General features: G+C 29.4%; 45 protein-coding genes, 1 tRNA gene and 2 pseudogenes. 24 read left to right on the forward strand and 24 right to left on the reverse strand.

Annotated features, from left to right (window positions below; all coding sequences use genetic code 11):
* Together ACTG3S_RS00890 and ACTG3S_RS00895 are read left to right on the forward strand one after the other, a co-directional pair.
* On the forward strand, positions 1–1,105 hold a 1,105-nt coding region (locus ACTG3S_RS00890; RefSeq protein WP_439127492.1), incomplete at its 5' end, for a carboxy terminal-processing peptidase.
* A 69-nt stretch (positions 1,106–1,174) separates the two neighbouring features.
* Positions 1,175–1,618, forward strand: coding sequence for an acyl-CoA thioesterase (locus ACTG3S_RS00895; RefSeq protein ID WP_439127493.1), 444 nt, complete (start codon positions 1,175–1,177; stop codon positions 1,616–1,618).
* Here the strand turns inward: ACTG3S_RS00895 and ACTG3S_RS00900 are convergent.
* Together ACTG3S_RS00900 and ACTG3S_RS00905 are read right to left on the reverse strand one after the other, a co-directional pair.
* Positions 1,615–2,592 (reverse strand): type I phosphomannose isomerase catalytic subunit, encoded by a 978-nt coding sequence (locus ACTG3S_RS00900; protein ID WP_439127494.1) that lies wholly within the window; start codon positions 2,590–2,592, stop codon positions 1,615–1,617. The genes ACTG3S_RS00895 and ACTG3S_RS00900 overlap by 4 nt on opposite strands.
* A gap of 56 nt (positions 2,593–2,648) precedes the next feature.
* Positions 2,649–2,730 (reverse strand) — tRNA-Leu (locus tag ACTG3S_RS00905).
* 104 nt (positions 2,731–2,834) lie between these two features.
* On the opposite strand from ACTG3S_RS00905, the gene ACTG3S_RS00910 reads away from it, so the two are divergent.
* The 5 genes from ACTG3S_RS00910 (at position 2,835) to ACTG3S_RS00930 (ending at position 11,413) form a co-directional block, all read left to right on the forward strand.
* Positions 2,835–4,229 (forward strand): dipeptidase, encoded by a 1,395-nt coding sequence (locus ACTG3S_RS00910; protein ID WP_439127495.1) that lies wholly within the window; start codon positions 2,835–2,837, stop codon positions 4,227–4,229.
* 6 nt (positions 4,230–4,235) lie between these two features.
* Entirely contained in the window at positions 4,236–6,563 is a 2,328-nt protein-coding gene (locus tag ACTG3S_RS00915; protein WP_439127496.1) for a DPP IV N-terminal domain-containing protein, read from the forward strand.
* A 4-nt stretch (positions 6,564–6,567) separates the two neighbouring features.
* Positions 6,568–8,211, forward strand: coding sequence for a M1 family metallopeptidase (locus tag ACTG3S_RS00920; protein WP_439127497.1), 1,644 nt, complete (start codon positions 6,568–6,570; stop codon positions 8,209–8,211).
* Between the two features lie 254 nt (positions 8,212–8,465).
* Positions 8,466–10,055, forward strand: a complete 1,590-nt coding sequence (locus ACTG3S_RS00925; RefSeq protein ID WP_439127498.1) for an aryl-sulfate sulfotransferase — start codon at positions 8,466–8,468, stop codon at positions 10,053–10,055.
* A gap of 125 nt (positions 10,056–10,180) precedes the next feature.
* Positions 10,181–11,413 carry a hypothetical protein gene (locus tag ACTG3S_RS00930; RefSeq protein WP_439127499.1) on the forward strand — a complete coding sequence of 411 codons (1,233 nt, stop codon included), beginning with the start codon at positions 10,181–10,183 and terminating at the stop codon, positions 11,411–11,413.
* Here the strand turns inward: ACTG3S_RS00930 and ACTG3S_RS00935 are convergent.
* The 3 genes from ACTG3S_RS00935 to ACTG3S_RS00945 all read right to left on the reverse strand — a co-directional run bounded on the left by ACTG3S_RS00935 (position 11,403) and on the right by ACTG3S_RS00945 (position 13,384).
* Complete coding sequence (locus ACTG3S_RS00935) at positions 11,403–12,059, reverse strand: DUF2490 domain-containing protein (RefSeq protein WP_439127500.1); 657 nt, start codon at positions 12,057–12,059, stop codon at positions 11,403–11,405. The genes ACTG3S_RS00930 and ACTG3S_RS00935 overlap by 11 nt on opposite strands.
* Positions 12,059–12,634 (reverse strand): hypothetical protein, encoded by a 576-nt coding sequence (locus tag ACTG3S_RS00940; protein ID WP_439127501.1) that lies wholly within the window; start codon positions 12,632–12,634, stop codon positions 12,059–12,061. The genes ACTG3S_RS00935 and ACTG3S_RS00940 overlap by 1 nt, the downstream gene beginning before the upstream one ends.
* Positions 12,635–12,754: 120 nt before the next feature.
* Positions 12,755–13,384, reverse strand: a complete 630-nt coding sequence (locus ACTG3S_RS00945; protein WP_439127502.1) for a peptidylprolyl isomerase — start codon at positions 13,382–13,384, stop codon at positions 12,755–12,757.
* Positions 13,385–13,504: 120 nt separating this feature from the next.
* Here ACTG3S_RS00945 and ACTG3S_RS00950 point away from each other — a divergent pair, with 120 nt between their 5' ends.
* The 3 genes from ACTG3S_RS00950 (at position 13,505) to ACTG3S_RS00960 (ending at position 17,543) form a co-directional block, all read left to right on the forward strand.
* Complete coding sequence (locus tag ACTG3S_RS00950) at positions 13,505–13,876, forward strand: BlaI/MecI/CopY family transcriptional regulator (RefSeq protein WP_439127503.1); 372 nt, start codon at positions 13,505–13,507, stop codon at positions 13,874–13,876.
* Positions 13,873–16,317 carry a M56 family metallopeptidase gene (locus tag ACTG3S_RS00955; protein WP_439127504.1) on the forward strand — a complete coding sequence of 815 codons (2,445 nt, stop codon included), beginning with the start codon at positions 13,873–13,875 and terminating at the stop codon, positions 16,315–16,317. Before ACTG3S_RS00950 ends, ACTG3S_RS00955 begins: the two co-directional genes overlap by 4 nt.
* A gap of 125 nt (positions 16,318–16,442) precedes the next feature.
* Positions 16,443–17,543: a DUF4407 domain-containing protein gene (locus ACTG3S_RS00960; RefSeq protein ID WP_439127505.1), complete on the forward strand. Its 1,101-nt coding sequence runs from the start codon at positions 16,443–16,445 to the stop codon at positions 17,541–17,543.
* A gap of 208 nt (positions 17,544–17,751) precedes the next feature.
* Here ACTG3S_RS00960 and ACTG3S_RS00965 read toward each other — a convergent pair whose 3' ends face one another.
* Both ACTG3S_RS00965 and ade read right to left on the reverse strand, forming a co-directional pair.
* Positions 17,752–18,342, reverse strand: a complete 591-nt coding sequence (locus ACTG3S_RS00965; protein ID WP_439127506.1) for a PhnA domain-containing protein — start codon at positions 18,340–18,342, stop codon at positions 17,752–17,754.
* Between the two features lie 303 nt (positions 18,343–18,645).
* Complete coding sequence (gene ade, locus ACTG3S_RS00970; protein ID WP_439127507.1) at positions 18,646–20,268, reverse strand: adenine deaminase; 1,623 nt, start codon at positions 20,266–20,268, stop codon at positions 18,646–18,648.
* Positions 20,269–20,343: 75 nt separating this feature from the next.
* Between ade and ACTG3S_RS00975 the strand changes: the two genes are divergently transcribed.
* Entirely contained in the window at positions 20,344–21,066 is a 723-nt protein-coding gene (locus tag ACTG3S_RS00975; RefSeq protein ID WP_439127508.1) for a peptidoglycan DD-metalloendopeptidase family protein, read from the forward strand.
* Here ACTG3S_RS00975 and ACTG3S_RS00980 read toward each other — a convergent pair.
* Positions 21,041–21,598: a 5-formyltetrahydrofolate cyclo-ligase gene (locus ACTG3S_RS00980; protein WP_439127509.1), complete on the reverse strand. Its 558-nt coding sequence runs from the start codon at positions 21,596–21,598 to the stop codon at positions 21,041–21,043. The two genes, ACTG3S_RS00975 and ACTG3S_RS00980, sit on opposite strands and share 26 nt — an antisense overlap.
* Positions 21,599–21,967: an MmcQ/YjbR family DNA-binding protein gene (locus ACTG3S_RS00985; RefSeq protein WP_439127510.1), complete on the reverse strand. Its 369-nt coding sequence runs from the start codon at positions 21,965–21,967 to the stop codon at positions 21,599–21,601.
* Positions 21,968–22,032: 65 nt separating this feature from the next.
* Between ACTG3S_RS00985 and ACTG3S_RS00990 the strand changes: the two genes are divergently transcribed.
* On the forward strand, positions 22,033–23,013 hold the full coding sequence (locus ACTG3S_RS00990; RefSeq protein ID WP_439127511.1) for a CorA family divalent cation transporter: 981 nt from the start codon (positions 22,033–22,035) through the stop codon (positions 23,011–23,013).
* Between the two features lie 5 nt (positions 23,014–23,018).
* Here ACTG3S_RS00990 and ACTG3S_RS00995 read toward each other — a convergent pair whose 3' ends face one another.
* The 6 genes and pseudogenes from ACTG3S_RS00995 to ruvC all read right to left on the reverse strand — a co-directional run bounded on the left by ACTG3S_RS00995 (position 23,019) and on the right by ruvC (position 26,679).
* A complete protein-coding gene (locus ACTG3S_RS00995; protein WP_439127512.1) occupies positions 23,019–23,267 on the reverse strand; it encodes a hypothetical protein in 249 nt (82 codons plus the stop codon).
* A gap of 46 nt (positions 23,268–23,313) precedes the next feature.
* Positions 23,314–23,667, reverse strand: coding sequence for a DUF4260 domain-containing protein (locus tag ACTG3S_RS01000; protein WP_439127513.1), 354 nt, complete (start codon positions 23,665–23,667; stop codon positions 23,314–23,316).
* Positions 23,668–23,678: 11 nt separating this feature from the next.
* Positions 23,679–24,428 (reverse strand): cyclase family protein, encoded by a 750-nt coding sequence (locus ACTG3S_RS01005; RefSeq protein ID WP_439127514.1) that lies wholly within the window; start codon positions 24,426–24,428, stop codon positions 23,679–23,681.
* 104 nt (positions 24,429–24,532) lie between these two features.
* Positions 24,533–25,619 (reverse strand): annotated as a pseudogene (gene hemW, locus ACTG3S_RS01010) (radical SAM family heme chaperone HemW).
* A gap of 36 nt (positions 25,620–25,655) precedes the next feature.
* Entirely contained in the window at positions 25,656–26,021 is a 366-nt protein-coding gene (locus tag ACTG3S_RS01015) for a four helix bundle protein (protein ID WP_439127515.1), read from the reverse strand.
* Positions 26,022–26,124: 103 nt separating this feature from the next.
* Positions 26,125–26,679: a crossover junction endodeoxyribonuclease RuvC gene (gene ruvC, locus ACTG3S_RS01020; RefSeq protein ID WP_439127516.1), complete on the reverse strand. Its 555-nt coding sequence runs from the start codon at positions 26,677–26,679 to the stop codon at positions 26,125–26,127.
* 105 nt (positions 26,680–26,784) lie between these two features.
* Between ruvC and ACTG3S_RS01025 the strand changes: the two genes are divergently transcribed.
* Together ACTG3S_RS01025 and ACTG3S_RS01030 are read left to right on the forward strand one after the other, a co-directional pair.
* Positions 26,785–27,693 (forward strand): lysylphosphatidylglycerol synthase domain-containing protein, encoded by a 909-nt coding sequence (locus ACTG3S_RS01025; RefSeq protein WP_439127517.1) that lies wholly within the window; start codon positions 26,785–26,787, stop codon positions 27,691–27,693.
* Complete coding sequence (locus ACTG3S_RS01030; RefSeq protein WP_439127518.1) at positions 27,690–28,826, forward strand: glycosyltransferase family 2 protein; 1,137 nt, start codon at positions 27,690–27,692, stop codon at positions 28,824–28,826. The genes ACTG3S_RS01025 and ACTG3S_RS01030 overlap by 4 nt, the downstream gene beginning before the upstream one ends.
* Before the next feature lie 109 nt (positions 28,827–28,935).
* Here ACTG3S_RS01030 and ACTG3S_RS01035 read toward each other — a convergent pair whose 3' ends face one another.
* From ACTG3S_RS01035 to ACTG3S_RS01050, 4 genes are read right to left on the reverse strand one after another with little or no spacing between them, the layout of a single operon-like run.
* Positions 28,936–29,067, reverse strand: coding sequence for a hypothetical protein (locus ACTG3S_RS01035; protein ID WP_439127519.1), 132 nt, complete (start codon positions 29,065–29,067; stop codon positions 28,936–28,938).
* 16 nt (positions 29,068–29,083) lie between these two features.
* Complete coding sequence (mnmD, locus tag ACTG3S_RS01040) at positions 29,084–29,752, reverse strand: tRNA (5-methylaminomethyl-2-thiouridine)(34)-methyltransferase MnmD (protein ID WP_439127521.1); 669 nt, start codon at positions 29,750–29,752, stop codon at positions 29,084–29,086.
* A 2-nt stretch (positions 29,753–29,754) separates the two neighbouring features.
* Positions 29,755–30,177 carry a hypothetical protein gene (locus tag ACTG3S_RS01045; protein ID WP_439127522.1) on the reverse strand — a complete coding sequence of 141 codons (423 nt, stop codon included), beginning with the start codon at positions 30,175–30,177 and terminating at the stop codon, positions 29,755–29,757.
* A complete protein-coding gene (locus tag ACTG3S_RS01050) occupies positions 30,177–30,683 on the reverse strand; it encodes a DUF4920 domain-containing protein (protein ID WP_439127523.1) in 507 nt (168 codons plus the stop codon). The genes ACTG3S_RS01045 and ACTG3S_RS01050 overlap by 1 nt, the downstream gene beginning before the upstream one ends.
* Positions 30,684–30,804: 121 nt before the next feature.
* Here ACTG3S_RS01050 and ACTG3S_RS01055 point away from each other — a divergent pair, with 121 nt between their 5' ends.
* The 6 genes from ACTG3S_RS01055 (at position 30,805) to ACTG3S_RS01080 (ending at position 37,573) form a co-directional block, all read left to right on the forward strand.
* A complete protein-coding gene (locus ACTG3S_RS01055; RefSeq protein ID WP_439127524.1) occupies positions 30,805–31,863 on the forward strand; it encodes a branched-chain amino acid aminotransferase in 1,059 nt (352 codons plus the stop codon).
* A 78-nt stretch (positions 31,864–31,941) separates the two neighbouring features.
* Positions 31,942–32,886 (forward strand): MBL fold metallo-hydrolase, encoded by a 945-nt coding sequence (locus ACTG3S_RS01060; RefSeq protein ID WP_439127525.1) that lies wholly within the window; start codon positions 31,942–31,944, stop codon positions 32,884–32,886.
* A gap of 11 nt (positions 32,887–32,897) precedes the next feature.
* Positions 32,898–35,327, forward strand: coding sequence for a glycoside hydrolase family 2 TIM barrel-domain containing protein (locus ACTG3S_RS01065; protein ID WP_439127526.1), 2,430 nt, complete (start codon positions 32,898–32,900; stop codon positions 35,325–35,327).
* A gap of 43 nt (positions 35,328–35,370) precedes the next feature.
* Positions 35,371–35,904 (forward strand): DUF4252 domain-containing protein, encoded by a 534-nt coding sequence (locus ACTG3S_RS01070; protein ID WP_439127527.1) that lies wholly within the window; start codon positions 35,371–35,373, stop codon positions 35,902–35,904.
* 9 nt (positions 35,905–35,913) lie between these two features.
* Positions 35,914–36,525: a DUF1684 domain-containing protein gene (locus tag ACTG3S_RS01075; RefSeq protein ID WP_439127528.1), complete on the forward strand. Its 612-nt coding sequence runs from the start codon at positions 35,914–35,916 to the stop codon at positions 36,523–36,525.
* 25 nt (positions 36,526–36,550) lie between these two features.
* Positions 36,551–37,573, forward strand: coding sequence for a T9SS type A sorting domain-containing protein (locus tag ACTG3S_RS01080; protein WP_439127529.1), 1,023 nt, complete (start codon positions 36,551–36,553; stop codon positions 37,571–37,573).
* Positions 37,574–37,588: 15 nt separating this feature from the next.
* Here the strand turns inward: ACTG3S_RS01080 and ACTG3S_RS01085 are convergent, their stop codons facing one another.
* The 4 genes from ACTG3S_RS01085 to ACTG3S_RS01100 all read right to left on the reverse strand — a co-directional run bounded on the left by ACTG3S_RS01085 (position 37,589) and on the right by ACTG3S_RS01100 (position 40,384).
* Complete coding sequence (locus ACTG3S_RS01085) at positions 37,589–38,290, reverse strand: crotonase/enoyl-CoA hydratase family protein (RefSeq protein ID WP_439127530.1); 702 nt, start codon at positions 38,288–38,290, stop codon at positions 37,589–37,591.
* A 54-nt stretch (positions 38,291–38,344) separates the two neighbouring features.
* Positions 38,345–38,716, reverse strand: a complete 372-nt coding sequence (gene crcB / locus ACTG3S_RS01090; RefSeq protein ID WP_439127531.1) for a fluoride efflux transporter CrcB — start codon at positions 38,714–38,716, stop codon at positions 38,345–38,347.
* Complete coding sequence (locus tag ACTG3S_RS01095) at positions 38,713–39,678, reverse strand: BT_3928 family protein (RefSeq protein WP_439127532.1); 966 nt, start codon at positions 39,676–39,678, stop codon at positions 38,713–38,715. Before ACTG3S_RS01095 ends, crcB begins: the two co-directional genes overlap by 4 nt.
* A gap of 172 nt (positions 39,679–39,850) precedes the next feature.
* Positions 39,851–40,384 carry a DUF1599 domain-containing protein gene (locus ACTG3S_RS01100; RefSeq protein ID WP_439127533.1) on the reverse strand — a complete coding sequence of 178 codons (534 nt, stop codon included), beginning with the start codon at positions 40,382–40,384 and terminating at the stop codon, positions 39,851–39,853.
* 84 nt (positions 40,385–40,468) lie between these two features.
* On the opposite strand from ACTG3S_RS01100, the pseudogene ACTG3S_RS01105 reads away from it, so the two are divergent.
* From ACTG3S_RS01105 to cdaA, 4 genes and pseudogenes are all read left to right on the forward strand, one after another.
* Positions 40,469–41,050, forward strand: a pseudogene (locus ACTG3S_RS01105) (TIGR00730 family Rossman fold protein).
* 1 nt (position 41,051) lies between these two features.
* Positions 41,052–41,876, forward strand: coding sequence for a dihydropteroate synthase (gene folP / locus ACTG3S_RS01110; RefSeq protein WP_439127534.1), 825 nt, complete (start codon positions 41,052–41,054; stop codon positions 41,874–41,876).
* A gap of 377 nt (positions 41,877–42,253) precedes the next feature.
* The gene (locus tag ACTG3S_RS01115) at positions 42,254–42,859 is read left to right on the forward strand and encodes an ExbD/TolR family protein (protein ID WP_439127535.1); all 606 of its coding nucleotides are present in this window, start codon (positions 42,254–42,256) and stop codon (positions 42,857–42,859) included.
* A 53-nt stretch (positions 42,860–42,912) separates the two neighbouring features.
* Complete coding sequence (gene cdaA, locus ACTG3S_RS01120) at positions 42,913–43,689, forward strand: diadenylate cyclase CdaA (protein ID WP_439127536.1); 777 nt, start codon at positions 42,913–42,915, stop codon at positions 43,687–43,689.
* On the opposite strand, the gene ACTG3S_RS01125 is transcribed toward cdaA, so the two are convergent.
* On the reverse strand, positions 43,690–44,826 hold a 1,137-nt coding region (locus ACTG3S_RS01125; protein WP_439127537.1), incomplete at its 5' end, for an ABC transporter ATP-binding protein.

Here is a 44,826-nt window from a genome sequence, read left to right on the forward strand (position 1 = left end):
CAAAGTAATTTCGATAATTAGAGATGTTGTAGAATTAGAAGAAACTTTTGTTAAATCTACCATTGTAGAAAAAGATGGTAAAAAATATGGTTTAATAGACTTACCTAGATTTTACATAGACTTTTCTGATAGCAATGCAAGAGACTCTGCAAAAGATATGGAGAAAGAAATTGCACGTTTAAAAAGCGAAAACGTTTCTGGTTTATTAATCGATTTAAGAAATAATGGAGGTGGTTCTTTACAGACAGCAATACAAATTGCTGGTTTATTTATAGAACAAGGCCCAGTTGTTCAAGTAAAATATAGAGGTCAAGACCCAATTGTGAAAAGTGATGTTGATCCAAAAATGCAATGGGATGGATCTGTTGTAGTTTTGGTTAATGAACTTTCTGCCTCTGCATCAGAAATTTTTGCTGCGGCTATGCAAGATTATGGACGTGCTGTAATTATTGGTGGTAATCAAACCTATGGAAAGGGAACAGTACAAAGTGTTATCCCTATCAATAATTTTTATCCTAAATATGAAAAAGATTTAGGGGCTATAAAAATGACAATTCAGAAATTTTATAGAGTTAACGGAGGGTCTACACAAATTGAAGGTGTATATTCTGATATTGCAATGCCAGATAGATACAGTTATATGAAGTTTGGCGAAAGAGATTTAGATGGCGCTTTAATTTGGGACAAAGTTCCGCAAGCAAAATATACACAAATCAACTCTTATGAAAATTTCTCTGAAGTAGTTGATAAGAGTAAAACTCGAATTGCTAGTAATAAGAAATTCACACTTATAAACGAGTATGCTAAATGGTTAAAAGAGAATCAAGAAGACACTTCTTACTCTTTAAATTTTAAAGATTTTGCTAGCGAAAGCAAAGAGCAAGAACAAGTTGCAAAAAAATATGCAGATGCTTTTAAGTACGAATCTAACCTTACTTTTAACTCACCAAAATATGAGTTACCATTATTAAAAAAGGATAGTATTTTAGCTGATAAAAGAAATACTTGGCATAAAAATTTAGCCAAAGACATTTACGTTTCTGAAGCTTTAAATGTTTTAAAAGATTTAAAATTAAAAAATGCTACACAGATAGTAAAAAACTAAAAGACTAATTATTTTATAAACCTGATAAATATTCTTTTTATCAGGTTTTTTTATTTAAAAAATACACGAATGAGTTTTCAAGTAACTTTTGCCACAAAATGGTCAGATTTTGACCCAAATAGACACATGCGTCATACAGCTTATAATGATTATGCTGCAGAAGTAAGAGTACGCTATTTTGCAAAATATAATTTCTCAATTCAAGAGTTTACCAAACATAACTTGGGTCCAATTTTATTTACTGAAGAAACATCTTTCAGAAAAGAAATCCATTTAGGCGAAAATATAACCGTCAATTTAAAATTAGAAGGTTTATCTAAAAACAACGAACGTTGGAAAATTGTTCATGAAGTTTTTAATGAAGCAGGAAAATTATCTGCTATTATAAAGGTTTATGGTGCTTGGATTGATTTAACCAAAAGAAAATTAACAACTCCACCAGAAGAAACCAAAGAAATGTTTGCTTTTGCAGAAAAAGCAGAAAACTTTAAAATGATTGACTTAAAAAGTTAGATATACACTTCTATAAGTTTGCTGTTTTCTGACTTAGAAATCAACTCTACCTTATTTAAAGCTGCTGGTAATAAAATAGTTTCTCCTTTTTTAAGTGAATAGATTTCGTTGTTAGAAACTAATTTTAAATCTCCATCAACACAAATAAAAATTACAAAAGAATCTAAATCAGTATAATCTTTCTTTAAACTTCCCTCTATAAATAAAATATTAGAGGTAAAATATGGAGAATGCACCAATTTGTTAGAAACATTTTTTTCTGTTTTATAGGAAGTTTTGTACTCTTTTTGAGGTTCAAAATCAATAACATCTTTGGCCAAATCGTTATGTAAATCTCTTAATTCACCTGTTTTAGCATCTACTCTATTGTAGTCGAAAATTCTATACGTAATATCTGAGGTTTGCTGAAGTTCTGCCAACAAAACACCAGCACCAATAGCATGCACTCTTCCTGTAGGAATGTAAAAAGTATCTCCTTCAGCAACTTTTTCATGATGCATTTTTTCTAAAATTGAACCATCAGCAACTAAAGAATCGTATGCATCTTTATCAAACTCTTCATCAAAACCAACAATTAACTCTGCGTTTTTATCAGCTTCCATTACATACCACATCTCATTTTTTCCAAATGAATTATGACGTTCTTTTGCAATTTCGTTACTTGGATGTACCTGAATTGATAAAGGTGTTTTCGCATCAATAAATTTTATTAATAACGGAAATTCTTCTCCAAATTGATTATAAACTTTATTTCCAAGAAAATCTCCTTTAAAGTCATGTATTAAATTTTTTAAAGTTTTGTCTTTTAAATAACCTTCTGTAACTAAAGTCTCACTGTCTTTTACATCAGAAATTTCCCAAGACTCTCCAATATTAGTTTCAGAATAATCTTTATTTAAAACAGTTTTTAATTTTTCTCCTCCCCATAATCTATAACTAAATACTGGAGAAAATTTTAAAGGATACAATTTCATAAGACAAGGTTTTAAATGAAAATAGTCGAAGTTAAACACTTCGACTATTTGTTTTGTACAGGCGGAGAGACTCGAACTCTCACACCTCGCGGCACTAGATCCTAAGTCTAGCGTGTCTACCAATTCCACCACGCCTGCAACTTTTCCGAAGATTTCGGGTTGCAAATATAAACAATACTTACAAACTACAAACTTGTTGTAATAAATTTTTCTATTTTTGAGAAAGAAATAAAAATCTTTACATGAACACAATAAATTCTTACATAAAAAATAACAAACAACGCTTTTTAGACGAACTAATTGATCTTTTAAAAATATCATCCGTAAGTGCAGACAAAGCTTTTAAAAAAGAGGTTTTAAACACGGCAGATTTTGTGTTAGAAAGTTTAAAAAAAGCAGGTTGTGATAATGTTGAACTTTGTGAAACTCCAGGTTATCCAATTATTTATGGAGAAAAAATTATAGATAAAAATTTGCCCACTGTTTTAGTATATGGTCATTATGATGTGCAACCTGCAGATCCGATAGATTTATGGCATTCGCCACCTTTTGAGCCTGTTATTAAAAAAACAGACATCCATCCAGAAGGTGCCATTTTTGCACGTGGTTCTTGTGATGATAAAGGGCAAATGTATATGCATGTAAAAGCTTTGGAATACATGACAGCTACTGGTAATTTACCTTGCAATGTAAAATTTATGATTGAAGGTGAAGAAGAAGTAGGTTCTGAAAGCTTGTCTTGGTTTGTACCTAGAAATAAAGAAAAATTAGCCAATGATGTTATTCTAATTTCAGATACTGGAATGATTGCAAATGATATTCCTTCCATAACAACTGGTTTGCGTGGTTTGAGTTATGTAGAAGTTGAAGTTACAGGCCCTAATAGAGATTTACATTCTGGTTTGTATGGTGGTGCTGTTGCGAATCCTATTAACATTTTAACCAAAATGATTGCTTCTTTGCATGATGAAAATAATCATATTACCATTCCTGGTTTTTATGATAAAGTTGAAGAATTATCAGCAGAGGAAAGAGCAGAAATGGCCAAAGCACCTTTTTCTAAAGAAGACTATAAAAAATCGATTGCTATTGGAGATGTTTACGGTGAAAAAGGATATACAACCAATGAAAGAAACTCAATTAGACCCACTTTAGATGTAAATGGTATTTGGGGTGGTTACACAGGTGAAGGAGCAAAAACAGTGATTGCTAGCAAAGCTTTTGCAAAAATTTCTATGCGTTTGGTACCAAATCAAGATTGGAGAGAAATAACAGCACTCTTTAAAAATCATTTTGAAAGCATTGCACCAAAAGCAGTAAAAGTTGTGGTAAAACCACATCATGGAGGGCAAGGATATGTTACGCCAATTGATAATATTGGTTATCAAGCAGCAAGTAAAGCCTATGAAACTACTTTCGGTAAAACTCCAATTCCGCAAAGAAGTGGTGGTAGCATCCCTATTGTATCGCTTTTTGAACAAGAATTAAAAAGTAAAACCATTTTAATGGGCTTTGGCTTAAATTCAGATGCCATACACTCTCCTAACGAACATTTTGGAGTTTGGAATTACCTAAAAGGGATCGAAACAATTCCTTACTTTTATAATTATTTTACAGAATTACATCAACAAAAATAAACAACCATGAAAAAACTTATTTTAAAAATTACAATTACAACTTGTATTTCATTATTAGTAGTAAGTTGTAACAGCTCAGATAAACAAAAAGAATTTACGGTGGCAGAATATGAAGCCGCTGCAAAACATATGGACAGAAGTTTATATGGTTTGGTGTATAATCAAGTTTCTAACCCGAATTTCATCAATAAAAAACAATTGATTTATAGTACCACCAACAAAGATGGCAAAAGATTTGTCTTGGTAGATGCTGAAACAAAAATCCAAAAAGATGCTTTTGATCATAAAAAATTAGCAGAAGCTCTCTCTAAAGAGTTAGATAAAGACATTAAGGCAAATGACTTACCAATTTATAGTGTTTCTTTTGCTGATGATTTAAAAATAATCAACTTTTCTGCTTACAGAGAAAGATATTCATATAATTTAGAAGACAATTCTATTAAAAAAAATGAATCAAATAGAAAAAGAACTAGTAAAAACGAACATGTTTCTCCGAATGGAAAATTAGCTGCTTATATAGACAACTATAATCTTTGGATAAAAGATTTAGCTTCTGGCAAAAAAACACAACTTACCTTTGATGGCGAAAAAGATTATGGGTATGCCACCAATAATGCTGGTTGGATTAAGAGTGATGGTGCTGTTTTAAAATGGTCTCCAAATTCTGATAAAATTGCCACTTTTCAGCAAGATGCAAGAGGCGTTGGCATGATGTATTTAACATCAACAAACGTTGGACATCCAAAATTAGAAGCTTGGAAACATCCTTTGCCCGGTGATGACAAAATTTTTACCATAGAGCGTGTAATTATTCATTTAGGAAATACACCTAAAACAATTCGTTTAAAAATGAAACCAGATTTTCAAAGAGGAACCACTACCGACCATATTGCAGGTTGGAACAACGAATTGTTAGACGCACAATGGAATAAAGAAGGAACTAAATTTGCGTTTGTTTCTGGTTCTAGAGATCATAAAATAGCGCATTTACAAATTGCAGATGCTTATAATGGTAAAGTAGCATCAATTCATAAAGAAGAAGTAAAAACGTATTATGAATCTGGTGTAAATACAGAAAATTGGAAAGTATTATTTGATTCTAATGAGTTTATTTGGTATTCAGAAAAAACAAATTGGGGCCATATTTATTTGTACGATTTAGCTACTGGGAATTTAAAAAATCAAATTACTACTGGAGATTGGATTGTAAAACAGGTTAAAAGGATTGATGAAAAAAATAGAATAATTTACTTTACTGCTGGTGGAAAAGAAGAAGGAAATCCATACCACAATTATTATTACAAAGTAAATTTTAATGGTACAAACCTTGTAAATTTAACACCTTCTAAAGGAACACATTCTGTAACTTTTTCAGATGACTACGCTATGTTGGTAGATACCTATTCTACAACTACTAACCCTCCGATTTCTGTATTAAGAAATAATAATGGAGAAAAAATAATGGATTTAGAAAAGGCTGATATTTTTGAATTAAAAGCTCAAAATTGGCAAGAACCTGTAGAGTTTTCTGTAAAAGCAAGAGATGGTAAAACCGATTTATATGGTATTATGTGTTTGCCATCTCATTATGATGAAAGTAAAAAATACCCAGTATTAAACTATATTTATCCTGGCCCACAATCTGGTTCGGTTGGTAATTATGGGTTTAGACCTGTTTGGAGAGATTTTCAAGCTGTGGCAGAACTTGGTTTTGTGGTAGTTGCTGTAGATGCCATGGGTACTCCAATGCGTTCGAAGTCTTTTCATGATGCCTATTATGGCAATATGGGTGATAATGGTTTGCCAGATAATATTACAGCAATTAAGCAGTTAGCAGACAAATATAAAGGAATGGATATAGAAAGAGTTGGTATTTGGGGGCATTCTGGTGGTGGTTTTGCTTCTACAAGAGCCGTTTTTGCATATCCAGATTTTTATGATGTGGCTGTTTCTGGAGCAGGAAATCATGATAACAGAAATTATGAAGCTGATTGGGGTGAAAAATGGCAAGGGCTTTTAGTAGAAGGCAATATAGAAGGAAAAGCTGATGGAACTACCAATTATGACAATCAAGCAAATCAATTAATTGCCAAAAATTTAAAAGGAAAGTTATTAATCACTCATGGTTCTATGGATAACAATGTACCTCCTTCGAATACGATGTTGGTTGTAGAAGCTTTGATAAATGCTAATAAAGATTTTGATATGATTTTGTTTCCTAATAAAAGACATGGTTATGGAAACATGACTAAATATATGACTAGAAAACGTTGGGATTATTTTGTAAAACATCTATTAAATGCAAAACCTGCTGAAGGTTTTCAATTAAAATAAAATAATGAAAAAAATAGTTGCCCTAATTTTACTTTTTCTAAGTATTTATTCCATAAAAGCTCAAGGTTTAATGAGCGAGAAAAAGAAATTCACCAAACAAGATACTTTAAGAGGTAGTATTACTCCAGAAAGAATTTGGTGGGATTTAACGTATTATCATTTAGATATTGAAGTAAAACCAGACACTAAATTTATCTCTGGTAAAAATACCATAAAGTATAAGGTTTTAAAAGAATATCAAACCTTACAGGTAGATTTACAAGCACCTTTAGAAATTACCAAAGTAACACAAGATGGACAAGAATTAAAAGTAATTCATGAAGGAAATGCACATTTTGTTCAGTTAGTAAAAAAACAACTTGTAGGCAATACAGAGAGCATCATTGTACATTATAAAGGAAATCCGAAAGAGGCTGTTAGAGCGCCTTGGAATGGAGGTTTTTCTTGGAAAAAAGATAAAAATGGGAATCATTTTGTGGCAACTTCTTGTCAAGGTTTAGGCGCAAGTGTTTGGTGGCCTTGTAAAGACCACATGTATGATGAAGTAGAAAATATGGATATAAGTGTAACTGTACCTAAAAATTTAATGGATGTTTCTAATGGAAGGTTGAAAAGTGTGATAGATAATGGAGCAACCAAAACGTATAACTGGTATGTTTCAAATCCTATAAATAATTATGGTGTCAATGTTAATATTGGAGATTACACACATTTTTCTGAAAAATATCCAGGAGAAAAAGGGAATTTAGATCTTGATTATTATGTACTAAAATACAATCTAGAAAAAGCAAAAAAACAATTTAAAGGTGCCCCAAAAATGATGAAAGCTTTTGAGCATTGGTTTGGTCCTTATCCTTTTTATGAGGATGGCTTTAAATTGGTAGAAGTACCTTATTTAGGGATGGAGCATCAGAGTTCTGTAACCTATGGCAACCAATTTAAAAACGGATATTTAGGTAGAGATTTATCTGGTACAGGTTGGGGGTTAAAATTCGATTTTATTATTATTCACGAATCTGGTCATGAGTGGTTTGCCAACAACATCACCTATAAAGACATTGCAGATATGTGGATTCATGAAAGCTTTACAAACTATTCAGAAAGCTTATTTTTAGAATATTATTATGGTAAAGAAGCAGCTGCTGATTATGTAATTGGTTTAAGAAAAAGTATTGCCAATAGAAGTCCAATAATTGGTCCTTATCATGTAAATAAGGAAGGTTCTGGAGATATGTATAACAAAGGGGGCAATATGCTACATACCTTAAGACAATATGTAAATAATGATGAAAAATGGCGAATGATTTTAAGAAAAATGAATAAAGTTTTTTATCATCAAACAGTAACAACGCAACAAATTGAAAACTTTTTATCGCAAGAAACAGGTCTAAAATTAAATGCTTTTTTTGATCAATATTTAAGGAGTAAAAATATTCCTATTTTAGAATACAAAATTGAAGATGCTACTTTAAAAGTTCAATGGAGAAATACGGTACCTGGTTTTAACTATCCTGTAAAAGTAAAAATTGATGGTAAAGAACAATGGATAAAACCTAGGCTAAAATGGAATAGAGTCCAGCTCGATTCTAAAAACTCTAAAGTTGAGTTTGACGAAAATTTTTATATCAAAATAAAAAAAGTTGCCTAAAGTATTGGTTTTTTTCTTGATTAAAATAGAATTTTAAAATCTAATCTACTTTTAAGTAATTTTTTATTAAAATAACGACTAAGTTTTTAATTACCCTTTATTATTGTAAATAAAACAAAATTACTAAACATTATTAATGTTTTTTTGCACAAAAATTAAACTTTAAAAAAACTGATTTTTATTTTTTAACACTATTCAATCATTTTTTTAAGAGAAAAAAACATTAATTTTGCTTCAATTATAAACCTAAATTTATGAAAAAAATTATACTTTTTATCTTATTAACAATGTCAATAACTATAAACAGTCAAGAAACTGTTGGTTTAGTTTATAATGATGTTAATAGCACAAAATCTAGTGGTTACACATTATTTAATAGTTCTGATGATAAAGTCCATTTAATTAACAACTGCGGAGAACTTGTGAATGTGTGGGATTATTCTGGAAATAAAAGTATTTCTACTTATTTTTTAGAAAATGGTAATTTATTACAGGTGGATAGAAATACTGCAGATATTAGAGATTGGGATAATAATATTTTATGGAGTGTTAACTTTAATACTTTATTAGGTGTTAGATTTCATCATGATATTGAACCTTTACCAAATGGTAATTTTTTGATACTTGTAAAAGATAGATATACAAAAACAGAAATGATTGCTAATGGAAAAGATAGTTCTTTTGAACCTGATACTTTTGTTTTAGAAAAAATTGTGGAGATTGAACCTGTAGGGACAGATTCAGCAAAAATAGTTTGGGAATGGAAATATTTTGATCATTTAGTTCAAGATTTTGATGATTCGAAACCAAATTTCGGATCTATTGCAGGTAACCCTCAGTTGTTAGACATGAATTATGCTGCTGAGAATTCTGTAGATTATATTCATGCAAATGGAATTGATTATAATGAAGAATTAGATCAAATTATAATATCTGCAAGACATATAAATGAGATTATGATTATAGATCATAGTACTACAACATCTGAAGCAGCTAGCAGTACCGGAGGAAATTCTGGAAAAGGTGGTGATTTCTTATGGAGATGGGGAAATCCTGAGGTTTATGATGGTGGTACTTCTGAAGATCAAAAATTAGGACAGCAACATGATCCAAAGTGGATAAAATTTGGGCCCCATAAAGGTAAAATCTCTGTTTTTAGTAATGAAGCCTATGGTTCTGATGCAACATATTCTTCTATACACATCATAGAACCAATAATAAATAATGGTAATTATCAAATGAGTTCTAATAAATTTTTACCTGTAGATTATACGTATTCTTGGGATGGAACTATTTTGAATGAAGTTATGTTTGGTGCTATTAAAAGTGGAGTTCAAGTAATGTCTAATGGAAACATATTGATAAATGAAAGTACAAAAGGTAGAGTTACTGAAATTGATGCTCAAGGAAATGTCATTTGGGTGTATGAAATACCTGTAACAGAAAATATCGTTTTTGATCAATTCTCAACTCCTACAGGAAATGGATCATTCCGAGCTACTAGGTACTCAGAAGATTATGCTGGTTTTAATAATGTAACATTTAAAAATACAGGAATTATAGAAAATGAAAATGCTATCTCAACAACCTGTAAAACCACACTATCTATTAACAATACATATTTTAATAATTTATCAGTGTTTCCAAATCCTACTAATGGGCAATTATCTTTTATTTTTGATAAAAATATAGAATCCATAGAAGTTTTTGATTTAACCGGTAAAATTGTTTTAACTAATTATAATACCAAATCCATTAATATAGAAAAGTTAAAGAGTGGCCTTTATATAGTTAAGGTTTCGATTGGAGAACAATTTGAACTATTAAAAATTATGAAAAATTAATATTATAACTTTTAAAAAAACCTTCTATTTTTAGAAGGTTTTTTTTGATTCATAATCTAACTTGAAAAAGAATATAGTTCACTTTTAAAGTAATTTTTGTAGTTTGTTGCTAGAAATATTTTTTAATGATTTTTACAAGAGAAAAAAAACAAGTCTGGAGTTTATTTGAAAAAATAAGTTTCAGATTTTTGTTTTTATATTTTACACTTTATACCGTTTCTATTTTTACGGGTCCTTTATGGAAACCAATGATTAATTGGATTGGCAAATCTATTTTCCAAATTACACGTGAATTTTCTTCAAATGGAAGAGGAAGTGGTGATACAACCTACGCATATTTATTACTTTTTCTATTTTTTTGTGTGGCTATTATAAGTGCTTTTTTATGGTCTATCATCGATAAAAAAAGAAAATCTTACAACCAACTCCAATATGGATTTTTAGTATTTATTAGAATTATTGTTATCTTTTTTATGCTAAATTATGGCTTTGTAAAAATATTTCATCTTCAAATGTCTGAAGTATCTAACGCCGATTTAATTAAAAATTTAGGAGACAAATCTCCAATGGGTCTTGCATGGACTTTTATGGGGTTTTCTAAAACTTACAGCTTTTTTGCTGGTTTGGCAGAAGTAACAGCGGGTTTATTATTACTTTTTAGAAGAACGCAAACATTTGGTGCCATTGCCACTGTTGTGGTAATGCTTAATGTTTTTATGATGAATTTATGTTTTGATATTCCTGTAAAGATATTTTCTTTTCATTTAATGTTAATGGGTTTGTTACTACTACTGGCAGATGCTAAAAGAGTGTTTGGTGTCTTATTATTAAACAAAAATATTACAAACTATACCATTTACCCAAAGCTAAATAAAGAAGAAACAAGAATTATTGCCATTGTAAAATTAGTATTGGTGGTATTAACTTGTGGTTTATTTATTTTTACAAGTTACACAAGGTATAAAAAACAATATATAGCACCAAAAACAGCTTTATTTGGGGTTTGGAAAGTAACTACATTTAAAAAAGGTACAGACATAGCAAAAAAAGATTTTACTAAACAATGGAAATATATTGCTATTGATAGAGCTAAAATGGCAAGCATAAAAAATTTTGATGACCAACAAAACTATTATACATTTATTGTAGATACTATTAAAAATACGGTTGTATTTGGAGATTATAAATCTGAAAACTTAGATACGCTTCAATTGATAAACAAGGATTCTATTGTTACGCTTGCTGGTAAAATTAAAACTGATACGGTTTTTATAAAGCTTCAAAAAAAGAAAGCCAAAGATTTTTTAATAAACTCTAGAGGTTTTCATTGGGTGAATGAATTTCCGCTTAATCGATAGAAATATACCAAGTAGTTCTAAACCAAATGGCATTTTCTGTTGCTTTATTTAAAAAATTACCAACTCTGTAATCTACACCAAATTCTATTTTATCTTTATTAGAAACTTGATAACCTAAATAAGGAGTAAGTCTAATTTCTAAATCATTATCGGCAAAATCATATAAATATTCGTTGCCTATTTTTAAATAAAATTCTTTTACATCTACTCTTTCTCCATTTAATGGCTTTTCTAAACTTACTCTGTAACGTGTTCTAAAAGTAGTTTTTTTTTTAGGTTGATAAAACTGTTCAAAAGCAATTCTATTTGCTATTTTTAAGGCATTGTAACTACCTATAAAGTTATAATGCTGAAACGTTCTATGGATAGTTTCAGAATTTCTAAAACGTAAAATATAACCTAGGTTTATAGATTGATTGTCGGCAATTCTTGTGGAATAGATAGTTGAAAAATCTATAAGACTATGAGCTATTTTAAAATCATCATCGTAAAAAAAAGTTCTTTGCTCTAAACTATTTACCCATTTTGAGTGATTGTTTATTTTTTTTGATAAAACCACCTTTGGTAAAAAACCTAAATTTGTATCTGACTGAGCAATTAAAGTTGATACAGAAAATAAAAGAAAAAATAAAACTAGTAGCTTCATTAAAATTCTAGGTTTAGAGATAAAATAGACTTTATTTTCATTAGCTGCTCTATTTTTCCTTGTTGGTTTATTAAGATTTCGAAATTTTCTTTTTTGTTATCTTTTTTACCTTTTACTACAATTTCATATTTAATTACGGGTTTTTGTTGTGTAGTATTTAATTGAAATATTTGTTTGTAAATAGCATTTTCTGAACCTGAATATTGTATTTGAATTTTCTTAATTCTATATTTTTTAAATATTTTAGTTAATACTTTCTCTATAACCTGTTGTTCTTTAATAGAAAGTGATTTTAGCTTTACCTTTTTTTCTACGTCTAAAATTTCGCCTTTTTCATTAAACTCGAAACTATACTTATGCTTATTAAAACAGGTTTTGGCTTCAAAAGTTTTACCAAGGTTACTTTCTTCTGCATACCATTTTACTTTTTTAGGAAAATTCCACTGTTGTAAAATTTTTGCTGCCAATTTTGGTACTTCCTTTTCTTTAACTCTATATTCTTTTTCGAACTTTTCTTGTGCAAAAAAGTTTTGAAGACTAATAAAAGAAAGAATTAATATTAATTTTAGTTTCATAATTTTAAACGGTATTTTTAATATGCTAAAAGCTGCGTTAGGGATTGCAGTGGAAATCCTTTTGTGCCTTTTCGGCACAAAAGATTGTAACGTAAAGCCAGTTAAAACGCCCAAATGATGTTACTTTTTTAAGATATATGCTTTTAAAATATAATCTACTTTTGGATAATTTTCTTTTAAAAACTGGTTGCCTAATTTGTTAATTTTACCTTGTTTTCTGCCTAAACCATCTCCATAACCATCATAAAAATTCAACACATTTTCTTGACCCGCAATTACTTTTGCAACTACAGGAAAACCTGTAACCCCAGAATACGCCAACTTGTCTAAACGTGGATTGTTTTTTAGATTGATAAAAATTTGATTGGATCTTGTTTTTACGCCTCCTCTAGCAAACGCTAAAGTCATAGAATCGTTTTTTCTGATTACTGGTTCGTCATCTATCCCTTTTTGCCAACTTTTATTGATTAAAGAATCGTTATGAATACCAAATTGCGCCACAAAATTAGGCACTACTCTAAAAATAGCTACATCTTGATAGTAATTGTATTTTATTAATTGATACAATCTGTCTACCCCTTTTGGAGACCATTCTCTAACAGCTTCGATGTCAAAATTACCTTGTGTGGTTTCAAAACGGGCTGTAAAAGTGGCTGGAGCTTCTTTTTTTAACCATTTTGGATTAAATTTTTTTGTTGCACATGATGCCATAAAAAATATAGATACTACTAAAATTAAAAATTTCTTCATTTTCTATAATATAATAAACGATTTGCTACAAATATAATTAAAAAGAATAGTTGATTTTAAACTCTACATTTGTAGAATTCAATTTTTTATTCTATGTTTGTAGAATAAAATTAAGAAACCATGCAATTATCTAAAACAGAAGAGCAATTAATGCAGTATTTATGGAAACGTAAAAAAGCTTTTTTAAAAGATTTGTTAGAAGATTTTCCTGAACCAAAACCAGCAACAACAACGGTTGCTACTTTGCTAAAGAGAATTTTAGACAAAGGGTTTATCAGCTATAAATTGTTTGGTAAGTCTAGAGAATACTATCCAATTATTAAAAAGACAGATTATTTTTCGAATCATGTAAACGGACTCATTAAAAACTTTTTTAATGATTCTGCGAGCCAATTTGCTTCTTTTTTTACCAGAGAAACCGATTTATCTACCCAAGAATTAGAAGAATTAAAAAAGGTAATTGACAGTCAAATTAAAAAACAAAAAAAATGATCACCTATTTCTTAAAATCTGCAGCTTGTTTGGCGTTGTTGCTATTTTTCTATCATTTGGTTTTAGAAAAAGAAAAAATGCACACTTTTAACAGATATTACTTGTTGTTTGGTGTGTTGGTTTCTTTCTTAATTCCGTTTGCAACTATTACAATTACAGCCGTTCCAGAAACAGCAGTTATATTAGAAAATGAAATAGTAGCACCCATAATTATCGAAGATTTTACCCCAATAGCTATAGAGGAAACACCTATAAATTACACCAAATATTTAATAGGTATGTATCTTTTAGTTTCCGCTATTTTACTATTTCGTTTTGGAAGAAACCTATATAAAATTATTAAAAAAATAAAAATAAATCAACAAGTAAAACAAGCAAATGCTACATTCGTTTTAGTTGATGATGAGATTTTACCACACACTTTTTGGAATGCTATATTTATCAATAAAACCGCTTATTTTAATGATGAAATTGAAAAAGAACTTTTTACACACGAATTGACACACGTTACCCAAAAACATACGATTGATGTACTATTAATTGAGGTTTTACAAATTGTGTTTTGGATCAATCCGTTGTTTATTTTCCTAAAAAAAGCAATTCAATTGAACCACGAATTTTTAGCAGATTCAACAGTAATTAACACACATAAAAACACTTTCCAATATCAGCATTTACTAGTAAACAAAGCTGCTTGGAACAACGAATATTACTTGGCCAGTAATTTAAATTATTCATTAACGAAAAAAAGATTAAAAATGATGACAACACAAAGTTCAAAATCCATTATTTGGATCAAAAAACTGGCTGTAATGCCACTTTTAGCAGTGTTTGTTTTTCTCTTTGCAGAAAGAGTGGAAGCCCAAGAAAAACAAGAAATTATTGAAATTATTGAAGAACCAATTTCTGAACAAAAAAGCTTAACTAAGTCTGAAATATATAAAAAGTATGTTTACAGAAACTTAACCATTCAGACAAAAGATAAAAACGGAAAGTATGTAAGCAAAAAATATAGCGAATTAAGTGATAAAGAAAAAGCAAGGTTAATTCCACCTCCACCATTAAAATTAAAGAAAAAACTGCCAACCAAAGCACAATTTGAAGCTTTAAAAGACAAATCAAAGTATGCTGTCTGGATTGACGGAAAAGTAGTCGAAAATACTACTTTAAATGATTATAAATACACAGATTTTGCAAAATATTCTAATAGTCATGTGTATAAGAATGCTAGAAGCAAACGTTTTCCACAAGAAAACCAAGCACATTTAGAAACCACAAAATATTTTGAGGCTCAAAATAAAAAAAGAGTAGAAAAATTTCAGAAATATTTAGACGAAGAATTTAAGGTTGGAGAAATTATTGAAGAACAACCTAAAAAGGAATATATAGATTCTCCGATTATTAAAAATAACCCGAGTTCTAAACAAAGTGTTGGTAAAGAAATTCCATTTTTAACAACGAGCATTAAAGTAAATAAGCAAACTAATGATGACAAAATTATAGATATTAGAGAAAAACTAAAAAATGTAAACTCTTTAAAGATTGCATTTAAAAAAGACTCTATTAAGTTTAATATGGGATGGTTTATTACTATTGATAATCAAAGGTATTATTACACTTTTGATAAAAATAAAAGAGTAGCAAAATATTATTTGAATGGTAAATTTGTAGATTTAGATATTGTAAAAGAATATAAAAAGAAGTATAAAAACTTAGAAAAATTAAAAAACACTGGTAAACATTATGTTTTTAAAACTAAAATTGAGAAGAAACTAATTGATAGAGAATTTTCTGACTTAGGTGGTATGTATTTTAGAATGTCAAAAGCAGATAAAAACAAAATTCCTTTCCCAGTAAATCCTATAAAACCTTATGTTAGATTAAGAAAAGGAGATAAAATTTGGTATAAAAAACTAAGCGAATTAACAGAAAAAGAAAAGCTATTATTGCCACCTCCACCTCCAAAGCCAAATGCTTCTAAAGAAGAAATTCTAAAAGCAAAAAAGGCTTACAAAGCTTGGAAAAAAAGAACTGGAAATGATTTACCTCCTCCCCCACCTCCAAAGAAAGCTCCTTCTAGCTTTATTAAAAATGTAAATAAAAAGACAAGTTTAATTTTTAACTCTTTAGATGAAGTAAAAAAGCAAAGAGAAACAGAATCAAAATTAAATGATGATGAAAAAAGACAATTTTTGCTAAGAAAAACCATTATACAAGCAACTACTTTAAAAACAGATAATTTCAATTATAAAGTTGATGGAAAAAAATCTGATATTAATAATGTTTATAGTTATTTGCATAAAAACCCATTATGTATAATAAATACGAAAGAAGATAAAAATGGAATTTTAACCGTAAGTTTAGATAAATTTAAAAACAAAAAAATGAGCTCAGACAATTTACAAAATGTATATTCTAAAGTTTTTAAGAAAACTAAATAGAGCTCAATTATTTAAAACTCAAAACCTTGAAAATTACTAAATTCATTTTAGTAATTTTCAAGGTTTTTTCATGTAACAAATTCTCTTTTAATACGTTGTAGTATTATACTTTAAACAAAAACAACGTGCTTAAACAATTCTTTATCACCTGTTCTGGTGTCGACAAAAACTTGATAAACAACTGTTCTAATGGCGAACAAAACAAATACGTTGGTATTGGAGCCACCGTATTTTTTACAGCAGTTATGGCAACTATTGCTGGTAGTTATGCGCTTTTTACAGTGTTTGATAATTTAGTTGCTGCTATTTTTTTCGGGCTCATTTGGGGTTTACTTATCTTTAATCTAGACAGGTTTATTGTTTCCACAATCAAAAAGTCAGACAATAAATGGAAAGAAATTTTACAAGCAACACCCAGAATAATATTGGCTGTTATTATTGCCATTGTAATTTCGAAACCTTTAGAACTAAAGTTGTTTGAAAAAGAAATCAACCAAATTTTGCTAACAGAGAAAAACCAAATGACTCTAGAGAACAAAACACAAATTTCACAACAATTTTTGCCAGAAATAACTAAAATAAATACCGAAATTGAAGCTTTAAAACAAGAAATAACTACCAAAGAAAATACTACAAATGCACTATATGAAACCTATATTGCAGAAGCAGAAGGTAGAAAAGGCACAAAACTCTTAGGTAAAGGTCCTGTTTATAAAGAAAAGCGTCAAAAACATGATGCTGCTTTGGCTGAATTGAATCAACTTAAAAAAGAAAATGCCCTAAAAATTAAAAATAAAGAATTGGCAATTGCCAACTTGTTAGAAAAACAAAAAATAACGGAAACCAAAACACAACCTATTATTGCAAATTTTGATGGCTTAATGGCTAGAATAAATGCACTTGACAAACTACCTTGGTTACCTTCTTTCTTTATTTTCTTATTGTTTTTGGCTATAGAAACATCGCCAATTTTTGCAAAATTAATTTCGCCAAAAGGCGAATATGATTTTAAACTAGAAGACAATGAAACTGCAGTAAAAACTTGGGTACAACAACAAGTGCAACAGAGAGAAAAAATGTTACAAGCAGATATTTTGGTAAGTAAAAAAGTTTATGAAGATATTACCACTGAAGAGGAGTTGTATGCTTACAAACAAAAAATGGCTCGCGATTTAATGAAGTTGCAAGCAGATTCGTTTTATAAAAAACAACAAAAAATGCTCTAAAGCAAAAAACTGGCAAGTACTTGCGTTAGCGATTGCAGCAATTGTTTGAGCTCTTTTTTCTTTTTTTAGAAAAAAAGCGAGTGCGAAAAGCGCGACCTGAAAGGGAACGCCCAAATACTTAGAACTGTAATGTCATTTCGACTTTTTTGATAAATCTTTTCCTAAAAATTTCTCAATCGCTTAAAAAAGTTCATTTCGAAATGACAGACTATTCTTTCTCGGCCATTTTTTTAACGTAATCGGTAATAATTACAATTTGCGTAGGGCCAACTTTACCCTCAATATATTTTGCATTTTCATGATCTAAAGAAATTCTACGCACAGCTGTACCTTGTTTGGCAACCATACTAGAACCTTTTACCTTTAAATCTTTAATTAAAACCACAGAGTCTCCAGCTTGTAAAATAGCGCCATTGGCATCTCTATGAATTATTTTTTCGCTTTCGTCTAAATGATCTCCAGATTCTTTTGCAAAACGCAAATCATCGTCTTCTAAATACATCATATCTAACAAATCTTGTGGCCAGCCTTCCTTTTTCAATCTATGCAACATTCTCCAAGCCACAACTTTTACAGCTCTAAACTCACTCCACATGGCATCGTTTAAACAACGCCAATGATTTGCGTCTGTATTTTCTGGATTTTCTATTTGGTCTACACAAGTTTCGCAAGCCAACAAACTACCATCTACGCCACCAGTAGAAGTCGGTTTTACTTCGTAAATACTTAAATTATTGGTTGCAGCACACAATTCGCATTGGTTACCACTTCTATTTTCTAAATCTTGTTGTAAACTCATTTTTTATGTTGATTGATTTTTGGCAAAAGTAATCAATTAAATAAGATTATTTTTTAGAAGCTATTTCACGCTTTCCATTATATCTTTTTTTGTGAAAAACAAAAAAAGGATGCCATTTCAATCGTGGCTAAACTTATTTGCTGGCTTTTTTAATTTATTGTATCAATTGTCATTTAGAGCGGAGCGCAATAAAGCCGAAAGTTCTCATAGTTTATAAGCTAACTATTCTTTTGAGTTTTCTCCATAAAGTCGAAATGACACTCAATCGCAAAAAAAAACAAAACTAAACTTTGAACTTTGAACTTAAGAAAAATCTAAAGAAGTAAATTTAAAGGTATTCCCATCAAACAAACCTTTATCTGACAACTTTAAAGACGGAATAACCAGCAACGCCATAAAAGACAGACTCATATACGGTGCTTTTAATTGGCTACCCATTTGTTTTGCCATTTTATCTAATTCAGCATATTGTTTGCCTATTTCATTTGCAGATTTATCAGACATAATACCTGCAACTGGTAAAGAAACTATTTTTTCTTCTGTATCGTTTATTGCACAAATCCCACCTTTATTTTCAATAATTAAATTTACAGCTTTACAAATAACTTCGTCAGAAACACCAACAGCAATGATGTTATGAGAATCGTGCCCAACAGAGCTTGCAATAGCACCTTCTTTAAGTCCGAAATTTTTAATAAAGGCAATGGCTGGTTGTTCGTTTTTATAACGGTTTACCACTGTCATTTTTAAAACATCAATTTTTGTATTTGAAACTAAATTCCCGTTTTCAATGAAACTTTCTGCTTCAATTTGGTTAGTCACCAATTCGCCATCTAAAACTTCGATTACTCTAATTTTTGCTGCGGAAGATTCAAATCTAAAATCTTCTACTTTTTTTTTATCAGTATTAAAATTATTTAAAATTTCAAAATCGACAGATTTTAAAAAACTTTCTCCATTTTTTGCCACCAATTCACCATTAATATAGGTTTCTAAAACTTTGAAGTTTTGTAAATTTTCTACTACAATAAAATCTGCATAATCACCGTTTTGTAATAGACCCACTTCTAAATTGTAATGTTTTACAGGGTTTACACATGCTGCTTCTAATACTTTAAAAATATCAATTCCTTTAGCAACTGCTCTTTCACATAGTTGATTAATATGCCCTAACAACAAATCATCTGGATGTTTATCATCAGAACAAAACATCATATTTTGGTAGTTTTCTGGCAACAAATCAATTAATGCCTCAAAATTTTTGGCTGCAGAACCTTCTCTGATAATTACTTTCATGCCTTTTTCTAGTTTCTCTTTTGCTTCTTCATAAGAAAAACATTCGTGGTCTGTAGAAATTCCAGCAGCAATATATTTGGTTGCGTCTTTACCTCTTAAACCTGGAGCATGCCCATCAATGGGTTTATTATTGTTTTTTGCATATTGAATTTTTGCTAAAACCTCAGCATCATCAAACAACACTCCAGGATAATTCATCATTTCTGCCAAATATTTAATATCTGGGTTTTGCATCATTTGTTTAATATCATCAGCATCTATAATTGCTCCAGCACTTTCAAACGAAGTTGCTGGCACACAACTTGGTGCACCAAAATTAAATTTCAACGGAACTTTTTTTCCATTTTCAATCATAAAATGAACGCCTTTAACACCTAAAACATTGGCTATTTCATGCGGATCTGAAACTGTAGCAACGGTACCATGTTTAACGGCAATTTTCGCAAATTCAGACGGCACCAACATAGAACTTTCTATATGTATATGTGCATCAACAAAACCTGGTAAGATGTAATTTTCACATTGGTGATTTTTTTCTCTAATTTCTACAATACGTTCGTTTTCAAACTCAACTTCACCTTTAAAAATCTTTCTGTTTGCAATATCTACAATGTTTCCTTGTACAATCATTTTAAAACTGTTTTACACAAAACTACAAATAATAAAAAGTAATTTTCTATTTCTAAATAGAATATTCTATTTTTGATGATGCAAAAAAAAGAAGCGTTAAAATCGTTTAAAAGTTGGGCAAAATCAGAGGAGTTTTCCTTAAAATATTTATTTCCATCTGTATCTAAAAATGAAGTCATTCATATAGACTTAAGCATCAATAATACACATGTAAAAACAATTAAGGAGTTTAACAATCTTCCTTATTTTGAAACTAAGTTAGAGGAAATTCAAACTGAAAATCCCACTAAAATTATTGCTGGTGGTTATTTAGAAAAAAGAGCCTTATACACATCTGATATTTATAAAAGAAATACTAAAAACGGTGTAGAAAAAAGAGATACACATTTAGGCGTCGATTTTTGGTTACCTGCTCAAACTCCTGTAAATGCCCTTTTGGATGGCGAAATTGTTTGTATAACAGATGATAATTTTGATAAAGGTTATGGAGGCTTGCTTATTTTAAAACACAAAACTAAAAACAATGTGTTTTTTACCTTATATGGGCATTTATCTTTAGCAAGTATAGAAAAACATAAAGTGGGTAACATTATACGAAAGGGAGCACAAATTGGTCAGTTAGGTAATGCCACAGAAAACGGAAATTGGGTACCGCATTTGCATTTTCAAATAATGCTAACCTTATTAGATTTTAAAAACGATTTTCCTGGTGTTGCTTATGAAAGTGAAATAGAATTTTGGAAATCGATTTGTCCCAATCCTAATTTGTTATTTAAATTAAAGGCTTTGGATATATAATTTTGTCCAAAGCAATATCAAATTGGTCTATATCTTCTATTTTAGCAATCGGTGCAAAAAAATTAAGTCCAATTTTCTTACAATCTTTACTACAATTTGCTAAAAAACGATCATAAAAACCTTTGCCATAACCTACTCTAAAATTTTGGGTATCAGAAATTAAAAGCGGTACAAATACCAAATCTAAATCTTTCTCTAAAGCTGGTTTTGCATCTATAGGTTCTGGAACACCAAATTTATTGGTTTCTAATTTCGTGTTCTCATCCAAATAAAAATGAGATAGCGTATGGTTTTTAAAATTGCATTTACTTACTACAATTTGTTTGTTTTTGGCTCTAAAAAAATTGATAATAGGTTTTGTGTTTATCTCTTTAAATCTTATTAAAGATAAAAAAAGATGAACTGTATTAATATCAGAGATATCTAAATTAAAAATTTGTTTATAGATGTTTTGTTGTAATTTTTCTATTTCTAAGAGAGATAAATCAGCTCTTTTTTGTTTATAAATTTGTCTTAAAACTTCTTTTTTCATTTATAACTTTTCTAATTCGGCTTTCAACTTTTTAGTCAAACCACTTATCACCAATTCATAAGAATGGTTTATAAGTTCTAAAACTAATGTATCAGGAACATCAAAAGTATTTACCACAACTGTATTCCAGTGTTTTTTACTCATGTGAAAACCTGGGTAAATACCTTCATAATCGGCTCTTAATACTTCCGATTTTTCTGGATCACATTTTAAATTGACAAAAGAATCTCCTTTTTCCCATTTTTCTAGAGGAGTTAATGCAAACATTTTTCCCATCACTTTAAAAACCAGCGTACTTTGGTCAAAAGAAAAATGTTCTGTAACTCCTTTTTTGGCAATACAAAAATCTCTTAATTGCTCTACATGCATAAATTATGCGTTTGTTTATAATTTAAAAAGTATCTTTATGTATCAAATTTACAATTATTATTTAAATGGAAAACGAGTTTTTAAAAAACACATCTCTAATTAGCTATTCTAAAAAAAGCTATCAGAATACAAAATACGAAGCGATTTCTGACATTCAACTAACCAACACAACCCCTTCTACAGAATGGTTAAATACTTATGGAATAAATTATAGAGAAATATTTAAGAAAATAATTAGTATAAATAAATTAGACGATTTTTTAATAAAATTATTTATGGATGATGAGCATTCTAACAAAGTAATTTTATTAAACGATTTGGTATTTATTAGTACACGTATATTAAAAACCGAAAGTAGAAACTTAGATTCTGAACAAATGTTTTTTATTTTTTCGTCTGGTTTTTTATGGAGCATACAAGAAAAAGAAGGCGATTATTTTAATTGGATTCGCGAACGCTTAGAAAACAACAAAGGTATTGTTAGAAAGAAAAAAGCAGACTATTTGTTATTTTTAATTTTAGAGTCTATTGTAGATAACTACGAGGATACTTATCAAAAAAATATAGAGTTAAGTGCGAATCAATTAGATGCTGTAAATATAAAACCTACGCCAGAATTCACATCTTTGGTAGAAAAAAGAAAACAAGAATTATTCAACTTTAAAAAAGCAACTTTAAGTTTAAAAGACACCATTATAAAGTTAGAAAAAATAAAAATTGAAGGTTTTGATATTAAATATTACAGCGAATTAAAAGAGCAAGCCAACAATTTAATTTCTAATATAGATTTTGAATTGCAAGAATTAGAAAGTAAAATAAATTTGATTTTTAGTATTCAAGGTCATAGACTAAATGAAGTTATGAAAACCCTAACCATTTTGTCTGTTGTCTTTATACCATTGACTTTTTTGGCCGGAATTTATGGGATGAATTTTGAAAATATCCCCGAATTAAAATTTAAATATGGGTATTTTGTTTTATTAGGAGTTATGGTTTTTGTAACTATTGGAGCTGTTTGGTATTTTAAGAGAAAGAAATGGTTTTAGGCATTTTACAGTTTTCTCTTTCTTTTATAGACTTTTACAATAAGCATAGTTAAAGCAATGATACCAAAAATAAATAAAAACCATTTTAATAAATTAATTACCACATAAAATCCAAATTCATTAATTGAATTATTACTTTTAAATCTTAAAAGCCTTTCATTTACTTTTTCAGAATTCTCTAAAAACAAGTAACAAATTAAAGATATTATTGACAAAGCCAATACTTTTAAGGTTTTAAAATCGATTTTATGCATCTAAAAAACTTTCAAAAATTACAATTGAAATTACACCTTTAAAAATCTATTTGTTACCAATTTTACCTAAATGTGTATTGTTAAAACTATCTGAGTATTTTAAACCATAGCCTAAAATTCTATCGAAAGAAGCATGCCCAAATAAAACAATGCCTGCTAATTGTAAGTAGTTATTATCACTGTAAACACCTAATAAATAGAGTGCTATTGCAATACCTTTATGATGTAAAATATTATAGAAAACAGCACCAACTTTAGTAGAAATTACATATCCTAGAAAACTAATATCTGGCAAGAAAAATAATGCTAAATACAACCACCAACTAAAATCTAATTGATTGTATAAGAAGATTGAAAAACCAAACATAGCGAACTCTTCAAGCTTTAATGTATTTTTCATAATAAAAAAAATTACTTTAAAATCTCGTATAAAACAGGTTTACTTGGTGTGGCATCGTTCTCAAAAGGAGCAATCATAAGATTTAGTAAATACTCACCATCTTCTACGTTGTTTGGAACATAAATAAACTCAGTAATTGTGGCATCCATTCTAACTTTTCCACCAGTATTCCAAAAAGCATTGTGTGACAAAAGCTTCCCATCATCTTTTTCTTTATCAACGGAAGGCAAATCTATTAATAAATGCTTAATTCCTTTTTCTCTCAAATAAATAGCCGCTTTTTCTGATAAATACGTTGGGTTTGTATTTGAATATTGCATGCTCTTTTTATCCTCTAAATTAGGTAAGGTTCTTATTACAATAGCATCACGTTTTTTATTTCTTAAAGCCTTGCTTAACTGTTTTACTCCAATTATAAAATCGCCATTATGAAACAAAGGAGCAATCGTAACTACTTCTGCTAAAAAAATAAAATACTTGAGATTTTTATTTATAGAATGGATTTCTTTTGTAATATGACCAACACATTCTGTATGCGTTATATGAGAATGTGGATTAAAATGAATGTCATTAAAATTTACAACAGCACCTTCAGAAACTTTAACTTTTTCGCCATCAAACTCTTGAGGAAAAATCTTTGGATCATCTATATACCAGGCATTTACGTTCTTTTTCTTAGGATCTATTGGTATAGAAATATCTATAGGATTAGAAATATCTACAGTAATTTTTCTTGAATTGTATTCTACTATTGCTTTCATCTAATTTTAAGCTTGTACTTGTTGATTGTTTTATAGCTGTAATCTCAAATATAAGTTTTTAATTGTTATTTAAAAACTATACGTCAAAGCATTTTTGTAAATATTTAAGAAATCATAAATAAATCTGAGGCAATACCATCTACTAAAAACTTACCCTTGTTTGTAGCTTTTAAAACATTATTTTCTACAATCAATAAGTTATTTTGTAAGTGTTTTTTAGATTGATTTTTTAGATACTCTAAATAAAGATTCCCAAAATCTATGGCAATTTTTTGCAAAGAAACCCCCCAAATAGTTCTTAAACCAGTCATCACATATTCATTATAAACATCTTGTTTAGACAAGGTTTCTCTTTCTATTGGCAAACTATTTTCTTGTATAGATTTTATGTATTTTGAGTTATTTCTTACATTCCAACTACGTTGTTTCCCGTCAAAAGAGTGTGCAGAAGGCCCAATACCTAAATAAGATTTACCTAACCAATAAGACGAATTATTTGTACTAAAAAAACCTTCTTTCCCAAAATTAGACAATTCATAATGCATATAATTTGCATTTTTTAGTTCTTCTACTAAAATATAAAATTGCTCTGCTGCTTTTTCTTCATCTACATTTTTAATTTTCCCTTTATTAATCAAGCTTTCTAATGCTGTTTTAGGTTCTACTGTTAAAGCATAGCTTTTTTCTCCATTCTTCATTGGTACAATCTGGAATCCCGTAAATTAAATCTACAGAAATGTTTTTAAAATACTGCGTGGCAATTTGCAAACAATTTTTAGCTTCTTCTGAATTGTGAGCACGATTCATCAATTGTAAATCTTTCTGAAAAAAAGATTGAATTCCGATACTTAATCTATTTATCGGACTTTTAGAAAGTTCTATTATTTTGTCTTCCGATAAATCATCAGGATTGGCTTCTAAAGTAATTTCTGGGTTTTCAATAACTTTAAAATTATTATAAACCGCTTTTATTAAAAGCTGAATTTCCTCTGTATTTAAAACAGAAGGTGTACCTCCACCAAAATAAATAGTTTCCACTATTTCATTGTGCAGTTCAACTTTTCTAATTTCGATTTCTTTAATCAAACAAGAAATCATATCTTTTTTCTTTTTTAAAGAAGTAGAAAAGTGAAAATCGCAATAAAAACATGCTTGTTTACAAAAAGGGATGTGGATGTAGATTCCTGACATAAAATAGTTTTCAGTTTTCAGTATCAGTTTACAGTTCTAAACTGATCCAAACTTACTTGGATTATTAATCATATAGTTTATTATTTTCCCAATTTCTAAGCTTTCTTTAGATAAAATTTCTAATATATTCTTGTTGATATATTTACATTCAGAACAAAATAACAACCAAGTATATGTTTCTGAATTTTCAGCATCAGCATCTGTTAATTTACTAATAAAATGTTTTGGATATCTTCTTTTTCTATAAGCCTCAGAAATATTTGCAGAAACACTTCTAGAAGACCTTCTAATTTGGTCTGTAAGAGAATATTTTTCTTCTTTTGGAAAACTTTTTGAAATTTCAAAAATATTCATTGCTAAAGAAAACGATTTTTTAAATGCTAATAAATCTGTAAAACTCATAAATTTATAATTAACTAAAATACTATCTAAATTTTAATCTTGTTCTGTAAACTGCCAATGCAAACTGCTACTGCTAATACTACTGCTAATGAAAACTAAAGAATTATTTCTTAACTCTCTTTTCATTCTGCTTTACAAAACTTGCCCAACCCGTATAGTTTTTGCCACCCACAACTCTACCTGAATTGTAAAAATGACAAACTGCAGCAGCCAAACCATCTGTAGCATCTAAGTTTTTGGGTAAGGTTTTTAAGTTTAAAAGCGATTTTAACATCAAAGCAACTTGTTCTTTGCTGGCACTTCCATTTCCTGTAATTGCCATTTTAATTTTTTTAGGTAAATATTCTGTAATCGGAATTTCTCTAGACAAACCAGCAGCCATGGCAACTCCTTGTGCTCTACCTAGTTTTAACATACTTTGTACATTCTTTCCAAAAAAAGGTGCTTCAATGGCAATTTCATCTGGGTTATAAGTGTCGATTAATTCAATCGTTCTTTCAAAAATTAATTTTAACTTTAAATAATGATCATCGTATTTTTTTAGAATCAATTCGTTCATTTGAATAAACTCCATCTTTTTACCAACTACTTTTATCAAACCAAAACCCATAATGGTAGTTCCTGGGTCTATTCCTAAAATTATTTTTTCTGTGGGCAAAATCGCAGATTGTTTTGATGAAATCGTCTTTTTTACTGACGATTATTTGTTACTTTGCATGCAATGTACAAATCGCTATCATACAAAACTAAACAATTCTTTTGGTTGATAATACAACTAACGATTGTATTTGTTTGTGGCTACTTTATTTTTAATAAATTAAACAACAATGAAAATTTAGATTTTACAGTTTTTTATCAAAATTTGATAAAAAATGATGTTTTTTCATTCAAAAATCTACTTTTTTTAATCTTTTTATCGTTTTTAAATTGGTTTTTAGAAATTAAGAAATGGCATCTTTTAGTCCAAAGTATTTCTAAAAGTTCCTTTTTTGATGCCACAAAACAAAGTTTAGCTTCTTTAACTGCCTCTTTAATTACGCCCAATAGAATTGGAGAATATGGAGCCAAAGCACTTTTTTTTGATAAAACTATCAGAAAGAAAATTGTAACCTTAAACTTTGTTGGTAATATACATCAACTTTTTGCAACACTTTTTTTTGGTGTTTTAGGTTGTATTTATTTTTTCTGGAATTTAGATTTACAAATAGCTCTAAATATGATTTTATATAGTTTTTTTGGAACCATTTTATCTGTTTTTTTAGGATTTGTTTTATGGAAATACATTTTAAAAAATAAAAATTACTTCCATCCTTTTGCTATTAAAATTTCTAAGAAAACTCATTGGAAAGTGAGCGTTTTAGCCTTTTTAAGATTTGTGATTTTTACACATCAATTTTACTTTTTATTGTTTATTTTTAAGGTTGATATTTCTTATTTAGATGCAATAACAGCTATTTCAGCCATGTATTTATGTAGCTCTGTAATTCCTATGCTTTCTTTATTTGATGTAGTTTTAAAAAGTTCTATTGCTGTGATTATCTTTTCTTTTTTGCAAGTAAATAGTCTTACTATTTTAACTATTACAACCTCTATGTGGGTACTAAATTTTGTGGTTCCAGCAATTATAGGAAGTTATTTTGTGGTTACTTTTAAACCAAAACTTGCCTTATGATTTGGTTTTTGGTTTCTATTGGTATTCTTTACGCAATTTTAATAATTGCCATAGCAATTGGTTTTAAAAATATAAAAAGTTTTCAAAATGAAAATAGAATATGCAAAAACACTTTTTCTGTTATTATTCCGTTTAGAAATGAAGCAGAAAACCTACCCAGATTATTGGCATCAATTCACCAAATAAATTACCCTAAAAATTTAGTAGAATTTATTTTTGTCGACGATGCTTCTACAGATGACTCTGTGGCTGTAATTGAAAAAAATCTCGATACAATTTCGCAAAAAAGCGAAATTACTCGAACTGACATCAAAATCATCAATAATAAGCGAAAATCAAACGCTCCAAAAAAAGATGCCATAACAACAGCAATTTCTTTAGCTAAATATAATTGGATTGTAACTACAGACGCAGATTGTATGGCACCAAAAAATTGGTTAAACACTTTGGATAATTTCATTCAACTAAAAAAACCAAAAATGATAGTTGCTCCTGTAAATTATATGGCTCAAAATAATTCTATAGAGCAGTTTCAGTTATTAGATTTTATGAGTTTACAAGGCACAACTATTGGTAGTTTTGGTTTAAAGTTTCCTTTTTTGTGTAATGGTGCAAATTTAGCTTATAAGAAAGATGAGTTTTTAAACTTAAATGGTTTTGATGGCAACAACAACATTGCAAGTGGAGATGATATTTTTATATTCGAAAAATTTTTAAAATCTGATAAAAACGCTGTGCAATTTTTAAAATCTAAAGACGCTACAGTACATACATTTCCTGTAAAAAATTGGCAAGATTTGATAAACCAAAGAGTAAGATGGGCAGCAAAAACAAGTAATTTAAACTTAATTGCTGCAAAATTAATTGGTGCATTTATTTTTTTAGTAAATCTAAGTATTATTTTTTGTGTGCTTTTTGTGAGTAATATTTATATAATATTAGCAACACTTGTTGCTAAATTATTAATTGATTTGGTGCTTTTTATACCTACACTGCGTTTTTACGAACATAAAAAAACACTCTACAGATGGTATTTGTTTAGTGCAATTTTTTATCCCTTTTTCAGTGTTTTTATTGTTTTAAAATCGTTTTTTACAAACTATCATTGGAAAGGCAGAGTGTTTAAAAAGTAAGAAAATATTGGCCAACAAGTTTAGCCCTGATTATAGCATTTGTTTGAGCTCTTTTTTGTTTTTCTCAAAAAAAGCGAGTGCGAAAAGCAGGAAATAGCTTTAAGAAAAATTAAAATAAAGCTTCCATAATTGCTTCTGCTTTAAACCAAAGTATTAAAGCAATGGCTAATAAAACTACTAAAAACAATCCTTTTTTGGGTTTTGCTTGTTTTTTTCTTCCAAATTTTCTTTTGAATTCCATCAATACAAATTTTTAATTATGAGTTTTGAGTTGTTATTTTTCTAGCTCTTAACATTTCTCTTTTTCCTGGAGGCCCAGGCAAACGCTCTACAGTAAAACCAACTGCTTGCATTGCTCTTCTAACACTTCCTTTTGCAGAATAGGTTACTAAAATTCCGTTTTCTTTTAATGCTGTAAACATTTTTAAGAAGATTTCTTCTGTCCATAATTGGGGTTGAACACGTGCACCAAAAGCGTCAAAATAAATTAAATTAAAAGCATTTTCATCGGTAATATCCTCAAAAAATTGTTTTCTTTTTATAAGTGAAAAATTAGAAGAAATTTGATGTTTTTCTTCCCAAGAAACTTGATGAATTTTATGAAAGGCTTCTTGCTCTTTTTCTGCATTTAAAACACTAATAAAATTCATTTTTTCTACTTCATCTGCTGTTACTGGATAAGCTTCTACCCCAACATAATCGATTTCTTTCTTAGCTTCTAAATAGGTAATAAAACAGTTTAAACCCGTGCCAAAACCAATTTCTAGGATAGATACATTATCTTCTAAAACTTCTCGCAAACCGTTTTTTATAAAAACATGATAGGTTTCATTTATAGAACCATTTTTTGAGTGATATTGCTCATTCCAATCTGGTAAATGTATGGTTGTAGAACCGTCTGAAGTTGTTAGAATTTCTCTTTTCAAAACTATGGAATTAGTAATTTTTTAATTTTAGGAATTGGCCCAATACAGGTTGTTTTATGACAAGAAATGCAGCTATTTACGGCAAGATTGTGTTTTATAATTAAGGAGTCTTTAGCGCTATTAAAAACCTTTTTAATAGATTGTAAATACAACTCTGAAAAGCCATTGAAGGCAGCATTTCTATCAGAAGGATCTGTTAATTCTGCATTGTGTATGTTTAAAAAATCTTTAGGAAAATCACTAAGTTTTTTTCCTTCTAAGATTCGATTTTTATTTTCTAAACTAACACTATACATTTTAAGCATTAAAGCAGCCATTTCTGACTGCTTATATACTTTATTTTCTTTAGAAACTGTATTATTAACAGGCTCTTTTTTACATCCTATAAAGAAACAAAAAAAGAGTAAAGCGAAAAAATATCTCATTATTTTTTCATTAAAACACCATTTGCCTCAAAAGCAAACTCCTTTTTTGGCTCCGTAATTTTTGCAATTTCCTCTTTGCTTTTCCCAGCATCTTCTGCATAATGTTGTAACTCGTCTACAGGTGTAATTTTTACAAATGCTTTACCTGCTACAATTACTTCCTTTCCTTGAGAATCTAAAGGCATAAAAAAACCATAATCTTTAAAACGTACCATAGTTTCTGTTTCTTCTGCTAAAGGCAACTTCATCCAACAACCTTTTTTAGAACACACTTCTTTAATACTAGAAACAAATTTTACATTTACAGTATCACCAACATTCATGGTTTCGAATTTTGCTAACATTTGCTCTTTTGACAAAGCATTATTGTCAGAAATTTCATCTCCGAAAGTTGCATAAGCTAATGGTTGTTTTTTGGTTTCTTCTTTGATATCGTTCTTTTTAGTTTCTTTACAAGCTGTAAAAACAAAAAGTGCAATAGCACATAATTTAACTGCTAATTTCATCTTATTTTAATTTAACTATTTACCTACAAATGTAAGAAATTTAACACGAAAACTCTATTTTTTATAAGACTTCAGATAAATAAATTATGTACATTTGTAGAGAAATTTAATCGACTAAAAAATGAGTGCTACTATACAAATTAATCGTATTGAAAAATCTAAAATAGACAGTGTAGATTTTAATAATTTGCCTTTTGGAAGTGTTTTTTCTGATCACATGTTAACTTGTACATTTAAAGATGGTAAATGGCAAGATCCAGTTATTGAGCCTTTTGCACCAATTTCTTTAAGTCCTGCTGCTAAAATTTTCCATTATGGGCAATCTATTTTTGAAGGTATGAAAGCCTATAAAGATACGGATGGAAATACACTTTTATTTAGACCTTTAGACAACTGTAGACGTTTAAATAAATCTGCGGAACGTTTGGTAATTCCGCAAATTCCTGAAGACGTTTTCATGGATGGGTTAAAAGAATTATTAAAGGTTGATGAAGCTTGGATACCAACAAATGAGGGTAGTTCTTTATATATAAGGCCTTTTATGTTTGCAACTGGAAACGGTTTTCATGCATCACCTGCCAACGAGTATAAATTACTAATTTGTACTGCACCTTCTGGAGCTTATTTTGCTGGCAAAGTAAAGGTGTTAATTGAAGAAAAATACGCACGTGCAGCAAATGGCGGTGTTGGTTTTGCAAAAGCTGGTGGTAATTATGCTGCACAATTTTATCCAACGCAGTTGGCGATAGAAAAGGGATACAATCAAGTAATCTGGACAGATGACAATACACACGAGTACATTGAAGAAGCTGGTGCCATGAACATATTTGTAAGAATAAACGATACTTTAATTACAAGCCCAACTAGTGATAGAATTCTAGATGGAATTACAAGAAAGAGTATTATACAAATTGCTAAAGACAAAAATATTGACGTAGAAGTTCGTAAAATCTCAGTTTCTGAGGTAATTAATGCTGCTCAAAAGGGAAATTTAAAAGAAATGTTTGGCGCAGGAACTGCAGCTGTAATATCACCGATTGCAGGTTTTGGTTATAAAGAGGTAGATTACGATTTACCTGAATTAAAACAACCTTTTGCAGCTACTTTAAAGAAAGCAATTACAGATATACAAACAAATAAAGCAGAAGACCCTTATGGTTGGAGAGTTTTAGTGAAATAAAAAGAATTTTTTATTATTCTACAAAAGCATCAACATACGTTGATGCTTTTTTTTATATTTAAAATCTAATATTTTAGCATGAGATATTTTTTGATTTTAATTTGTTTTACATTGTTTTCTTGCAAAGAGAGACAAAAAAATAATTTTAAAAATCAACCAAAAAGCAAACAATATATTACTGTTTTAGGCATTGCTCAAGATGCAGGTTATCCACATATTGGTTGCGATAAAAATTGTTGCACACAGTTTTATCGCGGAAACAAACCAAAACAAAAAGTAGTTTCTTTAGGATTGATAGATCTAAAAAACAAACAAAAATGGCTTTTTGAAGCAACACCAGACATTGCTACACAATTGGCAGATTTAGAACAACATCATTTAAAAACAGATAATTTAATTGATGGTATTTTTTTAACACACGCACATATTGGGCATTATACTGGTTTAATGTATTTTGGAAGAGAAGCTCTTGGAAAAAAAGGAACCAAGGTTTTTGTAATGCCAAAAATGAAGAATTATTTAACTAAAAACGGACCTTGGAGTCAGCTTGTAGATTTAAAAAATATTGTTTTTAAAGATTTAAAAAACGATGCAACAATTATATTGAACAACAACCTAAAAGTAACCCCTTTTTTAGTACCCCATAGAGATGAATATTCTGAAACTGTAGGTTATAGGATTGAAGGTACTAAAAAAGCAGCATTGTTTATACCTGATATTAACAAATGGGAAAAGTGGAAAAAAAGTATTATTGAAGAAGTTAAAAAAGTAGACATTGCTTTTTTAGATGCTACCTTTTTTAAAAATGGAGAAATCAATAGACCCATGTCAGAAATTCCTCATCCGTTTATAGAAGAAACCCTAAGTATATTTAAAAATGAAACTTTAGAGACTAAAAATAAAGTTGTTTTTATACATTTTAACCATACAAATCCTGCTTTGCAAAAATCATCAAAAGAAAAAAGTAAGGTCGAAAAATTGGGTTTTCGATTTGCTTTTGAAGGAATGCAAATAGCGCTTTAAAAACATAGCAAATGAGACTAAAAAAACACTTTCTTTTTATATTTTCAATTTTATACATTTCAACATTTGTTGCACAAGAAAGAAAAGTAATTCTATTAGAAGAAAATTGGAAATTTAAAAAAGGGAACCCTGACAATGCCCATCAAATAGATTATAAAGACAATAATTGGCAAACTGTTTCTGTACCTCATGATTGGGCTATTTATGGCCCTTTTGATAAAGAGATAGATAAACAAGTTGTAAAAATTACTCAAAATGGTGAAAAAAAAGCCACAGAAAAAACAGGGAGAACTGGTGCATTACCCTACATTGGGGAAGCTTGGTACAGAAAAACATTTACTATAGATAAAAAAGATGCCAATAAAAAAATAATTTTATTATTTGAAGGCGCCATGAGTCAACCAAAAGTGTTTATAAATGGTAAAAAGGTTGGCGAATGGAATTATGGATACAATTATTTTAATTTCGATATTACAGAATTTATAAAAACGGATACTAAAAATAAATTAGCAGTTCATCTTAATAATATGGGCTTATCCTCAAGATGGTATCCAGGTGCTGGTTTGTACAGAAAAGTTCAGTTAATTATAAAAAACAAAAATAGTATTTTACAATGGGGTACATTTATAACCACTCCTAAAATCAGTGAAAATAGTGCAAAGGTTAATATGAAAACAAAAGTTTCGAATCCTAATTTAATTCTAGAAACTAAAATAAAAAATGCAAATGGTTTGGTGGTTGCATCTCTAAAAAGTAACACATCGTTTCAAAACGAATTTGACCAAAATATTTTGGTAAAGTCTCCTGTTTTATGGAGTATTGAAAATCCATATTTATACACAGCAGAAACCACCGTTTTTTTGGATGATAAAATTCAAGATAAAAAAACTACCAAATTCGGAATTAGAAGTATTGCCTACAAACCACAAAAAGGGTTTTTTCTAAATGGTAAACACACCAAATTTAAGGGTGTTTGTTTGCATCATGATTTAGGCCCAATAGGAACTGCTGTAAACAAAGCTGCCTTAAGAAGGCAATTACAAATTCTAAAAGATATGGGTACAAATGCTATAAGAAGTGCTCATAATATGCCTTCCATAGAACAATTAGAATTGTGTGATGAAATGGGTTTCCTTTTTCTTGCAGAGTCTTTTGATGAATGGGCAAAACCAAAAGTAAAAAATGGTTACAATCGCTTTTTTGAGAAGGATGTAGAAAAAGACATCATAAATTTAGTACATGCTACCAGAAATCATCCTTCTATAGTGATGTGGAGTGCAGGAAATGAAGTACCAGATCAATGGGGAAGTTTAGGAGCCAAAAGAGCAAAAATGATACAAGACATTTTTCATAGAGAAGACCCTACAAGACCTGTAACTGTTGGTATGGATCAAGTTAAAGCAACCATGGCTTCTGGTTTTGGTGCTGTTATGGATATACCTGGTTTAAATTACAGAACGCATTTATACAAAGAAGCTTATGAAAAATTTCCTCAGGGATTTATTTTAGGCTCAGAAACTGCATCTACTGTGAGCTCTAGAGGTATTTATAAGTTTCCTGTAGAAAAAGCATCTATGAAACAATATGATGACTTGCAAAGTTCTTCATACGATTTAGAATATTGTAGTTGGTCTAATTTACCTGAGGACGATTTTGTTTTACAAGATGATAATGATTGGGTTTTAGGCGAATTTGTGTGGACAGGTTTCGATTACTTGGGAGAACCCACACCTTATGATAGTTATTGGCCTTCTAGAAGTTCTTATTTTGGTATTAATGATTTGGCAGGTTTGCCAAAAGACAGATTTTATTTATACAGAAGTAAATGGAACAAAAAAGACACAACTTTACACATATTACCTCATTGGAATTGGAAAGGACGAGAAGGCAAAAAAACACCTGTTTTTGTATATACAAGTTTTGATAGTGCAGAATTGTTTGTCAATGGAAAAAGCATGGGCATTCAGAAAAAAAATAATACCTCGCCTTTAGAAAGGTATCGTTTAATGTGGATGGATGTTGTTTATAACCCGGGCTCTTTAAAGGTAGTTGCATTTGATAAAGAAGGAAAACCAGCACAAGAAAAAGAAATTTTTACTGCAGGAAAACCGTATAAACTCGTTTTAGATGCAAATAGAAAAACGATTAAAGCAAATGGTAAAGACATTTCTTTTGTTACAGTTTCTGTGGTAGATAAGAAAGGTATTCCATGTCCAACAGCTACAAATCAACTGAATTTTAAAGTTACAGGAAATGGTAGTTTTAAAGCTGTTTGTAATGGTGATGCAACTTCTTTAGAGCTATTTCATCTCCCAAAAATGAAACTCTTTAGCGGTAAATTAGTGGTACTTGTACAAGCAGATAAAAAACCTGGTGAAATAAAACTAAAGGTTACTGGAAAATCTTTAAAAACAGCAACTATAAAAATTACAAGTAAGTAAAATATTTTAAAGTTGTATTTTTGAAGTGATTATTATAAATATTATGAAAAATATCACTTTTTTAGCCATAACCCTACTCTTTTTAATTTCTTGCGGAAGTGGAAAATCGTTTAGAAGTTTTTTTAACACTTACAAAAACGATATCGGAGTAACAGCTTTTCAGGTGCCAAATTTCATGATGTCTTTAGCAAAAAACATATCTCCAGAAATTAATAGTTTATTAGGCAATGTAAACGATTTCAAGTTTATAACTTTTGGCGAAGTTTCTAAAGCTAAACAAGCACAAATTATACAAGATATCAATGCTGTAACGGCCAATAGTTTTACAGATATTTTAAGAAGCAACCAATTAGAAAAAACCAAAATTGTGTCTGTAAAAGAAAGAGGAGATGTGGTTTCGCAAGCCATTATATTTAATTCTACCAAAGAAAAAACAACCGTTTTTTATCTAAAAGGAAGATTTGATCCCAACAGATTAAAAGTATTATCTGAAACTAATCAGTTTGAAAAACTATCTTCTAAACTAACACAAAATTATCAATACTCGCCAAAAATACCTGGTTTTAATAATAACTAAAACATACAAATGCAAAAATTCATCCTATTTATATCACTTTTTTTAATGATTTCTTGCAACTCACAAGACAAAAGGGCTTTGGTTGGGGAAACTGAATATCAACAAAAAGAAAATGCACGTTTTAAAGACGCTTCAAAATCGCCCTTAAAAAAAAGAGATTTAAAAAAGTTTAAAGGGTTAGATTTTTTTCCTGTAGATTCTTCTTTTATTGTAACTGCAAAATTAAAAAGAACTAAAAACGCACCAGTTTTTGAGATGCCGACAACCACAGATAGAAAACCTTTATACAAAGAATATGGCGTGTTAACTTTTACATTAAAAGGCCAAAATTATACTCTAACTATATATCAAAATCAAGGGAATTTAGAAGATGAGGAATATAAAGACTACCTTTTTCTACCTTTTACAGACGATACTTCTGGAAACGAATCTTATGGTGGTGGACGATACATGGATGTAAAAACCACAGATATTTCAAACAATACAATTACGCTAAATTTTAACAATACCTATAACCCTTACTGTGCTTATAACGATAGATATTCTTGCCCATTAACGCCTAGAAAAAATCATTTAGATATAGAAATAAAAGTTGGTATAAAAGCTTTTAAAAAAAATTAAAATACTTTATTAAATTTTAAAAAAAATGAATACAAAATTTCTTTTTACTGCTGTACTTATGTTATGCCTAAACAACCAGAGTTATAGTCAAAATTCAAATTATATTTATGAAAATGGTACTCTGTGGCATACAGGATTTTATAATATTTTAAAATCTTCTGATGAAAGTGTCTTAGACAATACTTCATATAAAAGTGAAGAAATAGCGTTAATGTGGGATAGACTTGCTAATAATGGAAATGGAGCTTGGGTAGAACCTTTATCTTGGATTTATACAATTAACTATAAAGACAATATATCAGCAGAAATGAGAATTAGGCAAAGTGATTATACAAAAACTGAAGCTGACCAAGCTGTTGAAAGATATAAAGATTATTTGGGAAGATTACCTTATGTTTTAAGAAATGGCATTAAGTTAATTAATATTATGAAAGGAAATGCTAATTTTGGTGGTAATAATTGGAATAATTCTATAGATATTTATGAAGGAGATTTATCTGAAAGAATAATAAAAGATGGAAATATTGAAGAAATGTTATTGCATGAAGGTGCACACTCTGCTTTAGATTATTTATACAATGAAGATTGGATTACTGAAAGAAATAAGGATACAAAATTTGTTTCTAAGTATGCCTTTGATAATCCCAATAGAGAAGACATTTCTGAAACTTTTGCTGTTTGGTTAGCATTAAGAAATGTAGATAACAGATTATCTACAGAAGATTATAATAAGGTTACGCAAGGTTTATCTTATAGAATTGCTTACTTAAACTCATTAAATTTTGATATAAACCCAATAGTAGGGAATACATTATCTACGGAAAGCTTTAAATACGAAGAAAATTTACTTTTTCCTAATCCTGTGAAAAATCAAATAAACTTAATTAATATTGATGCCAAAGCTTATGTAATTTATAATTTTTTAGGTGTAAAAGTTTTAGAAGGAGTTATAAAAAATAATAGAGTTATACCATTTGATTCTTTTAATACAGGACTTTATTTTATAAAATTAGATAACAACAAAAAAATAAAATTTATAAAAGAATAATTAATATATTTTTAATTATTCTTTTATAGAAATATCAGCAGATAAATCTAATGCAATCGCTTTTTCTAAATTTTCTAAATGTGGTTTTCTAACTTTTAGTTTTGTTGCAGCATGCGCCTTTTTATGAAGATTAGCAAATAATTCAGCAACTTTTATAGCAGTTGGCAACAATTGATTTTCTGGAACAATCACGTCTAAAAAACCTGCTGTTACAGCCTGTTTAGGATTGTATATTTCTGCATTATTTAAACTTCTATTTAAATACACTTCACTTAAACGTGCTTTGGCAATGGCAATACCTGCATTGTGCATGGTCATACCTATTTGCACTTCGTTTAAACCTATTTTAAAATCGCCTTCTGTACCTATTCTATAATCTGCAGACAATAACAAAAAAGCGCCTTTTGCAATAGCATGCCCAGAGCAAGCAATAATAATTGGTTGTGCAAAAGACAACATTCTAAGTGATAATTGAGACCCTTTTGTAACCAATTCTTTAGCAGATTCTGGTGATTTTGTCATCACTTTTAAATCGAAACCAGCAGAAAACATTCCTTGTTGTCCAGTAATAATAACAACCTTATTTTCTTGAATTGCTTTATCTAAACAAGCATTTAAACCATCAATAACTTCATGAGAAATTGCGTTTGCTTTTCCATTTTTAATGGTGATTATAGCATAATTTTCTTCTGATTGATAAGTTACAAATTCGTTCATAAGTTTGATATTTTAAATTAGTTCTCGACTGCGCTTGAACTAACATGTGTGAAGTTAAATAAATTTTACCAGATACATTCCTGCAAAAACAGCTAAAAAACCAATTACAAAACTTACAATGGTGTACATAGCAAAACTGGTAAAATCTCCAGACTTTAAAAACACATGATTTTCATAAGCAAAGGTTGAAAACGTAGTAAAACCACCACAAAAACCAGTTGCTAACAACAAGGTATGATTTTGGGAAATCGCATCATTCTTTGCAGCATAACCTAAAATTACACCAATTAGTAAGCTTCCTAAAATATTGGCTATAAACGTACCATAAGGGATTCCGTTTTCTGAATTGTTGAGCCATTTACCGATTAAAAAACGTAAAACGCTACCAAAACCTCCACCAATAAAAACGAGTACTAATTGTTTCATTTTAGTTCTAATTCATCTACATCTACCCAATTTTTCTTTTGTGTAACTGTACCTTTATTTAAAATCATGACTCCCGGATTTGCTCTAATCATTGTTTTTAAAGTTGTTTCATCGCAAAACAAAAACTCAAATGGTAAGTTATATTCTTTTGTTACTGCTAATAAATCATCTGTAAACGATGCTGAAACACCATAAACAGTGTAACCATTTTTAGTAGCTTTCTCAGCAATTTGTTTCATTGCAGGAAATCCGTTTTTGTCTGCTTTTTGTAAATTATACACAATAATTAGCATTACTTTTTCTTTTTCTAAAAGTATAGGCGCTAAGTCTTGTTGGCTATTTTCTAAAACAAAATCGTGTACAGGTGGTATAGAACCATCTTCTGGATATTCCATTCCCTCTTGTAAGTTTTTGCCTACTGCGTATGCTCTAAAGTCTATGATAGGCAGATGTGTCAATACATGTTGAACAATATATAAGAAAGCCGCTAAAGATAAAAAGGTAATTAATTTAGGTATTTTACCCTTAAAAATAGGTTTAATTAGCTCAACTTTAATGACTAAGAGCATAATTAAAACAATTAAAATTACGTTTTTATAAAAGGTTTCCCAAGGTGTTAATTTAATGGCATCGCCGAAACAACCACAATCTGTAACTTTATTGTAAAATGCAGAATACCAGGTTAGGAATAAGAAAATTACAGTTAAAATTAGCAAACTCCAAACTGTGAATTTAGGTTTGTAGCCAATTAAAATCATGACTCCTAATAAAATTTCTGCAATAATTAGGAGTACTGCAAATGGCAATGCATAAGGAACTAAAAATTCCATATTTAAAACCGATTCAGAAAAATATTCTTGAAACTTATATTGAGAACCAATAGGATCTACCAATTTAACAAAGCCAGAAAAAATAAATAAGGCTCCTACTATGATTCTTGATATTTGGACTAGTATTTTCATAATATCTTTTTTAAAACTTTTACAGCAATATAGGCAAATAATAAAACTAGGGCAATTGCTAATGGTACAAATGAATTTGAATAATATCCATTATATATCATTATAGAAGCAATCATTACTAAGAGAAAACAAATTGCAAAAAAAATAATTTCTAGAACTTGTTTATTCATAACTAGTCTAAATGAATCATCGCAAATACAGCATAATTAATCATGTCTTGATAATTGGCATCAATTCCTTCAGAAACTATGGTTTTTCCTTTGTTATCTTCAATTTGTTTTACGCGTAATAATTTCTGCAAAATTAAATCTGTTAGGCTAGATACACGCATATCTCTCCAAGCCTCTCCATAATCATGATTTTTATTCATCATTAATTCTTTGGTAATTTTTGCATGTTTATCATACAATTCAGTAGCTTGTTCAGTATTTAAATCAGGATTTTCTACAAACCCATTTTCTAACTGAATTAACGCCATAATCGAATAATTAATAATCCCAATAAATTCAGATTTTTCACCTTCGTCTACTTTACGCACCTCATTTTCTTGCAATTGACGGATTCTTTGCGCCTTTATAAAAATTTGATCTGTTAAAGAAGGCAAACGTAAAATACGCCACGCACTTCCATAATCAGACATTTTTTTTATAAATAAACTTCTGCATTCTTCTACAACTGCATCATATTGTTTTGAGGTATCTTGCATTTTCAGTTTTTAAAGTAATTGGGTAAAAATAGTAAATCTTACAAGCATTTCTTTTATTTTTACCATGAATTTATCAATTTATTTATGAATAGAATTGTGGTTTTTTGTGGTTCAAGTTTAGGGTTTAATCCCATATACAAAGAAGCAGCCATCAAATTAGGTAATTATTTTGCAAAAAATAACATTGGCTTGGTCTATGGAGGTGGAAAAATAGGAATGATGGGGGTTATAGCAGATACAATTTTAGCAAAAAATGGCGAAGTTATTGGCGTAATTCCAGAACTTTTGAAAAAAGAAGAAGTAATTCACGTAGGTGTAAAAAACATGAATATTTGCAAAAATATGAGTGAACGCAAAGTATTAATGAGCAAATTAGTAGATGGTTACATTACTTTACCTGGGGGTTTTGGTACTTTAGATGAACTTTTTGAAGCCTTAACTTTAGGGCAGTTACACATAGAATAAAAACCCATTGGTTTGCTAAATGTAAATGGTTTTTTTGATGCTACTTTACTACAATTAGACAAAATGGTTGCAGAAGGTTATTTAAAAAAAGCAAATAAAGAGCTTTTATTAGTTGGCACAACTGTAACAGAGTTAATGGAAAAAATGCACAATTACCAAGCACCCGAAATTACACATGTAATTAAAAAAGTAGTAAGTTAAAATGACAATAAACTGTAAAGGAACTTTAGTAGATTTAGTTACACCAAAAGTAATGGGTATTTTAAATATTACCCCAGATTCTTTTTTTGATGGTGGTAAATATAAAAATGAACTCGACATTTTACATCAAACAGAAAAAATGTTGAAAGAAGGTGCCACTTTTATAGATGTTGGTGCGTATTCTTCTAGACCTGGTGCAACCCATATTTCTGAAGAAGAAGAGCTACAAAGAATTATACCTGTCATTAATTTATTAATTAAAAACTTCCCAGGAATTATAATTTCTGTAGATACTTTTAGAAGCAACATTGCCAAAGAAACCATACAAGCTGGTGCAGCTATTGTAAACGATATTTCTGGTGGCAAAATAGATACTAACATGTTTGAAACTGTGGCACAACTGCAAGTACCTTATATTTTAATGCACATGTTGGGCACACCACAAAACATGCAAAAAAACCCGGTTTATAAAAATGTTACGCAAGAAATTACCTCGTTTTTTGCAGCACAAATTACGCAACTACATCAACTAAAACTAAATGATGTAATTATAGATATGGGTTTTGGTTTTGGTAAAACTGTAGCTCATAATTTTGAAATTCTTAAAAATTTAAACCTTTTTAAAAGTTTAGACTCGCCCATTTTAGCTGGAATTTCTCGCAAATCTATGTTGTATAAAACCCTAGATATTACTGCTCAAGAAGCCTTAAATGCAACCACATCAGCTAACACAATTGCGCTAATGAATGGTGCTAACATTTTACGTGTACATGACGTAAAAGAAGCAGTTGAGGCTGTAAAAATTGTTCAGCAGGTTTCTAATTAGAAGCTATTTCCTGCTTTCCATTATATCTTTTTATGCTGAATTCACTTCAGCTTCTGTAAATATTTTTAAGATTTTATACTAATTATAATAAATACTAAATTTAGTTTAGCATAAAAAGGATGTCATTTCAATCAGGGCTAAACCTGTTTGCCAGCGCTATTAATTTTTTAAAAGATAATTGTCATCCTATGTTTGTCATGTGTTAAATACCTTTCAAGTTTTACAAATCTGAAGGGTCTAAATAGAGCAATATTTTTTGGCACTCTTTTTGTTAAATAAATGTTAACGCCAAAAATCTACCTAGTTAAACTTTAATAATGCTTTTCGAATTTTTCGAGGAGAAAACTCAATATATTAACTTTTAAAAACTAGAAATTATGAGTAGAAAATCATCACCCGAAATTAATGCAGGTTCTATGGCAGACATTGCATTTTTATTATTAATCTTTTTCTTGGTAACTACAACATTATCTGTAGATGCAGGTATTGCAAGAAAAATTCCACCTAAAGAAAAAACACCTCAAAACATCGATATGAACGAACGGAATGTTTTAGAAGTAAACATCAACAAGAAAAACGAATTGTTTGTAGATGGAAAAACCATTCCACTAAAAGATTTAAAACTAATTGCCATCAATTTTATAGATAATGGTGGTGGTTTAGATATCAACAAACAACCTTGTACTTGGTGTAATGGCTTGCAAATTAAAACCTCTTCAGACCATCCAACAAAAGCAATTATTTCTATAAAAACAGATAGAAGCACAAATTATGAAACCTATATAAATACGTTAGATGCTTTAAACGCAGCATACACACATTTAAGAAATAAATTGGCTGTAAAATTATATAATAGAAATTACGAAAGCTTGTTAGCCGATTATAAAAAAACGAATAATAGCGATTTGACATTGCAAGAAAAAATAAAATTGATTCGAGAAAAATACCCACTTTTGGTGTCAGATGCAGAAATAAATAATTGATATTGCAATCCATAAATTTATTAGTACTTTAGCCTAAAATCAGTTTGTTTTTTATGTTCGATTTTATTGAATTTTCTTTGTTAGATGTATTAGATATTTTGTTGGTAGCAACATTACTCTACTATATTTACAAATTATTAAAAGGAACTGTAGCCATAAACATTGTAATTGGTATTGCTTTTATTTTTCTAATCTGGAAAATTACACAAGCTCTAAAAATGGAAATGTTAAGTGGTATTTTAGGCTATTTACTTTCTGGTGGTGTTATTGCATTAATTATTGTTTTTCAGCAAGAAATACGTAAGTTTTTATTAATGATTGGTACCACAAATTTTACCAACAAACGTAGTTTTTTAAAACAGCTAAAATTTTTACAGACAGAAATTAATTCAGAAATTGATACAGATCTAATTTTAGACGCTTGTAAAAAAATGTCTAAATCTAAAACGGGGGCTTTAATTGTTGTAGAAAGAACCAATAATTTAGATTTTTTAATTAATACTGGAGACAGCATGAATGCCCAAGTAAATAAGGTCATATTAGAAAGTATTTTTTACAAAAACAGTCCTTTACATGATGGCGCAATAATTATTAGAGATAATTATATTGTAGCTACAAGAGTTGTTTTACCAATATCTGACAGCGCTAAAATACCTGCAAGATTTGGTTTAAGACACAGGGCTGGAATTGGTATCTCAGAAAAAACAGATGCTGTTTGTATTTTGGTGTCAGAAGAAACTGGCGAAATTTCGTATATTAAAGATGGGGGTTTTGTACTTTATGAAAACCTTTCAGAATTAAACGAAAAACTAAAAAAAGACTTAATGTAATTAGGAAGCAATGTCTAAACTAAATTGTTTATCATACAAGTTTTTATAATAACCATCTACCTTTTCTAACAATTCTAAATGCGTTCCTTCTTCAACAATTAACCCTTTGTCCATTACAATTATTTTATCAGCTTGTTTTATAGTTGCCAACCTATGTGCAATCACAATAGACGTTCTACCTTTTGTAATAGTTTCTGTAGCATATTGTATCATTTGTTCTGCATGCGCATCTACAGAAGATGTTGCTTCGTCTAAAATTAAAATACTTGGTTTACTAACATAAGCTCTTAAAAAAGCAATTAATTGCCTTTGTCCCGAAGAAAGCATAGCACCACGTTCTTTTACGTTGTAATCATATCCTCCAGGAAGTGTTAAAATAAAATCATGAATACCAATTTGTTTTGCAGCTTCAATTACATCGTCTTTAGAGATACTTGCATCTTTTAAAGTGATATTATTTAAAATAGAATCTGAAAACAAGAAAACGTCTTGTAAAACAATAGCTACTTGATCTCTCAGGCTTTGTAAATTATAATTATCTATAGAAACATCATCTACAGAAATAGTACCAGCATCAATTTCGTAAAATCGATTTATCAAGTTAATAATAGTTGATTTGCCTGCACCTGTTGCACCAACTATGGCAATAGTTTGGCCACTTTTTACATTTAAATTAATTCCTTTTAGTACTTCTTCATCTTCTACATAACTAAATCTAACATCTTTAAAATTGATATTTCCTTTAAGATTTTTGGCGATAATAGTACCATCTTTAGAAATAGTGCTTTCTGTATCTAAGATTTTAAAAACACGTTCTCCAGAAACAATTCCCATCTGTAATTGATTAAATTTATCTGCAATTTGCCTTAAAGGTCTAAATAACATTTGTGCCATTTGTACAAAAGCCATTACAGTTCCTGGTCCAGGTACAGCACCATCTATTACTTGTTTACTACCAAACCAGACTATTAAACCAATACCAATCGATGATAAAATTTCTGCAATTGGAAAGAAAATAGAAAAATACCAAATGGTTTTAATATATGCTTCTTTGTGCTTATTATTAATTTCTTTAAAATTATTGTATTCTATATTTTCTCTGTTAAAAAGCTGTACAATTTTCATACCTGTTACACG

The organism is Polaribacter sp., from assembly GCF_965656025.1.
GTDB lineage: Bacteria > Bacteroidota > Bacteroidia > Flavobacteriales > Flavobacteriaceae > Polaribacter.

Coding starts and splice junctions, on each gene's coding strand:
- folP (WP_439127534.1), top strand. CDS start 41,052: ATGACAATAAACTGTAAAGGAACTTTAGTAGATTTAGTTACACCAAAA.
- ACTG3S_RS00900 (WP_439127494.1), bottom strand. CDS start 2,592: ATGAAATTGTATCCTTTAAAATTTTCTCCAGTATTTAGTTATAGATTA.
- ACTG3S_RS01060 (WP_439127525.1), top strand. CDS start 31,942: ATGAGATATTTTTTGATTTTAATTTGTTTTACATTGTTTTCTTGCAAA.
- ACTG3S_RS01050 (WP_439127523.1), bottom strand. CDS start 30,683: ATGAAATTAGCAGTTAAATTATGTGCTATTGCACTTTTTGTTTTTACA.
- ACTG3S_RS01115 (WP_439127535.1), top strand. CDS start 42,254: ATGAGTAGAAAATCATCACCCGAAATTAATGCAGGTTCTATGGCAGAC.
- ACTG3S_RS01055 (WP_439127524.1), top strand. CDS start 30,805: ATGAGTGCTACTATACAAATTAATCGTATTGAAAAATCTAAAATAGAC.
- ACTG3S_RS00990 (WP_439127511.1), top strand. CDS start 22,033: ATGGAAAACGAGTTTTTAAAAAACACATCTCTAATTAGCTATTCTAAA.
- ACTG3S_RS00995 (WP_439127512.1), bottom strand. CDS start 23,267: ATGCATAAAATCGATTTTAAAACCTTAAAAGTATTGGCTTTGTCAATA.
- ACTG3S_RS01075 (WP_439127528.1), top strand. CDS start 35,914: ATGCAAAAATTCATCCTATTTATATCACTTTTTTTAATGATTTCTTGC.
- ACTG3S_RS00985 (WP_439127510.1), bottom strand. CDS start 21,967: ATGCATGTAGAGCAATTAAGAGATTTTTGTATTGCCAAAAAAGGAGTT.
- ACTG3S_RS00920 (WP_439127497.1), top strand. CDS start 6,568: ATGAAAAAAATAGTTGCCCTAATTTTACTTTTTCTAAGTATTTATTCC.
- ACTG3S_RS00945 (WP_439127502.1), bottom strand. CDS start 13,384: ATGAAGAAATTTTTAATTTTAGTAGTATCTATATTTTTTATGGCATCA.
- ACTG3S_RS01005 (WP_439127514.1), bottom strand. CDS start 24,428: ATGAAAGCAATAGTAGAATACAATTCAAGAAAAATTACTGTAGATATT.
- ACTG3S_RS01015 (WP_439127515.1), bottom strand. CDS start 26,021: ATGAGTTTTACAGATTTATTAGCATTTAAAAAATCGTTTTCTTTAGCA.
- ACTG3S_RS01100 (WP_439127533.1), bottom strand. CDS start 40,384: ATGCAAGATACCTCAAAACAATATGATGCAGTTGTAGAAGAATGCAGA.
- ACTG3S_RS01095 (WP_439127532.1), bottom strand. CDS start 39,678: ATGAAAATACTAGTCCAAATATCAAGAATCATAGTAGGAGCCTTATTT.
- ACTG3S_RS01035 (WP_439127519.1), bottom strand. CDS start 29,067: ATGGAATTCAAAAGAAAATTTGGAAGAAAAAAACAAGCAAAACCCAAA.
- ACTG3S_RS00895 (WP_439127493.1), top strand. CDS start 1,175: ATGAGTTTTCAAGTAACTTTTGCCACAAAATGGTCAGATTTTGACCCA.
- ACTG3S_RS01030 (WP_439127518.1), top strand. CDS start 27,690: ATGATTTGGTTTTTGGTTTCTATTGGTATTCTTTACGCAATTTTAATA.
- ACTG3S_RS00980 (WP_439127509.1), bottom strand. CDS start 21,598: ATGAAAAAAGAAGTTTTAAGACAAATTTATAAACAAAAAAGAGCTGAT.
- ACTG3S_RS01070 (WP_439127527.1), top strand. CDS start 35,371: ATGAAAAATATCACTTTTTTAGCCATAACCCTACTCTTTTTAATTTCT.
- ACTG3S_RS00940 (WP_439127501.1), bottom strand. CDS start 12,634: ATGAAACTAAAATTAATATTAATTCTTTCTTTTATTAGTCTTCAAAAC.
- ACTG3S_RS00930 (WP_439127499.1), top strand. CDS start 10,181: ATGATTTTTACAAGAGAAAAAAAACAAGTCTGGAGTTTATTTGAAAAA.
- ACTG3S_RS01045 (WP_439127522.1), bottom strand. CDS start 30,177: ATGAGATATTTTTTCGCTTTACTCTTTTTTTGTTTCTTTATAGGATGT.
- ACTG3S_RS01080 (WP_439127529.1), top strand. CDS start 36,551: ATGAATACAAAATTTCTTTTTACTGCTGTACTTATGTTATGCCTAAAC.
- ACTG3S_RS00915 (WP_439127496.1), top strand. CDS start 4,236: ATGAAAAAACTTATTTTAAAAATTACAATTACAACTTGTATTTCATTA.
- ACTG3S_RS00910 (WP_439127495.1), top strand. CDS start 2,835: ATGAACACAATAAATTCTTACATAAAAAATAACAAACAACGCTTTTTA.
- ACTG3S_RS00975 (WP_439127508.1), top strand. CDS start 20,344: ATGATGCAAAAAAAAGAAGCGTTAAAATCGTTTAAAAGTTGGGCAAAA.
- ACTG3S_RS01065 (WP_439127526.1), top strand. CDS start 32,898: ATGAGACTAAAAAAACACTTTCTTTTTATATTTTCAATTTTATACATT.
- ACTG3S_RS01000 (WP_439127513.1), bottom strand. CDS start 23,667: ATGAAAAATACATTAAAGCTTGAAGAGTTCGCTATGTTTGGTTTTTCA.
- ACTG3S_RS00935 (WP_439127500.1), bottom strand. CDS start 12,059: ATGAAGCTACTAGTTTTATTTTTTCTTTTATTTTCTGTATCAACTTTA.
- ACTG3S_RS01085 (WP_439127530.1), bottom strand. CDS start 38,290: ATGAACGAATTTGTAACTTATCAATCAGAAGAAAATTATGCTATAATC.
- ACTG3S_RS00955 (WP_439127504.1), top strand. CDS start 13,873: ATGATCACCTATTTCTTAAAATCTGCAGCTTGTTTGGCGTTGTTGCTA.
- ACTG3S_RS00950 (WP_439127503.1), top strand. CDS start 13,505: ATGCAATTATCTAAAACAGAAGAGCAATTAATGCAGTATTTATGGAAA.
- cdaA (WP_439127536.1), top strand. CDS start 42,913: ATGTTCGATTTTATTGAATTTTCTTTGTTAGATGTATTAGATATTTTG.
- ade (WP_439127507.1), bottom strand. CDS start 20,268: ATGATTGTACAAGGAAACATTGTAGATATTGCAAACAGAAAGATTTTT.
- ACTG3S_RS00965 (WP_439127506.1), bottom strand. CDS start 18,342: ATGAGTTTACAACAAGATTTAGAAAATAGAAGTGGTAACCAATGCGAA.
- crcB (WP_439127531.1), bottom strand. CDS start 38,716: ATGAAACAATTAGTACTCGTTTTTATTGGTGGAGGTTTTGGTAGCGTT.
- ACTG3S_RS00925 (WP_439127498.1), top strand. CDS start 8,466: ATGAAAAAAATTATACTTTTTATCTTATTAACAATGTCAATAACTATA.